Here is a 54702-nt window from a genome sequence, read left to right as displayed (position 1 = left end):
CTCGGGCATCCGCGCCGAGAAACTCACCGACCTCATCTACAACCCCGGTCACGCCGACGAAGACGCCGAGTACGACGGCGAACGGCAGGCCAGCGTCGAAGTGATTCTGGCAAACGACGACCGAACACTGTCACGGTCACAGGTCGTCAACGCCGCTGGTACGGAGGACGTGGGTGACGTGGACGAGATCGCAATCAAACGCCGGGTCAAGGAGACCGAGGATAACTACTACTCCTACTACTACATCAACGGCCGCTCGGTCAACCTCTCGGACATTCAGGATCTGCTCGCGCAGGCGGGCGTGACGCCGGAGGGGTACAACGTCGTCATGCAGGGCGACGTGACCGAGATCATCAACATGACCGCCGGCTCCCGCCGAGAGATTATCGACGAGATCGCTGGCGTCGCCCAGTTCGACGCGAAGAAGGCCGACGCCTTCGACGAGCTAGAAGTCGTCCAAGAGCGCATCGACGAGGCCGAGCTCCGTATCGAGGAGAAACAGGACCGACTCGACCAGCTCGAAGACGAGCGCGAGACGGCACTCAAGTACCAGGACCTCCGCGACGAGAAAGAGGAGTACGAGGGGTACCGCAAGGCCGCCGAACTCGAAGACAAGCGCGAGGAACTGGCGGCCGTCGAGGAAACTATCGCCGAGCTGGAGGCGGAACTCCAAGAACTGCAGACGGAACTCGACGAGCGTCAGGGCGCGGTCATCCGGCTGGAAGACGAACTCCACGAGCTCAACGGGGAAATCGAGCGCAAGGGCGAAGACGAACAGCTCGCCATCAAACGCGAAATCGAGGAGATCAAAGGCGACATCTCCCGGCTGGAGGATAAAATCGAGTCCGCCGAGGAGACGGTCGAAGCCGCCGAGAACGAGCGCCGGCAGGCGTTCGTCCAGATCGACCGCAAGCAGGAGACCATCGACGACCTAGAGAGCGATATCCGCGAGACGAAGGTCGCTAAATCAAACATCAAGGCCGACATCGCCGAGAAGGAATCTGAGCTCGCCGAGGTGCAGCAACGCATCGACGAGGTCGGCGAGGAGTTTCAGGAGGTCAAGGACGAACTGGAGGAGAAACGCTCGCGCCTGGAGACGCTCAAAAGCGAGAAAAACGACCTCCAGCGCGAGCAGGACCGCCTGCTCGACGAGGCCCGACGGCGCTCGAACGCCGAAGACGAGAAGCGTGACGCCATCGAAGACGCCGAGGCCGAGATTCCGGACCTCGAAGCCGACATTGAGGACTTACAGACGGAACTTGAGAAGGCCGAGAAGAACAAGGCGACTATCGGCGAGGTCGTCGACGACTTACGCGCCGAGAAGCGAGAACTCCAGTCTGATTTGGACGAGCTGGAAGACGAAATCAGCGCGAAACAGCAGGAATACGCCCAGCTCGAAGCGAAGGCCGGCGAGGACGGCGACTCCTCGTACGGCCGCGCGGTGACGGCAATTCTCAACGCCGGCCAGGACGGCGTCCACGGCACCGTCGGCCAACTTGGCGGCGTCGACCCCGAGTACGCTACGGCCTGTGAGACGGCCGCCGGCGGGCGACTCGCCCACGTCGTCGTCGACGACGACAGCGTCGGCCAGCGCTGCATCGAATACCTCAAATCACGTAGCGCCGGTCGGGCGACGTTCCTGCCGATCACACAGATGCAGAACCGCTCGCTGGGCTCGCTGCCCAGCGCCGACGGCGTCATCGACTTCGCGTACAACCTCGTAGATTTCGACCGTGAGTACGCGGGCATCTTCTCGTACGTCCTCGGTGACACCGTCGTCGTCGACAGCATGGACACCGCTCGCGAACTAATGGGCAACTACCGGATGGTCACACTCGACGGCGACCTCGTCGAGAAGTCCGGCGCGATGACCGGGGGTTCCTCCTCGGGCACGCGCTTCTCGTTCTCCGGCGGCGCAGGCAAGCTCGAACGGGTCGCCACGCGCATCAACGAACTCGAAGACGAGCGGGCGGACGTGCGGGAGGACCTGCGGGACGTAGAGGAGCGCCTCGACGACGCCCGCGACCGCGAGTCTGACGCGACAGAGCAGGTCCGGGACATCGAGACGAGCATCGAACGCAAGCAGAGCGCCCTCGAAGAGACCCGCGACCGAATCGAGCAGCTGGAAACCGACCTCGAAGAGATCGCCGCGGAGCGTGAGGACGTGGCCGACCAGATGGACGAGCTGGAGGCCGACATCGAATCGAAGACCGAGGAAATCGACGCGCTCCAGTCCGACATCGACGAGCTCGAAGCCGAGGTCGAAGACTCCGAACTGCCGGACCTGACCGACCAGCGCGAATCCATCACGGACGACATCGACGCGCTGGAGGACCGGCAGGGCGAACTCGACGCGGAACTCAACGAGTACGAACTCGAAAAGCAGTACGCCGAGGACGCTATCGAAGACCTCCACGACGACATCGAGGCGGCACAGAACCGCAAGGCCGAACACGAGGAGCGCATCGACGACCTCGAAACAAAGGTCGCCGAGAAGCAGGAACTGAAAGCCGAGAAGGAGCAGGCCGTCGCCGACCTCGAAGAGGAGCTGGCCGAACTCAAGTCCGAACGTGAGGACCTGAAAGCCGACCTGCAGGAGGCAAAGGAGGCTCGGGACGAGCAACAGGCCGCCGTCTCCGATATCGAGCGGGACCTCGAATCCGAACAGGAGACGCAGGAGCGTCTGGAGTGGGAAATCGACGAACTCGAAGCGCAGGTCGGCGACTACGACCCGGAAGACGTGCCCGACCACGACACGGTCGAGCGGGAGATTGACCGGCTCGAAACGGAGATGGAGACGTTAGAGCCGGTCAACATGCGCGCCATCGAGGAGTACGACCGCGTCAACGACGACCTGCAGGAACTCGAAGACAAGAAGGCGACGCTCGTCGAGGAGGCCGACGGCATCCGCGAGCGCATCGACACCTACGAGGCCCGCAAGAAGGAGACGTTCATGGAGTCGTTCACGGAGATCAACGACCAGTTCCAGAACATCTTCGAGCGGCTCTCGAACGGCACTGGCCACCTTCACCTCGAAAACGAGGACGACCCCTTCGAGGGCGGGCTGACGATGAAGGCCCAGCCGGGCGACAAGCCGATTCAGCGCCTGAACGCGATGTCCGGCGGCGAGAAGTCGCTGACTGCGCTGGCGTTCATCTTCGCCATCCAGCGGCACAACCCTGCGCCGTTCTACGCGCTCGATGAGGTGGATGCCTTCCTCGACGCGGCCAACGCCGATCTCGTCGGCGAACTGGTGGACGAACTCGCCGGCGACGCCCAGTTCGTCGTCGTCTCGCACCGCTCGGCCATGCTGGAGCGGTCCGAGCGGGCCATCGGTGTGATGATGCAGGGCGACAACGTGAGCGCCGTGACCGGCATCGACCTCTCGGGCGAGGGCGACGGTGACGAGGAGGTACCAGCTGATGACTAGCGAGGAGAGCGAGCCGCCCCGCGGCTCGAAATCGCGAACGGGGAGCGACGCGACCCGTGAGCCAGAAGATGATGATGACATTCCGCTCGACATCACCGGCCACGAGGACCGCGAGCCGCCCGGTGAGTCGGGTGACGCCGCGGCACTACTGGGTGAGTCCGCCGATGCAGATGACGATACGGCGCGGGACAGTTCCGAGCACGACTCTGCCGACAGCAGTGAGGACGAGGATGTCGAACCGGTCGAGGTACTGGTCCAACTGGCGGACGACGGCGAAATCGACCCCTGGGACATCGACGTGGTGCGGGTCACCGACAAGTTCCTCCAGCGCATCGACGACGCGGACCTGCGCACGTCGGGGCGGGCGCTGTTCTACGCGAGCGTCCTCATCCGGATGAAAAGCGACGCGATGCTCGGGGAGGGCGAGGACGAGGAGGAACCGGCCGAGCCATGGGAGCAGGCGATGCACGAAGACGCGCCCATCGAGGAGCCGGACCCCTTCGCCGCGCTGGAGTCGGAGATGGACCGGCGGCTCGAACGCCGCCGTGCCCGCGGAATGCCACAGACGCTAGACGAACTTGTCCGGGACCTCCGGGACGCCGAGCGCGACTCGTGGTGGAAAGAGTCCCGGGAGTACGACACCAGTGACTCCCCGAGTGGTTTCGACCGCGGAACACAAGAGCTGGACTACCGCGGGGCCGACGACATGCGACTGGACGAGGAACCGTCGGCGGCCGACGTGACCGGGACGGCCCACGCAGAGAACATCGACGACATCATCGCCGACGTTCACGACGCTGTCCGCGAGCAGTACGACAAGGGCCGCGAGGAGGTGCTGTACCGCGAGGTCGACACCGCCGGCGGGACCCGCGTCGAGACGTTCCTCGGACTGCTCTTTTTAGCCCATCGCGGTCAGGTCCGACTCCAGCAGGACGACCTCTTCGGTGACCTCTGGATTCAGGACCCAAGCGCCGCGACCGGGTCGGACGAAGCCGTCGCGGACTGACTGGATCAGCCCCGACCCCGTGGGTACAGTGGGGCCAGCAAACAGGTTCAAACGGATCGAACCCTAAACAGAAGTAATGGCGACACAGTCCTCGCCGCCGGAGTTACCGGACCCGGAAACGCTCGCAGATACGTTCCACGTGTACGAGATCGACAGGACCGCCGAGGACGGCGTCCGGTACTACGGCGAGCCGATGACCGAGTCCGAGCAGGTCATCAACCGAATCGCGCCGGCGTTCCGTCAACGCGGGTACCGCGTCGCGCTCAAGCGGGAGATGGGCGAGTGGGTTCTGGTCGCACGGGAGCGCTCCCTCGGTGTTAATGGCGTTCCATGGCTGAACGTTGGGCTGGCCGTCCTGACGCTGGCGTCGACGCTGTACGCCGGGACCCGCTGGTACGGGCTGTCTGTTCTCGAAGACCCGACAGCACTGCTGCAAGCATGGCCCTTCGCCGCGGCGGCACTGGGGATCCTCGCCGTCCACGAGTTCGGCCACTACGTCATGAGCCGCTACCACGAGGTGGAGGCGAGCCTGCCGTACTTCCTGCCGTTCCCGAACGTCCTCGGGACGCTGGGTGCGGTCATCAGCATGAACGACCATATCCCCGACCGCAAGGCGCTGTTCGATATCGGCGTCGCCGGGCCGCTGGCGGGCCTCGTTGCGACGGTCATCGTGACCGCCATCGGCGTGACGCTCCCGCCGGTGGAGGTGACACGCGGTATTGTCACGAACATCGAACTCGGCTACCCGCTGTTACTGCAGGGTATCGCCGCAGCAATGGGTGAACAACTGGAGTACGCGAACCCCCAGCTCCTCCCGAACCCGGTCGTCATCGGCGGCTGGGTAGGTGCGTTCGTGACCTTCCTGAACCTTCTGCCGGTCGGCCAACTCGACGGCGCACACGTCGCCCGGTCGCTGTTCGGCGACCGCCTGTCGCTGGTCCAGCTAGCCGTCCCCGTCGCCCTGTTCGGCCTCGCGGGCTACCTCGTCGCCTTCGAAGGGGGCCGCGCGGCCGGGCTGTGGGCGTTCTGGGGAATTCTGGCGCTGGTGTTCGGGCGGCTTGGCTCCGCGACGCCGCTGGACGAGACGCCGCTGGGACCGGGTCGCTGGGCTATCGGCCTGGTGACGTTCGTTCTGGGGATGCTCTGTTTCGTCCCGGTGCCGCTCGTCATCACGATGTAGCGCTCCGCCGCCTGTTCTTGCCGCTGGTGACTCACAGCCCGTACGGGTCGTATTCGGGCCTGTTGTCCACGTCGGCAGCAAGATCATATCGCTCCCGGAACTCAGTCAGTAGGGTGTCAGCGCCAGCGGTGAACAGCACGGCGACGCCGTAGGGTCGGGAGTACGAGTCGGCATCAGGCGGGTCGGGGTCGATGAAGATAGCATTCGTCGGTGGTTCGCCGAGACCGGGAAGTTCGGTCAGCAGTGACTCCATCGGCACGAGGCCGGTGAGCACACTCGGGACGAACGTACCGCCGGGTAGCGGCGCGCGCGGCTGAACGAAGCATTCCGCGACCGGCTCGCCGTTCTCTTCGAGCACAGTGCTTGCCGGGCGTTCGAGCCCGGGCTCCCAGAGGTCAGCCGCCACTGCCGGAATTTCGGCGTCAACGGCGAAATCCATCGTAACGCGGTCACGCCGCTCGAAGGAAAGCAGCGACCAGGCCTCATCCGAATCGTCGGGGTCGCCACCCAGCGTCGCCTCGACGAGATCGCCTGTCCGGAGGTCGTCGACTGCCGGCTGTCGCTCGCCGTAGCCGGACTGGTACACGGTGTAGAGCCGCGTTGCATCGGTGTCGAACAGATTGATGTGCGGGACCGCGTCGACGACCCGGTAGACCCTGAACACGCCCGTGTGCTCATCCATATGCTCCCGACGCGCTCCATCGTCAAGACTCCGTGGACTCGACGCCGCTCAGGCAGCCGTCATGAGTTTGAGCCACTCTGTCAGGCAGTCGTCGCTACAGTGGTGGTGGCGCTGTCGGTCGCCGGTCGTGTCCAGCACACCGACGACAAGGTGCCAGTCGTCGGCGTACACGTGACCGCCACAGACCACGCAATCGCGCACTGTTTCGTCGTCTGATTGCTTCCCGACCGACACCGTCTCGACGTAGTAGGTCCCTCCGAGAGCGTAGGGCGTTGGCAACTCCATCGGCGAAGTCTGGGGACTACACACGCCTAAATGATAGGGGCAAACCGACCGGTCTGTCACAACACCGAGGTAGCTTCGGCTCTAAGTCACTGATATGAGTCAATCCACGGACCTTCCAGATCCGGACCCGGAACAGCTCCGCATGGCCATCGAACGGCTGCTTGACGAGACGGTTGACCGCAACGAGCCGCTCCACCTCTCGGCCGATGAGCTGTCTGTCTCTATTCCGATGCAGTTCGGCTCGGATTCCCCGCAGGCGACGTGGCGGTTCGACGGCGACGTGACAATCTCAGTCGATGGTGTTAGGGGGCCACTCAGAGAGTGGGTCGAACTCGTTGACAGCCGGTCTACGGACACAGAATGAGCCAGCACGACGCGAAAGGCGTCCCCCAGCAGACCGTCTGCGGTGTGGAGGTGTCGCCCGTTGGTGTGAAATAGACCACAGTTCTTACGGTCCCCTCTCATTTCGGTGTAGTCCAATCGCCGAGTGGACACGGCGGGATGCCACCAACTGTGTCTGTCAACGGAATCTCCTGGTCCTTGCCGCCGTGTCTGCCGGCATACCCCCTTTTGCTAGTCGTTGTTGACCGTCCACACCCCGTATGTCGCGAGGCACGCAACGAACGCGATCGTGCCGAGTTTCCCGCCGAACCCTGCGAGATACGGCATCGTTCCGACGTAGAGTCCGCCAGCGAGCAGCCCGGCGATGAACGTTACCCCCGCAGTCGGCAGCCGGTCGGGGCTGACCATCCCGACGAACGAGGCACAGAATGCCACAGCGGCGACCTGCCCACCTGCCGGCAGCAGCGCCGGCGCAAGCAGGCCGATGACCAACCCGACGACGGCCGACCCGATAACTGGACCGTGGTCGAGACGGACGCTTACAACGAAAGCCACGGCCGCAGCGATACCCGCCGCTACGACGAGCCCAGTTGCCGTTGCAGGCGTCGGTAGCGCCGCTGGTTCAGCCGGGCCCGTGCCTGTCATTAGTGCGACTATTCCACACCCGGCGAACGCCGTCGTGCCGAGCTTGCCGCCGAATCCGTCGAATACGTGTTTCGCCGCGACGAAGACGACGCCTGCCACGAGGCCTGCACCCGCGACTGCTTGAAGATCTGAAAAGATGCCGGGACCGACCATCCCGACGAACGAACCACAGTACACCGGAGCTCCGTATGCAGGGACGAACAGCCCGGCGAGCAGCCCGACGAGCGCTGAGGCAACCACTGGCCCCAGTCCGGCCTGTACCGCGAGCCAGCGCGTGACCGGTGCGGCAACCGCGACGGCGTGCAGATTCATGATGTCGGTCTCTGTCACGACGAATCCGCCGTCAGTTACCACACGCTGGGTCTCCCGGGTGGTGACATAGCCGACACAGATAGCCGGGAGACAAGCAAGTGTGATGATCCACGGGAGAGACTGGGTATGTACCAACCTGGCGACGCCGCTCGCAGCCGCGACCGTGACAGTCAACGCTGTCATCGCGAGGGTCACTGCACCGAGGAGATGCACCGTCCGTCGCATGCGGCGAGGTAAGTAATAGCGACGGAATCAGCCCTTCCCTACATATACGGGCCCTACACCGAGTCCGTATCCTGTGGGTGTCGATGCTTATCCGACAGCGACATCGGGGGCGTACCTGGATCCCAGCATCGGGGTCCGGACTGCTTGTCGAGACCGACGCGTACACCGATGATCCAGGACGCTTCTCATACTGTCGGCTGTACGTGACAACTACTGTCCTCTCGGGGTGGCAAATATTTACATGAAAGCACAGCCAGCAGTACCAGACCCCGAACCCGAACAAGAGGCACTTCTCAGAACAGAGTGTGGCTACTCAGCGCCACAGCGGTCACAACAGAAGGGCACTACCGCAACTAGCTACCAACGGCTGACCCAGCTCCATCGATCGCTGTTCACTAGGGCCGTTTAATCGTCGCCTCTGTGTGCGTGGCCGACGAGCAGTGACACGGCGTTACAGACGACGAGTGCGATGAACGCGGTCCGGGTCGCCCCGGAGTGCAGGCCGGTAATCAGCAGCGGGAGATAGAGAAACGGGAGCGCAATTGCTGTCCAGAACGCGATACCACGAACGGCAGCGACGAACGGCTCGTCGAACTCCGGTATAGACTCATCAAACTGGGCGAGTAATTCGTATGCAGACGAAATTGATATGTGGGGGGCTATCCACGGCTTCTACTGGAGATAGCTTATAACCTCTAGAGGTTTCCGGCCGTTTCGCTTCGTTTCACGCACAGCGACACCCCAGTGGTTCATTTTATTACCGGCTGAGCGGTGGTTAAACGTTTCATCGGCGGCGCAGACATAGTGTGATACTCTGTGCCACTTTCAATCTTGGTGACAGATAGGGTTGGCGCGTACAACTGATTACGGTCCGAGTAGTGATATGGTTACGTCGTGTTCTGTGCCCGCTAGTGTCGTGCTATCGACGACGTGGTCCGGCAGGGACGCCCGCCACTCCGCGAGCCGCTGCTCGTGGTAGGTCCGATGTCGTTCCACCGAGTACGTCTCGTCGTCCGCGTTCCGAAGCTCGTCGGCGGTGTCGTCGGGTGTCGGATACGACGGTGCGTCCGTAGCCAGTAGCGAGTCGGGCTCGATCTGAATCGGTTCGTCGTCGTCGTCGGGCTGGACGACGTGGAGACGCCCCCGCATCCGACCGCTGAATGGTGGTGTGACGCGTAACACTGTCTCTGACCCGTCGGCAGTCGCTTCAATGGCTGCGACGAGGTCAGTTGCGTTTATCGCGATTGATTTGATGTCTGTTGGGTCCGTGTCCATTGTTGAGTCTGTGGGTTCCATTGGTTCAGGCTGTTACATTCGGCTGCTGTAGTCCCATGTGTGGAGTCTGTCGGGCGTAATCGTGATCTGTATCTCGCGGCGGTCTGGTGCAAGCAGCCGTTCGGCCAGCGGCGAGTCAGTGCCGCCAAGATATCGGTGCAATAAGTCGGTGAGGACCGTTTTATCCTCGTCAGCTGTCATCGTCGCTGTCCCGTTGCCTCTGACGCCGCAGTACGGCGGCTCGTTCGTAGAGACTTCGAACGAGACATCGGCGTCGTAGTCGAGGTAGTCGACAACTGCCGCGTCCGCCCCGGTTGCACACTCGAAAACACCGTCAACGAACCGGTACCACAGCGAGAGCATCCAGGGCCTGTCTGCGGGCGTTCGGCACCCGAGACGGAGCGGCACAGTTTCCGTGTCGAGAAACTGTTCCAGCTCCGCGCGCGTCCACGGTCCGGAGACGGTCACCATACACACAGCGTACGGTCGCCGCTATGTTAACATCTCTGGCATGAGTCACTACACTGTGACAGGAGAGCTGTACGAACGTGTTAACAGAGCAACTACTATATTCTCAGAATCGATAATCTGCTGGGTAGCTTTATCTTGCTGTTCAGGAAAGTCATCGTGAGAGCAGTACGTCAGCCGACAGGAGGGATAACAAGTGCAAAAGCGAGGTGAGACGGAGGAAGCAACGGTACTCGTCGTCGACGATGAGCAAGATATTGCGGACCTGTATTCGACGTGGCTGCTGACCGCACACGACGTTCGGACCGCACACAGCGGTTCGGAAGCGCTCCAGTTAGTCGACGCGTCCGTCGATGTCGTTTTTCTGGACCGGCAGATGCCTGATATGAGCGGTGACGAAGTCCTCGATACCATCGCAGAACGGGGTATTGACCCGACGGTGGTGATGGTAACGGCTGTTGACCCGGACTTCGACATCGTCGAGATGCCCTTCGACGAGTACCTGACCAAGCCAGTTAGCCGCGCGGACCTCCTCGATACTGTCTCGGAGATGCTTGTTCGGACCACATACGACAGTCAGGTCCAGGAGTACTTCGCCGTGGCTTCGAAGAAGGCAACGCTAGAAACGCAAAAAACCAGGCCGAAACTCGAAGCGAGCGACGAGTACCAGACTGTCAACGAACAGTTCCACGAACTCCGTGAAAGAGTCGACGCCACGGCCGCAGAGATTGACGATTTTGAGTCTGTTTTTCAGCAGTTCCCCGGCAGCGGCCTCTCGTCTGGCTAATCACTGCCGATTCTCCGGTAAGACCGCAATATAACCTCCGGAACAGCCATGCCGAACATAATGGCGTTTGAGCGCCACTCGCCGCTGCAGCGACCTGCTCGCTCGGAACACCACTGCTTGAACTGATATAGCGCCGTCTGAGCGGCCCGTGACAGAGACTTCAGTGACTACTGGTCGATGATATCTGGAAAATGCCCGGGGAGGGCTCCGAACCCTCGATCTCCGCATGGCCCAGGTCTGGGGCGTGACGAGCGCCCCGGGGTCATGACGGGTGCACTGCCGCATGAGTCGAAAGACCCTATGAGTGCGGCGCTATGTCCAGCTAAGCCACCCGGGCGCGGGTGCATTCAGGCGTTGGCCGTTAGCCGTCTTGAAGGTTCTCATCTCCGCCGGGACTGTGGGGCAGTCCCACGCCGCGGGCGACTCATCGGTGCTGATACTCGACCCGCGGATTTAAGCCATCACGCAGGTATGCAGGCAGTATGGAGATACCAGACCTCGTCCAGCAGGAACTCGGGGACGAGGAGATCCGGGGCGGTGTCAACCTCGGCGACGAAGATGCGGCCTGTTTCACACCGACCCGGACGCTCGTCTACCGCGGTGAGGGCCTTCTCAGCGACGAGAAGGTCGCCAGCTATCCACACGACTTCGAACGGCTCACGGTCTCGGAAGGCCGACGCAAGACCAAGTTCTCGCTCAGCTACACCAGTGAGAAGCTTGAGCTGTCCGTTCCCGGCAACCGCGGTGACGCCGTCCTCGAACGACTCCTCGAAGGCAAGCTTGCTGTCTCGGGCGGCATCGCCCCGGACGAAAGTCTCGCCGGCGTGTTCCGGTTTAGCGAACTCACGCTGGTGGTCACCGACCGCCAGCTGCTCAAGCACATCGGCAACGTCACTTGGGACGCCGACTACGAGGCGTTCTCCTTCGACGACGTGACGGGTCTAGAGTTCGAAGAGGGCAGCGTCGCTACGGCTGTCGTACTCTCGTTTAACGAGCGGCCAGAGCGCATCAAAGCCCCGTCCGAGGAGGCACCGATGGTCCGGAAAACACTCGAAGAGGCCCTGTTCGCGTATCATGAGGTTGGTTCGCTGGCTGAGCTCAACGCCGAGGTCGGGGCAGACCCTGAGGAGAGTGCTAGTGACGCCAGCAACGGTCTCGGCCTCGAATCCGGTATCGACCCGCTTGTGAGCAACGACGAGGAAGGCAGTGATGATTCCGAGACTGAATCCGCGAACACCAGCACGCAGGCCGCGACCTCATCGACCAGTGCACAGGGGACTACCGCCGAAGCCACGACGGAAACACGATCCACTGACACAGCCGGCCTAGACACCGACTCGGTCGAGCCGGACACCGGTGCAGACCCCGATATCGCTGAACTCGAAGCACAGGTCGCCGAGCTGACCGCCGCTGTTGAAGCTCAGAACGAACAGCTCCAGAAGCAAGAGCGCACGATCAAGCAGCTCATCAAGGAACTCCGGCAAGGCCGCTGAGACTGCTGTTTCTGACGGAGTCGGAAATTTGAGACCACGGTCACGCTCCTTTGCTCGCGGGTCGTTCCTCCCCGCTCGCATAATCGAGGGCCGCTCTCTGCGGTCGCGCCCTTCGCTGCTCACGGCTCCGTTGGTCGCCGTTCGCCTAATCGAGGCCGTGGCCTCTGTCGCGGCCGCGACCTCGCTGCTCGCGGCTCACTTCGTTCACCGCTCGCATAATCGAGGGCCGCTCCCTGCGGTCGCGCCCCTCGCTACTCCCGCCCTAACACTTTCCGAATACACGTCGATCCAAACGGCCCCAGTTCGCCGCCGTCGAACTGGACGAAGTGGCCCGTACTGATGGCTGCGCCACAGCGCTGACACGAGAAGTCCCCCTCACGGACAGCGACATCGCTGTCGAAGTTCACGTACGACCCCTGTGACCGCGGGCGGACGACGCCGTTCTCGCGTTCGATGAGCCCACGCATCACTGCAGTGTCGAGTATCTCACGCTGGACCTGCGGATTGGTCGTCACCGTCTCGATACGGTCGAGCGCGTCGGCGACGGACAGCTCCCCGTGTTCCAGATGGGCGAGCAGTTCGACGCCGAGTTCGACCGGGTCACGCGTCTCGGACACAATCGGCGTTTCAACCCCGAGCAACGTAAAAGATACCACAAAGCGTTTGTCGATTGCTACCGCTCAATCGGGTAGATGGACCGCCTCGCGAAGCGACAGCTGGTCGGGACCGCCGGGTTGGTGGTAGTCGTCGCCGTTGCGACGACGCTGCTTACACCCGAGTGGGTGGTAGCCCAGACGATGCATCTTGCCGACCATCCCGTCTACCTCGCGGGCGTCATCGTCGGGCTGTATCTGGTCCGACCCTTTTTCGCGTGGCCGACGATGCCGCTGTCCGCGTTCGTCGGGTTTGTCCTCGGTGTCAAGTACGGCTTCCCGGTCGCGCTAATGGGCGCACTCGTTACCTGCCTTATCCCCTATCGGTTCGCGCTCCGGGCCGGCGAACAGGGCGGGATGTTCGGCTGGCTGGGGGATTCTGGCCGTCAGATCATCGAGGTGACCGGCGAGACACGAGGCGTCCTCGCGGCGCGGCTCTCACCGGTGCCCGCGGACCCGGTGTCCTATGGTGCCGGATTCGCTCGCGTCTCGCCACGTTCATTCGCTGTCGGGACCTTCCTCGGTGAGATTCCGTGGGTCGCCGTCGAGGTTGCCGCGGGCGCGTCGCTACGGTCGCTGACGCTCACTGGCCTCACTATCGACGCGCTCCCACACGTCCTGTTGCTTTCGGCGGCGCTGGCCGTGCTAGTGCTTGCGGGACCGGCCTATCGCCACGTCACGGCTCCGAACTCGTCGTGAACTCGAACCGCGCGCCACCGCTTTCACTTTCTGTCGCCGACACCGACCAGCCGTGAGCCTGTGCGACCTCAGCGACGATTGCCAGCCCGAACCCGGTCCCGGCGTCGCTTGTAGTGTAGCCGCGGCCGAACACGTCGTCACGTTCTTCCACTGGGATACCGACGCCGTCGTCAGCGACGTAAAAGCCGGTATCCGTTGTCCCGACAGAGACGGTGATCGGGGCCGCGCTGTCGTCGGCCTCTGGCCGACTGCCCGTGGACCCGTGTTCCACACTGTTTCGGAACAGATTCTCGAACACCGTACGGAGCCGTGCCGCATCGGCCTCGACCGTCGCCGTGCCGTGTTTTTCCAGCCTAGCCTCGTCTGTCTCGACATCTGCCCAGGCCTGCCCAGCGAGAGCGACGAGGTCGACCATCGTCGTCTCGCCGACCGTATCACCCTGTCTGGCGAGCGTCAACAGATCGTTGATGAGTTCGTCCATCCGGTCGGCCGCCGACTCCGCCGCCTCGAGGTGTGATACGTTGCCTGACGTCCGGGCGACCGATATCCGCCCTTTGACCACGTTCAGCGGGTTTCGGAGGTCGTGGCTGACGACGGATGCGAACTCCGAGAGCTGTCGTTCCCTGTCTTTTCGGTCGCTGATATCGCGGATGACGCCCGCCGTGCCGTTGAACTCCCCGTCTACGGCTGGAAGCAGCGCAATGTGGATCTCGATAGGGGTGTGGTCCCCGTTCTGGTCGACAATATCCGTTTCGAAGGTCACGTTCTGCCGGGTCGGATCGGATAGCATGGTCCGGATGAGCTCGCTGCCGCGGTTGATGTCCTCGCCGGCCATGATGGTGGAGATATGTTCGCCGATGAGCTCGCCCGGTTCGAACCCCGTCAGCCGCTCTATCGCCTCGTTCACGTAGGTGAACACCCCCTCCTCGTCGAGGGTGTACACCGGATCGCCGACGGCCTCGATGATTGTCTCGTAGCGTTCGAGTTCTCGCTCGCGTTGCTTGCGTTCTGTCGTCTCGCGCATCACGCCGACCGAGCCGTCGAAAGTCCCGTCCTCGTCGAACAGTGGTGCGATTCTGTCCTCGTTGATCCGGACTGTCCCGTCGGCGGATATTGTCCGCATCTCGTAGGCCGCCCACGTCCGCTCGTCGTCGTCAAGCAAGTCATGGATGAGTGCTGTCCCACTTTCGACATCCGACGCAGGCATGAACCGGCCCGGTTCCGAGCCGATAATCTCCGAGCGGGCGTACCCGAGATGGGCGGCCATCGCCTCGTTTACCATCTCAATTGTCCCGTCCCTATCGAGGACGTACATCGGGTCCCCGACGTTTTCAACCAGCGTCCGGTACTCTTTGAGCTCTCGCTCCCGACGCTTTCGCTCAGTGATGTCGCGGCCGATGCCGGCAATCCCGAACAGGTCACCGCGCTCGTCTTCGATGAGCGAGCCCCTGAACTCGTACTGGAGGCGCTCGCCGTCAGCTGTCTCGACACCCGCCTCGATAGTTCCGTACCCGGTCTCCAGCGTCGTCTCGAATATCCGCCATAATTTCTCGTGGTCGGAATCGACGATGAGTTCCCCGATGTCCATCGACGCTAGCTTCTCGTTGGTGTAGCCGGTCACCGACGGGACAGTATCGTTCCACCGGACCAGACTTCCATCGGTACCGACCACGTAGAACATATCGTCGACGGAGTCGATGAGCTTCTCGGTAAACGCCCGCTGATTCGCAAGCTCTCGTTCACGCTCTTCTCGGGCAGTTACGTCGGTGATGAATCCTTCGAGGACCTCGACGCCGTCGTCGTCAGTGCCGACGACACGCCCGCGCTCCCACATCCAGCGGGTCTCACCTTCGGCCGTCTCGATCCGGTAGGAGACTTCAAACGGCTCGTTGGCGGCGATACAGGTCTGGACCGTCTCCCAGAGACGCTCTGTCTCGGAATCCTTTATCAGCGTGCCCCAGGACACGTCGCCGCTCTCGAGCGCCTCCGAACTGTAGCCGACCAGCTCCGCTGCGCCGTCGCTGACGAACTCCATCGGCCAGTCAGACTCGTTCCGTGCGCGATACACCATGCCCGGGAGGTTCGAAATGAGCGTCGACAGCATCCGCTCGGACTCTTCGAGCGCTGTTTTCGCCCGGCGCTCTCCCACAGCCCGCTCGATACGGTTAGCAAGCACGGCGTACTGGTCCGTTCCGACCCCCTTCTGGAGGTATTCGGTGACGCCGGCGGAGATCGCGTCGCTCGCGATTTCCTCGTTTCCCTTGCCTGTAAAGAGAATAAACGGTAGCCCCTCGTACTCCTCGCGAACGACCTTCAGAAACTCGAGTCCGTCCATGCCCGGCATGTCGTGGTCGCTGACGACACAGTCGAACGTGTGCTCGGACAATCGCTCTAACCCATCTGTTGCGCTTCGCTCAGTACAGACAGAGATATTTTCGTGAGTTCGTTCCAGATGGACCGCAACGAGGTCGCCAAGGTCGGGGTCGTCGTCGACGTGCAGCACCGAAATCTCGTCCCCGTGACCACTCATATCACTTCTTTCGTCGTTCCAAGATATTAAACCCGCGAGCGTCTTGTCAGTAAAACGTGTCAGCGCAGTCATACACGACGCCGTGTTCCGGACAGACGTACTTGCAGTGTCGGTGGTACATTGCCCGTTCACAGAGCGGACAGGGCCGGCCGCCGGGGTGCTCATCCATGATTCCGTAGAGCAGCCCCGCTCGCTTGTGTCTTCCGGAGTTTCGGAACGGATTCTGGGCGAAATTGGAACAATCCCTTTTGGGGGGTAGGCCGTCAGTTCACCCATGACTGACGACCTTCTCGACTCGCCCGGCGGGCGGCTGCTGGTCAGCATCGCCGCAGCCGTCGCGGGCCTGGCCGGCTCATATGCGGTCACCGGCTACGCACCCACGTTCATCGCGTCGCCTATCGAACGAACGCTCGCGCGGTCGATGCCCGGAATCGTCGTTTCGACCGCTATCTCGACGCTTGGCAGTCTCGGCCAGCAGCTCAATCTCCTCCTCGCTACCGCCCTCGCGGGGCTGTTCATCGCGCTGGCGGCCAGAGCAGCCATCCTCACCGGCCAGTTGGCGAACAATCGCGCTCTTCCGGTCGTCGGAACGGCTGTCGTGACCTGGGTCGTCAGCGTCGTTCTCACCGGCGAGGTCATCCTCGCCGCCGGCCCGGCGGTTCCCGCCGCCGCTGTCGTCGGACTCGCGCAGGTGCTCGACAGATTCGGTGGGCAGGCGTCGCCTCTCTCCTCAAAACGCAGACGGGCGCTCTCGACGGTCGGCGTGGCCGTCGGCGCGGCGACAGTCGGCTACACGACTGGCAGCCAGCGGTCGATCGCTGCGACGGGTGACGATGCGCCCGCACTCACTGCGCCGGGGGCTGATCTCGACGACGTCGATGAGAAACTTGCCGCCGCGGCAGACTCCACCTTGGACCTCGGCGACATCGACCCGCTGGTCAGCGAGAACTTCTATGAAGTCGACATCAACTCCATCGACCCGGAGCTCTCGGCCGACGACTGGTCGCTGTCGATTACCGGTGCTGTCGAGGAGGAAGTCACACTCACCTACGAGGACCTGCTAGAGATGGACGCCGAGAACCGGTTCGTGACGCTGCGCTGCGTGGGCGAGAGTCTGAACGGCTACAAGATGGACACCGCGCTGTGGACTGGCGTTCCCGTCGATAGCCTCCTCGAAGAAGCCGGCGTCCAGAGCGGCTGTGAATGTGTCATGCTCCGCGCCGACGATGACTACTACGAGGAGTTTCCAATCGACGCGCTCCGGGGCGGGATGCTCGCCTACGGCATGAACGGGAAGATTCTCCCGCGCGGCCACGGCTACCCCGTCCGGGCGCTGGTCCCCGGCCACTGGGGCGAGGTCAACGTCAAGTGGCTCTCTGAGATTGAAGTGCTCGACGAGGAAGCCGACGGCTACTGGGAGAAACGCGGCTGGCAGGGGACCGGCCCCGTCAATCCGGTCGCGAAGCTCCACCACGAATCCATGCTCTCGGACGGCCGTCGGCGCATTGGCGGCCACGCCTACGCCGGCCTGCGCGGCGTCCAGCGCGTCGAGGTTTCGACTGACGACGGCGAGACGTGGACGGATGCGAACCTCTCCGAGCAACTGCCTGCGGTCAGTGGCGACGGTCCCGCCGAGGACGCGTGGCGACAGTGGGAGTACACCTACGACCCGCCCGAGGGTGGTCACACCGTCGTCGTCCGGATGGTCGACCAGCGCGGCGAGGTCCAGCCCGAGGCAGAGACTGATTCCTACCCCAGCGGTGCCTCGGGCTGGGTGTCGAAGCAGTACTCGTAGTGCAAAGCGAGCGGCACATACCGCTGTAGTCGCTACCGTGCGTATGGACGAGACGATTGCGGGCGAGGTCATCCACGTCGTGGAACCGGCCGACCACGAAGACTACGACTTCGAGCCCGAGATGGCGTCGCTCGCGGACTCACGCTATGTCATCGTCTGCCGCAAGGGCGGGAAGCCGTCGTGGCTCGAACGGATAGCGGCCTTTCTGCGCCGCCAGCCCATCGAGCCGGTGACGCTCGTCGCAGATTCGGCGGCTGAGGAAGGAACAGAAATCACCGCGGCCGTCGAGGAAACAACGATTGCCGGCGTGTACGACGTGTCTGAGTTTCGGTAGCAGGCGCTCGTCGACAGCAGACCTGAAAAAGAAACGTCGTCAATCGCGGTGAAAGCCGGCTCCGTGTGTCACGCGACTACGTCAGCACTCGGACCAGCCACAGGACTCGCAGGTCTTGCACCCCTCTGAGTAGTACAGCGACAGCGAGCCACAGTCAGGACACTCCGGGCTCTCGCCGGCGTCGATGATGTCCTGCTGGTCACCGTTCGTGTCGGCTGCGGCGGCCGCGCCGCCGTCGGTCTGGGTCTGCGTGGCGGTCTCGCCTTCAGCTTTTTCGGCGGTTTCCTCCAGCGTGGTCTGGTCGGGATAGGCCTTGTCGACGTCGCCGTCGAGGTAGCGACGCAGGGCCGTGCCGATGGCGTCCGGGATGGACTGGATCTGCTCGCCCTTGTCCCAGGCGACCTTCGGCGACCGGATGCCCTGCAGTTCGTCGGCAATCTCTTCGGGGTCGACGCCCGAGCGGAGCGCCGTCGAGATGGTCTTCGCCAGCGCCTCGGTGAAGGAGGCGGTGAAGCCACCGGAGTTGCCGATGTTGGCGAACAGCTCGAACGGCCGGTCGGCCTCGGGATCCTCGTTGATGTTGACGTAGAGCTTCCCGTAGCCGGTGTCGATGCGCTGTGTTACGCCGTGGAGCACGTCCGGTCGGGTCTGCTTCTCGGCGTACTCGGCGTCCCCGTCGGCGACGCCAAGCACCTGTTCGATGGAGTCGTCGATGGCCGCCTGAACGGCATCGTCTTCGAGGAAGCCTTCGATACCGCCGAAGACCTCCTCGATCTGGGCGACGATCTCGTCGGCGTCCATATCGGAGAACTCGGTGTTCTGGGCGCGTGTCGTCAGCACCTGCTTGCTGCGGGTGCCGTCGCGGTAGTAGGTGACGCCCTTGCCGCCGTGGTCGTAGATGTACTCGAACACTTCGGCGGCGTCGTCGACGGTCGAGTCGTTTGGCGCGTTGACCGTCTTCGAGATGGCTGAGTCGACACCTTCCTGGCAGGCCACCTGAATGCCGGCGTGCTGCTGAGCGGAAAGGTCGCCCGTCGTGACGAACAGCTCGCCGATGGCGTCGGGCACGGTCGTCAGCCCGTCTACGCCGTCGAACTCGTTGTTAGCCATCTGCTCCTGGGCCTCCTGTTTGACGGCCTCGACGTCGATGTCGTTGTCCTCCAGCGCACGGAGGAAGTAGTCGTCGAACTCCACGAGCATCTCGTCGCCCTGCACGTCGCCGGAGACGTTCTTGTAGTAGGCGACGTTGTAAATCGGCTCACACCCGCCCGTCGTGTTGCCGATCATCGAGGTCGTCCCGGTCGGGGCGATGGTCGTGGTGTTGTGGTTTCGGATGGCGTAGCCGTCCGCCCAATCGTCGGCGTCTTCGCCGGTCTGCTTCTCGAACCAGTCGGCGTACTCCGTCGGGTTCGCGTACTTGGAGTTCTCCCACTCGGAGAAGACACCACGTTCCTCGGCGAGTTCGTGACTCGCGGCCTTGGACCCGTGGTTGATGTGTCGCATCGTCTGGCGCGCGATCTCGTTGGCCTCCTCGGTCCCGTAGGCGACACCGAGCTGAATGTACAGCTGGGCCAGCCCCATGATACCGAGGCCGATCTTGCGCATCTCCCGAACCTTCTGTTCGATCTTCTCGACCGGGAAGTCGGACATCGTGACGACGTTCTCGAGGAAGCGGGTACCGAGTTCGATGCGTCGGTCGAACTCGTCCCAGTCGATGGCGTCTTCGAGGAACGCGTCGATGGCCGCTTCGGTCGAGTCGTATTCGTCAGCGTGCCGGTCCGACCAGACGCGCCAGTCCGGCGCGTCCGTGGCGGCCAGCGTCGAGAGGTTGATGTGCCCGAGGTTGCAGGCCTCGTACTCCTCGAGGGGCTGTTCGCCACACGGGTTCGTGGCGAGAATCTCGTGGTCGGGATGCTCTTCCACGTCGAAGGAGTGCTGTTTGTTCACCCGTTCGAGGTAGATAACGCCGGGCTCGCCGTTCTCGTGGGCGCCCTCGACGATGTCGTCCCAGAGCTCTTCGGCCGGGATCGAGAGTTCCTCGCCGACCTCGACGTGTTCGCCGAGGCCGAACATATCGTACAGTTCCTTTGTCTCCTCGGTGACAATATGGGCCTCGCCCGTTCGCGGGTTCGTGAACGTGAACTCCTCGCCGGCCTTCAGCGCCTCCATGAACTCGTCGGTGACGCCGACGGAAATGTTGAAGTTCGAAAGGTGGCCCTCGACGGCGTTGCGGAGGTGCTTTGGCACCTTACCGTCGTCGTCGATGAGTTCACGGGCCTCCTCCAGTGCCTCGGCGAAGGAGTTGTGCGTGAAGTCGTCCGGGTCGTTCAGGCGAAGCGTCTCGGCCAGCGAGACGTCCTTGTTCTTGGCGTGGATGAACTGGATGACGTCCGGGTGAGAGACGCGCATGACACCCATCTGGGCCCCGCGGCGGGCGCCACCCTGTGCGATGGTCTCGCACATCTGGTCGTAGGTCCGCATGAACGTGATGGGCCCGGAGGCGATGCCGCCGGTCGAGCCGACGGGGTCGCCGTACGGTCGGAGTTTCCAGAACGCATAGCCCATGCCGCCGCCGGACTGGAAGACCTGTGCGGCCTCCTTTGCGGTCTGGTGGATGTCGTCGATGTCATCGGCCGGCGAGTCGACGAAACAGGCCGAAAGCTGCTGGAGTTCGTCGCCGGCGTTCATCAGCGTCGGCGAGTTCGGCATAAAGGAGAGCTGCTCCATCTGCTCCCGGAAGGCATCGGCGGTCGATTCGACGTGCTCGCGGACGCCCTCAGGCAGTTCCGGCACAATCGTCTCGTAAGCGAACTTGTTGACGTTGTAGACAGAGAGTTCGGTCTCGACGTCGTCGTCGACCGACGTGCCCTTGCCGAACACCTCGTCGGCGAGTTCGTCGCGGCGCGGGTGGTCGGGCTTCAGCTGGTCCGGCGAGACGTGTACGTCAACCGCCTGCTTGTTGGCCTCGAACACGGCCTCGGCGAGCGCGATGTTCCTGGCGACGCGGTCGAAGAGGTCTTCGGGTTGCTCAATGAGGTCGCCGTTGGCATCCTTCCGGAGGTAGCGAGCCGGAAGAATGTTGTGGTAGGCGTTGCCTGTGAGTCGCTCTTCAATTGTGTCACCGTCGGTACGTTTGATCGGGAGCGTGATCTCGTCGGCGGAAAGGTCGCTGTTACTCATCGCCCGCTCCTCCTCCCGACAGCGGCCGTCTGTCGGTCGATACCCCTCGTCGTAGCTACCCGTGATCCTGTCATTTCTGGCGGCGAATACGTATTCATCGATAGCGTTTAATCCTTCTTGTCTGCGATTCGGCGGCGGCCGCAGCGAACTCGAAAGTCGTGGCTACGGTGCTCGACGAACTGTGCTGGTGACGCGTGAAACGATAGCCGCGTACAACGGAATAGATGCCGTCGGTTCTTCTTAATACTGTCTAGACCGAGGTGAAAGTGAAAACCCACCCCAGTGAACCACCAGACGTGAGCGAGATATCCAGTAGAAACGAGCGGGGGTTCAGGGGGAGTAATAGACGCTCACTAACAGTCCGTAGGGGAGTAGTAAGGCCGTGTCAGACGTACTGCCGTGGTGCGGTTTTGGCAGAACTTGTCTATCAGCCCGTGCGGTGTCGATTCAGTGTGTCGGTGCGCCGTTGTAACTCCGGTGTGGTCGCCCGCTATCGAACCCGGTACACGAACGAGTCGGGCGTGAGAGGCGGGACGCTTACAGGCCTGTGGACCGAAGACAGGTGCGTGCAGTACGATGGGCTCACCAAGGGAATCGCAGTGGTGTTCGGAGGCCTGACAGTCGTCCTGACAGCGGTGGGTCTTCTGATCAATCCCGCGGTGCTCTTTCTGGCGCTCATGTTCGGCGTGTCGACGTATTTCATGTACTACCATCTCAGCGGGAAAATGGCCGCAAACCTCTACGAGCGTGTGGAGCGACAGGCGGCACAGAACACGGGGACCGGCCGCCGCGGTGGGTTCGGGGCCGGCCCACGCGAGGAGTGGGAACCGCCACGGGACGGCCGCCGAGCGCGTCGCTCGCGAGCGACTCAGGGCGGGCAACGCCGCCGCCGACAGCGCAGCCAGACAGCAGGCGGCCGGCAGCGCCGACAGCGTGTCCAGTCATCGGGACCGAGTCCAGCAGAGGCCTACAGGCAGTTAGGCCTTGATCCGGATGCGGACCAGAGTACGATCAAGCGCGCCTACCGGGAGAAAGTCAAAGAGGTCCATCCCGACACCGACAGCGGGAGCGAGGCGGAGTTCAAGCAGGTGCAAGCGGCCTACGAGACGCTGACCGACGATTGACCGCAATTTCCATATGCGGTGCTCCGAACCCAGACGTATGGACAACGACGCGCCGCCGCTTATTGTCGACATCGACGGGACGTTGACCGACGAGAACCGCGCAATCGACCCTCATATCATGCCAGTCCTCCACGAGTGGCCTGCACGTGTTGTCATCGCCACCGGCAAGGCAATGCCGTTCCCGATTGCCCTCTGTGAGTTCCTCGGTATCGAACGGACGGTCGTCGCCGAGAACGGCGGCGTCGTGTTCGTCGAAGCGACCGACGAACTCAGGCTGGAAGGCGACCACGAGGCGGCACTAGCGGTCGGCGAAGCCTACCGCGACCTGGGTCACGACCTCGGCTTCGGGCAGATCGACCTGGGGAACCGGTGGCGCGAGACGGAACTTGTCGTGTCGCTCGATCAGCCGCTCGAACCGCTGGAGGAGCTGGCCGCAGCGCGCGGGCTCGTCGTCCTCGACACCGGCTTCGCTTACCATGTGACGGACCCGGTCGTCGACAAGGGGACGGGTCTCGAAGCGGTGTGTGCGGAACTGAATCTGGAGCCGGAGGCGTTTCTGGCGGTCGGCGACTCGGTGAACGACGCCCAGATGTTCGACCTGGCCGGCGAGGCCGTAGCCGTTGCTAATGCCGACGAGACGGCGCTCGAACGGGCCGACCGGGTGACCGATGCGAGCTACGGTGACGGCTTTCTCGAAGCGGTTGCGCCCTACCGGAACTGACGGTCCTGTGACCGACGTTTAGACCAGCCGCTGAACGGAGTGGCAAACAGGTGACGCCATGGCCGGAGCAGACACGCGGAGCGGCACCACACAATCGCGAACTCCGCGTGGCAGTTCAGTCCACGAGCCGTGCTGGCCACGTCATCGGGTATAAATATCCGTCCGAGTACTACTGTGAGAGACACACTCAGCCACCGGATTCAGGAGGGCTCTGGAGGCGTAAATCCGGGGAAGGCTTATATCTGCCCCACAGTAACCAAGGGGTATGAGCCCCGACCGGGCTGTCCTCCGGCGTGCGATTGACCGCGGCGAGCGGGAGGGCGGCAGCGTCGAGTTCAAAGAACGGCTCACCGAAAACCTCCACCTGTCCGAGGGGCGACTTGAATCCCTCACGGCCCAGCTCCGCCACCGCGTTCTCTCTGGGGACGGGGAGGCGACGTACGTCGTCGGCGTCACCGACGACGGCGGTCTCGCCGGCATCTCGCCGGCGGAGTTCTCCGAATCGATGGACGTACTCAGCCTGCTAGCAGAGGAGGCGGGCGCACACATCGAGGATGTCAAAACATGGGGTGTCGACGGTGTCTCGGACAGCGGGGCGACCGACACAGACGGTATCGTGGGTGTCGCGACGGTCTCTGAGGGGTCGGTCCTCGCGGACGACGACCACATTGTCGTCGGAACCGCCGGACACGTCGACCATGGGAAATCCACCCTCGTGGGGTCGCTGGTCACCGGCGACGCCGACGACGGCGAAGGCGGGACACGCGGCTTTCTGGATGTCCAGCCGCACGAAGTCGAGCGTGGACTGTCGGCAGACCTCTCATACGGCGTCTACGGCTTCGACGACGACGGGGAGCCGATTCGCATGGACAACCCACATCGGAAGGACGACCGCGCTCGCGTCGTCGAGGAGTCCGACCGGCTGGTCTCTTTCGTCGACACTGTGGGTCACGAGCCGTGGCTTCGGACGACGATTCGCGGTCTCGTCGGCCAGAAACTCGACTACGGACTGCTGACGGTCGCAGCTGACGACGGCGTGACAGAGACGACGCGGGAACACCTCGGTATCCTGCTGGCGACGGACCTGCCGACGATTGTCGCTATCACCAAAACCGACCTCGTCGACGAAGAACGGGTCGCCGAGGTCGAGCGCTCCGTCGAGCAGGCACTGCGAGAGGTCGACAAGACGCCGCTCCGGGTGGAGCGCCACGGCGTGGACACGGCTATCGACGAGATCTCTGAGACTGTCGTCCCCGTCGTCACCACCAGCGCCGTCACGAAGGAGGGGCTGGACGACCTCGACGAGATGTTCGAGGCGCTGCCGAAGACCGCCGGCGAGGTCGGCGACTTCCGGATGTATGTCGACCGGACGTACAACGTTCAGGGGGTCGGCGCGGTCGCATCGGGCACCATCAAATCAGGCGAGGTCGAAGCCGGCGACGAACTGCTCCTCGGACCGATGCAGGACGGGAGCTTCCGCGAGGTCGAGGTCCGGTCAATCGAGATGCACTACCACCGGGTCGACGAGGCCAAGGCCGGGCGCATCGTCGGTATCGCGCTGAAAGGCGTCCGCGAGCAGGACATCGAGCGCGGGATGGTCCTGCTCCCGAACGACGCGGACCCGTCGCCGGTCCGTGAGTTCGAGGCCGAGGTGATGGTGTTGAACCACCCCACTCGCATCGGCGACGGTTATGAACCCGTGGTCCACCTCGAAACGGTCAGCGAAGCCGCGGCATTCTACCCGGACGGCGGGCAGTTGCTCCCGGGCGACGCCGGCACGGCCCGGGTCCGATTCAAATTCCGCTCCTATCTCGTCGAGGAGGGCCAGAAGTTCGTCTTCCGCGAGGGGAGTTCCAAGGGCGTAGGCACCGTCACAGATATCGACCCGGCGGAGTAGCGGCCCGCCGTTTTATCGAGCCGTCCCGTTTTCCGAGGGTTGTCGGTAGCCATCAGCTGTTTTCTCTACGAGCCCGAACGTCGTGGCCCACTCCAGCAGATTCGTGACGCGCTCCAGCCAGATGGCCTCCCAGTCGGCGTGCCGCTCGCGCTCCCAGCGAGGAACCTCGCTTCGGAGCGCGTCGAACGCGGCGTCTGCGGCTACCGGCTGCGGACCGAGCGCGCCGAGGAGTACGTCGACGCCGAAGACAGAATCCTCGAACGCTCTCGCGAGGGCCGCCCGGTCGAGGTCGGTCCTCGTTCGGTAGTAGCCCCGCTCGCTCTCGGCGACCAGCCCCAGCGCCTGCAGGAACACCAGGTACTCCCGGGCCGTTTCGCGGTCTGACACGTCAGTCGCCGTCTGTATCGCTCGACAACAGTCGGCCTCGCTGTCGGGGACAAGCGGAACTGCGTCTCTTGCCGTCTCCAGAAACGAGCGCGAGCGAGCTGGTGGTGCGACCTTGTAGCGCATACCAGACTACGATTACAGGCCGAAACTCTCGGTTAACACGCCCTCGCTCGTCTCACCGACCACGTGCGTGTCGCCGCCGACGACATCGATGGTGACCGCGGCCGGGCCGAACAGTTCGACGGGGAGCTCCGAGAAGTCCCAGTCCGCGTCCTCGAAGACGCCTTCGAGCGGCCTGCCGTACTCTCGGGCGGCGACGGACGGCACCTCGTCGAAGCGGTCGAAAGACTCGTCGACGGTGAGGTGGACCTCGCTGCCGTAGGCCAGCGCGTCTGTGGTCCGGGCCATCGCCGTGGCCTCGTCCCCGGCGACCGGCGCGACCGGTGCGCGGCCAGTGGCCGACAGCACCGACACCGGGTCGAAGCCGAGTTCGGCCAGCCGGAAGACAGCCAGTTCGGCGGCCCGTGCCGCGGCGACGACGCTCCCGGTGACACTCGCTGTCGCAAAGGACGGCAGGAACACGCCCGTCTCGGGGACGCCGGTGCGCTCTGCCACCTGACTGGCGACGGCTTCGTCCGGCAGCTCGTCGGTTTCAAGCGCCAGCACAGCGAAGTCGGCGTCCTCGCGATAGCCGATGCGCTGGAAGGCCTCCTCCTCGGCGACCAGCGCGCGTGCAGGACCGCTGCCCAGCGCTTCGAAGTCGTCGACGGCCAGCTCCCAGCCGCCCTTCTGGGAGCACAACAGGGCCAGCGCCGGGTGGTCCGTCGACAGTTCGACGTGGTTCAGCGGCGCGCCACCGACGGTGTTCATCGTGGACTGGACCGTTGCCAGTCCGGCCGTCTGGATTTCCGCAAGTAGCATGCCGGCCTCGACAGCGCCGGGGACCTCGACGCCGAAATCGAGGACTGCGGCGTCCCCCTCCAGCGCGTGTACGTCTATCGTGAGTTCGTCAGCGAAGTCGATGGCCTCGTCAACGAGCTCCGTGGCCATCCGATTGAGACTGTCCATACGCCGTCTTTGGCACCCTTCCCTTTAATCTCCGCCTTCGGCCGCGTCGCTTCTGGCCGCCCGACCGAGATGCTCTTCGACGGCGTCGACCTTGTCCTGTGCCTGCTGGTCGACGGTCCGTTTGTCGTCGATTTTCAGGAATGTGCTCACACGGTCGGTCTGCTCGCCGACGGCCTCGTGGGCGGCATGAGTGGCCGCGAACAGTTCCTCGCTGTCTTCTGCTTCGATTATCGTCCCCATCGGCGTCGTCTCGTACTCGACGTCGAACGCCTCAAGCGCCGCGACGGCGTCAGCGACGTGCGACGACATACTGTCTTCGATGACCGGTGCGACCGAGAGAAACCCTATGCAGGTCATACTGATGCCCACGCGCGCCCGAGACCTAACCGCTGTGGTGCTCGCCTGTGGACTGCCGAAAAAGTCGCTGTTCGAAGCGCTTACTCGCTGTCCTCAACCGGTGCCCCGCGAGCGTTCGTCTTCACGCTCTGGAGTCCTTGCTTCGCTTTCTGCTTAGAGGCGTACCCCTGCCCGCAGTCGGCGATTATCTCCCCGTTATCGTGGCGGAGCCGCCAGCGGGCCTTGTCCTCACTGTCTTTGAACAGTTCGAACGTGGCCTTGCTGCCGCCGTCGTCGGGCGCGTCTTCGTCTTTGGACTCGTCGACGACGTACGCGCCGGGCGCGTTGTTCTTGACACTTTCTAGCCCTTGGTTTGCCTTCTGCTTGGAGGCGTAGCCCTCGCCGCTGTCGGCGATGATGTTCCCGTTGTCGTGAACGAGTCGCCAGCGGTACTGCTCGGCGCTGTCCTCGTACACCTCAAAGGTCGCCTTGCTCGCGACGACCTCGGTCTCAACCTCACCCTCCGTTTCGTCCCACTCCATGTCGATCTCGAGGCTGACAGTACCGTCCTCGCGTTCGACTTCGACCTCGAAATCGGCCTCGGCCGGCGGGTCGACCGTCACAGTCTGTTCCTCGTCGGCCGGGGCCGGCTCGCCGCGGCTGAGTCTATTCGCCAATCGTCGGAAGTACGACGCGATTCCTCTGCGACTTCGCTTCTCCTGTGACTCGTGGACCGTCTCGTCTGTCATGTGATATCACTGTCGACGGGATAACAAATAATGATGTCTCCACCCGTTGGCGAGACAACATTTTCTCGGACGTTCACGACAGCGCAGAGATAGTCTCCGGCGACGCGACTCGCTACGCTCGTCGGTTTGCGTCGACAGAAATGCGCTGGCTGGGATTTGAACCCAGGTTGTGACCATGGCAAGGTCACGTGATACCAACTACACTACCAGCGCTCACTTCGGCTGCACTGCCCTTCGCGACCGTGGGTCGCTCAGCACCAGTGCGCAACGCCTCGTTGCAATCAAATCTGGCGGGGGTGAGAGTAAAAAGCCTTCCGTTTTCCGGGGAAAAATCATGGGATGTGAGGGCAATCGCCGTCCTCGCTGACGGCCCGAGCATGTGATGCTGTCACGGGACACGCTCTTTCGGAAGCGGCAAACCGGCCACCGTGCGTATCGCTCCCGAACCGGCATGACGGACCATGTGAACGCGACGCATCGCGAGCACGAAACGGGGTCTTTTTAAGCCCGGGAAGGGGAGATATCGGCACAGTCTAGTGGCGCGACGTGGAAGCGTCACGGCATGACGACCAGCGTACTCGTGCCGTCTTCCCTCACACGGGAAGCCGAAGACAGACGCGAGGCAACTCGCAAGCTCGGTTACGTGGCCCGCGCGGCCGCGGTCTACCGGGTTGATCGGCTGATAGTGTACCCCGACCCAGATGGGGCGGGCAAGTGGGAAGACGGGTTCGTCGAAACCGTGCTGCGGTACGCCGCGACGCCCCCGCACCTCCGAAAGGAGATGTGGGGTAAGCGGGACGAACTGGAGTACGTCGGCGTCCTGCCGCCGCTCCGCGTGCGTTCACAGACCGGCTCCGGATCTGAGGGTTCGGGGTCGTTAAGACAGGGAATCGTGACCGAGGTCGGAGCTGATGGGCGCGTCCGGGTCAATTGCGGCATGCAACACCCGATCTCCCTTCCCGTCCCAGCGGATATGGACGTGGAACAGGGGGAGCGCGTGACCGTCAGGGTCTCTTCGCGACGGCCGGTCCGGGCGAAACTCGTCGACGCCCCCACAACGGGATTCGACGTTGTCGCCGCGGACCTCGATGCGGCACTCTCGCGCGACGATGCCGGGCTCACTATCGCGTCCTCGCGATACGGCGAGCCGGTAACGTCGACCCGTCTCGGCCAGCTGGCCGAGCGGCGCGACGCCGAGGGCGGCATGACCGTCGCCTTCGGGGCACCCGAGCGCGGGTTACCGTCGATACTCGACGTTGCCCCGGACGCCGTCGGGGGAGACCAGACGAGCGACGAACCAGAAGGGTTCGACCTCTGGCTGAATACGGTTCCGAACCAGGGCAGTGAGGTCGTGCGAACGGAAGAAGCTCTGTTCGCCTCCCTCACCTGTCTAACCCTCACGGAGTAAACGAATGCCACAACCAAGCAGACCACGCAAAGGCTCAATGGGCTTTGGCCCGCGCAAGCGCTCGACGAGCGAGACCCCTCGCTTCAACAGCTGGCCGTCTGACGACGGGCAGCCGGGCGTCCAAGGGTTCGCCGGCTACAAGGCAGGCATGACACACGTCGTGCTCGTCAACGACGAACCCAACTCCCCCCGCGAGGGGATGGAGGAGACTGTCCCCGTGACAGTCATCGAGACGCCGCCGATGCGCGCCGTCGCCCTGCGAGCGTACGAAGACACGCCGTACGGTCAGCGTCCGCTGACGGAAGTCTGGACCGACGAGTTCCACTCGGAACTCGACCGGACCCTGGACGTTCCGGAGGACCACGACCCGGACGCTGCTGAGGAACAGATACGCGACGCTCACGAGGCCGGTGACCTCGGGGACCTGCGAGTTATTACGCACACCGTCCCCGACGCCGTCCCGAGCGTCCCGAAGAAAAAGCCCGACGTGATGGAGACTCGCGTCGGCGGTGGGTCCGTTTCGGACCGCCTCGACCACGCCCTCGACCTCGTCGAGGACGGTGGCGAACACGCCATGAACGACATCTTCCGCGCCGGCGAGTACGCTGACGTGGCCGGTGTCACGAAGGGCAAAGGGACGCAGGGTCCCGTCAAGCGGTGGGGCGTCCAGAAGCGGAAAGGCAAGCACGCCCGTCAGGGATGGCGCCGACGGATCGGCAACCTCGGTCCGTGGAACCCGTCCCGTGTGCGCTCGACGGTCCCCCAGCAGGGGCAGACCGGCTACCACCAGCGCACCGAGCTCAACAAGCGCCTCATCGACATCGGCGAGGGCGACGAGCCCACCGTCGACGGCGGTTTCGTCAACTACGGCGAGGTCGATGGGTCGTACACGCTCGTGAAGGGCTCCGTGCCCGGTCCGGACAAGCGCCTGGTGCGCTTCCGACCCGCGGTGCGTCCGAACGACCAGCCGCGCCTCGACCCCGAGGTGCGCTACGTCTCCAACGAATCGAATCAGGGATAACCTATGCAGGCAACAATCTACGACCTGGACGGCAACACAGACGGCGAGGTCGACCTGCCGGACGTCTTCGAGACGCCGGTTCGGTCCGACCTCATCGGCAAAGCTGTACGTGCCGCACAGGCCAACCGGAAGCAGGACTACGGGTCCGACGAGTACGCCGGCCTCCGAACGCCGGCCGAGTCCTTCGGTAGCGGCCGCGGGCAGGCACACGTCCCGAAGCAGGACGGCCGTGCCCGCCGCGTCCCGCAGGCGGTCAAGGGGCGAAGCGCCCACCCGCCGAAAGCCGAGAAGGACCGCTCGCTCGACCTCAACGACAAGGAACGGCAGCTGGCCGTTCGCTCGGCGCTGGCCGCGACGGCCGACGCCGACCTCGTCGCCGACCGTGGCCACGAGTTCGACCGTGACGAAGTGCCCGTCGTCGTCTCCGACGACTTCGAGGACCTCGTCAAGACGCAGGAAGTCGTCTCGCTGCTGGAGGCGCTCGATGTCGACGCCGACATCGAACGCGCCGACGAGACGAAGATCAAGGCTGGACAGGGCTCGGCCCGTGGACGGAAGTACCGTCGTCCCGCCTCGATTCTCTTCGTGACCAGTGACGAGCCGTCGACGGCCGCCCGCAACCTCGCGGGGGCCGACGTGGCAACCGCCAGCGAGGTCAACTCGGAGGACCTCGCGCCCGGCGGCGTGCCCGGTCGACTCACAGTATTCACGGAATCCGCACTCGCGGAGGTGGCCGAGCGATGAGCTGGGATGTCATCAAGCACCCACACGTCACGGAGAAGGCCATGAACGACATGGACTTCCAGAACAAGCTCCAGTTCGCCGTCGACGACCGCGCCTCCAAGGGCGAGGTCATCGACGCCGTCGAGGAGCAGTACGACGTGACAGTCGTCAAGGTCAACACGCAGAACACGATGGACGGCGAGAAGAAGGCCGTCGTTCGTCTCTCCGAAGACGACGACGCTCAGGAAGTCGCCTCCAGAATTGGGGTGTTCTAACGATGGGACGACGAATCCAAGGACAACGGCGCGGCCGCGGGACCTCCACATTCCGCGCTCCGTCGCACCGTTACAAGGCTGATCTGGAGCACCGCAAGGTCGAGGACGGCGACGTTGTCGCCGGCACGGTCGTCGACATCGAGCACGACCCTGCCCGCTCGGCTCCGGTCGCTGCCGTCGAGTTCGAAGACGGCGACCGACGACTCATCCTCGCGCCGGAAGGCGTCGGGGTGGGTGACGAGCTACAGGTCGGCGTCAGCGCCGAGATCGCACCCGGGAACACGCTCCCGCTGGCGGAGATCCCAGAGGGGGTTCCGGTGTGTAACGTCGAATCCAGCCCCGGTGACGGTGGGAAGTTCGCCCGCGCGTCGGGTGTCAACGCCCAGCTGCTCACCCACGACCGCAACGTCGCGGTCGTCAAGCTCCCATCCGGGGAGATGAAGCGGCTTGACCCGCAGTGTCGCGCCACCATCGGCGTCGTCGCCGGTGGCGGCCGAACTGACAAGCCGTTCGTGAAGGCTGGCAACAAGCATCACAAGATGAAAGCGCGAGGGACCAAGTGGCCCAACGTCCGCGGTGTGGCGATGAACGCCGTCGACCACCCCTTCGGTGGCGGTGGCCGCCAGCACCCCGGCAAGCCCAAGTCCATCTCGCGGAACGCCCCGCCTGGCCGTAAGGTCGGGGACATCGCCTCGAAGCGAACAGGTCGAGGTGGCAACGAATGAGCTCAGAATATCAAATCGGCCACGAAGGAGAGTTCTCCTTCCGCGGCCACACGCTCGACGAGCTGCAGGAGATGGAGCTCGAGGAAGTCGCGGAACTGCTCCCCGCTCGACAGCGGCGAAGTATCGTACGCGGCCTGACCGAGGAGAAACACAAGCTCCTCGAAAAGGCCCGCGAGGCCGGCGAAGAGGAGACAGCCAACGACCCGATCCGGACGCACCTGCGCGACATGCCGGTGGTCCCGGAGATGGTCGGGCTGACCTTCGCCGTCCACGACGGCCAGAACTTCGAGCGCGTCAAAGTCGAGCCCGAGATGCTCGGCCACTACCTCGGTGAGTTCCAGCTCACACGGAGTAGCGTCGAACACGGTCAGGCCGGTATCGGAGCGACACGCTCCTCGAAGTTCGTACCGCTCAAATAATCATGGGAATCAGTTACTCAGTCGAAGCCGACCCGGACACGACGGCCAAAGCGATGCTCCGGGAGCGGCAGATGAGCTTCAAGCACAGCAAGGCCATCGCCCGCGAGGTCAAGGGCAAAACGGCCGGCGAGGCTGTCGACTACCTCGAGGCGGTTATCGAGGGCGACCAGCCCGTTCCGTTCAAACAGCACAACTCGGGCGTCGGCCACAAAAGCAAGGTCGACGGCTGGGACGCCGGGCGCTACCCGGAGAAGGCCAGCAAGGCCTTCCTCGACCTGCTGGAAAACGCAGTCGGCAACGCCGACCATCAGGGCTTCGACGGTGAAGCCATGACGATCAAGCACGTCGCCGCCCACAAGGTCGGCGAGCAGCAGGGTCGCAAGCCCCGCGCGATGGGGCGTGCCTCGGCGTGGAACAGCCCACAGGTCGACGTCGAACTCATCCTCGAAGAACCGGAGGCCGACGAATAATGGCCGACGAACAACAGTTCATCGAGGACGGACTTCAGCGGACCCAGATCGACGAGTTCTTCGCAGAGGAACTCGGTCGCGCCGGCTACGGCGGCATGGACGTCGCCAAGACGCCGATGGGGACCCAGATCGTGCTCAAAGCCGAGAAGCCAGGGATGGTCATCGGCAAGGGCGGGAAGAACATCCGGAAGATCACGACGGAACTCGAGGACCGCTTCAACCTCGACGACCCACAGGTCGACGTGCAGGAAGTCGACGAGCCGGACCTCAACGCCCGCATCGTCGCGGACCGACTGGCCAACGCCTTAGAGCGTGGCTGGTACTTCCGCAAAGCGGGCCACACCACCATCGACCGTATCATGGAGTCGGGCGCACTCGGCGCAGAGATCGTCCTCTCCGGAAAGGTCACTGGTGCACGCTCACGCGTGGAGAAGTTCAACCGCGGCTACGTCAAGCACAACGGCGAACCCGCAGAGGAGATCGTCGACAGCGGTGTCGGCGTCGCCGTGATGAAGCTCGGCACCATCGGGGTCCGAGTCAAGATCATCCCGCCGGACGCGGAGCTCCCCGACGACTTCGAGATCTACGAGGATGTCGATGTCGAGGACTACGTGGCCGACACCGACGGCGAGTCCGTCGAGGAACTCCTCGAAGGCGAGCCTGAAGACAGCGAGACGGCCGAGGAACTCGACGAAGACGTGGCCACCGGGGCCGACGACGAGTCCGAGGCTGACGAGGAGTTCGTCGACGAGGAAATCGTCGAGGAAGACGTCGAAGTCCCGACTGACGACGATGTCGAGGACGTCGATGTCGACGAACTCGAAGACGCTGTCGACGAGGAACTCGACGAGGACGTCGAAGCGGAAGCCGAAGAGCTGATGGACGAAATGGACGAGGAGGGTGACGACGAATGACCGTTCTCCACGTCCAAGAGATTCGGGACATGACGCCCGCCGAGCGCGAGGCGGAACTCGACGACCTGAAGACCGAACTGCTGAACGCCCGGGCCGTGCAGGCCGCGGGTGGTGCGCCGGAGAACCCCGGCCGCATCAAGGAGCTGCGGAAGGCCATCGCCCGCATCAAGACGATTCAGGGCGAAGAAGGCGACCTGCAGGAGAACGAATAATGCCACTGACACCCGAGACGCTCCCACGACACGAACTCGTCGGCCTCGACTGCGAGGTCGTCGCGGCGTCCAACCCGGACGCCGTCGGTATCAGCGGAACTGTCGTCATGGAGACGACACAGATGCTGACAATCGAGGGGGCCGACCGGGTGTGGCACGTGCCGAAGGACAGCGCGACATTCGCGTTTGACCTGTCGACCGAGACGGTTCTCGTCGATGGCGACCGACTCGTCGCGCGTCCCGCTCGTCGCACAGAGAACACAGGAGATTCACTATGGCGCTAGGACTGAACGTACAGGAACCGGAGGACACCTGTGCCGATCAGAACTGCCCGTTCCACGGAGAGCTCTCCGTGCGCGGACAGACACTGAACGGCGAGGTAGCCTCCACTGACATGGAGAAGACCGTTGTCGTCGAGCGCGAGTACGACGTGAAGGTGCCGAAATACGACCGCTTCATGAAGCGGCGGAGCCGCGTTCCGGCTCACGCACCCGATTGTCTCGACCTCGCGGTTGGTGACACGGTCACGATAGCAGAGTGTCGACCGCTCTCGAAAACGAAAAGCCACGTCGTCGTTAGCGCGGGCTCGGATGAGGCCGCGAACGACGAACAGGACGGTGATGCCTGATGGAAGCACTCGGTGCTGACGTCACGCAAGGCCTGGAGAAGGGCTCGCTCATCACGTGTGCGGACAACACGGGAGCGCGCGAACTCAAGGTCATTTCCGTCCACGGCTACTCGGGAACGAAGAACCGCCACCCCAAGGCTGGGCTGGGCGACAAGATCACGGTCTCGGTCACCAAGGGGACGCCCGAAATGCGTCGCCAGGTGCTCGAAGCCGTCGTCGTCCGCCAGCGAAAGCCGATCCGTCGACCCGACGGCACCCGCGTCAAGTTCGAAGACAACGCGGCCGTCATCGTCGACGAGAACGAGGACCCGCGCGGGACCGAGCTGAAAGGTCCCATCGCACGGGAAGTCGCACAGCGATTCGGCAGTGTGGCATCAGCAGCGACGATGATCGTATAGAACCATGAGCAAGCAACCAGACAAACAACGCAAGAGTCAACGACGTGCCCCGCTTCACGAGCGGCACAAGCAGGTCCGGGCGACGCTTACGGCCGACCTCCGCGAGGAGTACGGCCAGCGCAACGTCCGCGTCAACGCTGGTGACACCGTCGAGGTGCTCCGTGGCGACTACGCCGGCGAAGAAGGCGAAGTCCTCGAAGTCAATCTCGACAAGGCTGTCATCCACGTCGAAGACGTCACGCTCGAAAAGACGGACGGTGAGGAAGTCCCGCGGCCGCTTGACACCTCAAACGTCCGCGTGACGGACCTAGACCTCGAAGACGAGAAGCGCGAGGCGCGTCTCGAATCGGAGGATGATTCCGCATGAGTAACCACCAGAAGCGACTCTCGGTGCCGGACAGCTGGCCCGTAGAGCGCAAGACAGCGACGTTTACGGTGAAAGCCGGTGCCGGCCCGCACGGTGAGGACGGGGTTCCCCTTCTCATCGTCCTTCGGGACGTGCTCGGCTACGCCGACAACCGCAAGGAAGCCCGCTATGCCCTCAACGAGGACAACGTCCTCATCAACGGGAAGGCCATCTCCGACGAGGAACGCCCCGTCGGGATGTTCGACATTCTGGCCTTCACCGAGCGCGAGGAGTACTACCGCGTGTTCCCCGGCGAGGGCGGTCGGCTGGCGCTGACCGCAATCGACCCGGACGCGGCCCAATCGAAGCTCGGCAAGATCGTCACCAAGACCCACGTCTCCGGTGGCGACGTCCAGCTTGGTCTCCACGACGGTGAGACGCTCATCGTCGAGGACGGCCAGACCTACGACGGTGGCGACTCCATCGTCGTCGGTAACGAGGACGGCGAGATCGTGGCCCACTTCGAGTACGAAGAGGGCGCGCTCGTCACCGCCGTCGACGGCGCCCACGCGGGCGAAGTCGGCGAAATCGAAGAGATTCAGGTGACGCCGGGTTCAGCCCAGAACAACGTGATCGTCTCGCAAGACGATGGTGAAGGCTTCGAAACGGTCGAAGAGTACGTCGTCGTCATTGACGAGAACTTCACGAGCGACTCGGACGACGAGTCGGAGACCGTGAGCGGCGAAGCCGCGAGCGAGGGTGATGACGAATGAGCTCCGAGAGTGAGTCCGGCGGCGACTTCCACGAGATGCGCGAGCCGCGCATCGAGAAGGTCGTCGTTCACATGGGTATCGGCCACGGTGGCCGCGACCTCGCCAACGCGGAGGACATCCTCGGGGAGATCACCGGGCAGGCGCCGGTGCGAACGAAGGCCAAGCGGACCGTCGGCGAGTTCGACATCCGCGAGGGCGACCCCATCGGTGCGAAGGTCACCCTTCGCGACGAGATAGCCGAGGAGTTCCTCGACACCGCACTGCCGCTCGCCGAACTGGCGACGAGCCAGTTCGATGACACCGGCAACTTCAGCTTCGGCATCGAGGAACACACCGAGTTCCCGAGCCAGGAGTACGACCCGAGCATCGGAATCTACGGGCTGGACGTGACGGTCAACCTCGTCCGCCCCGGCTACCGCGTCGCAAAGCGCGACAAGGCGTCGCGCTCGATTCCGACGAAGCATCGACTCAACCCGGCGGACGCGGTCGCCTTCATCGAGTCGACCTACGACGTGGAGGTGAGCGAATGAGCGAAAGTGAAACCACAGACGAGCCCGATTCCGAGACGGCAACCAGTGAGCGAACTGGCCAGCTCGAGTCCTGTCAGCGCTGCGGGCGCGAACAGGGACTCGTCGGCAAGTACAACATCTGGCTGTGCCGCCAGTGCTTCCGCGAGATCTCGCGGGGCATGGGCTTCAAGAAGTACAGCTAACAATGACAGGGAACGACCCATTTGCCAACGCACTGTCGGCGCTTAACAACGCCGAAAGCGTCGGGCATCTAGAGCAGACAGTATCGCCCGCTTCGAACGAGATCGGCAGCGTCCTCGAGGTCTTCTATGACCGCGGGTACATCGACGGGTTCAGCTTCGTCGACGACGGCAAAGCCGGCGAGTTCGAAGTCGAACTGAAAGGAGCCATCAACGAGTGTGGCCCGGTCAAGCCCCGCTACTCTGCGGGCGCAGACGAGTTCGAAAAGTGGGAGAAGCGGTTCCTCCCCGCCCGTGACTACGGGACCCTCGTCGTTACGACCAGCCACGGCATCATGAGCCACTACGAGGCTCGTGAGCAGGGCGTCGGTGGCCAAGTCATCGCGTACGTATACTAACAATGCCACGAGTAGAACTGGAGATTCCGGAGGACGTGGACGCCGAGCAGGACCATCTCGACATCACTGTCGAGGGGGACAACGGCAGCGTCACACGTCGGCTCTGGTACCCTGACATCGACGTGTCCGTCGACGGCGACACGGTCGCCATCGAGTCCGACGAGGACAACGCCAAGACGATGTCGACGATCGGTACCTTCCAGAGCCACATCGAGAACATGTTCCACGGCGTGACCGAGGGCTGGGAGTACGGTATGGAGGTATTCTACTCCCACTTCCCGATGCAGGTCGACGTCGAGGGTGACGAAGTCGTCATCGAGAACTTCCTGGGCGAGAAGGCCCCCCGCCGCACGACGATCCACGGCGACACGGACGTCGAAATCGACGGCGAGGAGCTGACCATCAGCGGTCCCGACATCGAAGCCGTCGGCCAGACCGCCGCAGACATCGAGCAGCTTACGCGCATCAACGACAAGGACGTGCGCGTGTTCCAGGATGGGGTGTACATCACCCGCAAACCGAACCGAGGTGACGTCTGATGGCGGACAATGAAGAAGACGTCGAAGCAGAGGAAGAGTACACCGAACTGACCGACATCAGCGGCGTCGGCCCGTCCAAGGCGGAGTCACTCCGCGAGGCCGGCTTCGAGTCGGTCGAAGACGTTCGCGGTGCCGACCAGTCCGCGCTCGCCGATGTCAGCGGTATCGGGAACGCGCTGGCGGCCCGAATCAAGGCCGACGTCGGCGGACTCGAAGTCGAGTCCGAGACCGAAGCTGAAGTCGAAGAGGAAGGTGGCGAGGAAGCGCCCGACGAGGACGTGGAGACGGAACTCCAGGCCCGCGGGCTCGCCGACAAGACACCGGACCTCTCCGACGAGGACGCGCGGCTGCTGACCCAGCGACACCGGGTCGGCAAGCCGCAGTTCAACCGTCAGGACCACCACAAGAAAAAGCGCGTCTCGACCTCGTGGCGCAAGCCCCGCGGCCAGCTCTCGAAGCAGCGCCGCGGCATCAAGGGCAAGGGCGACACGGTCGAGGCAGGCTTCCGCTCGCCGACCGCGGTTCGCGGCAAGCACCCGTCCGGCTTCGAGGAAGTCCGCGTGCACAACGTGGACGACCTCGAAGGCGTCGACGGCGACACCGAGGCCGTCCGAATCGCCTCGAAGGTCGGCGCTCGCAAGCGCGAGCGAATCGAAGAGGAAGCCGAGGACGCGGGTATCCGCGTGCTCAACCCCACCTACGTTGAAGTCGAGGTGAGTGAGTGATGACTGATCTCTCCGCACAGAAGCGACTCGCGGCAGACGTCCTCGACGTCGGGAAGAACCGCGTCTGGTTCAACCCCGAGCGACAGGGCGACATCGCCGACGCGATTACCCGCGAGGACGTTCGCGAACTGGTCGATGAGGGCGCCATTCAGGCGAAAGACAAGAAAGGCAACTCCCGTGGACGCGCCCGGGAGCGCCAGAAGAAGCGTGCGTACGGCCACCAGAAGGGAGCCGGCTCCCGGAAGGGCAAGGCAGGCGCACGGCAGAACTCCAAGGAGGACTGGGAGTCACGCATCCGCGCACAGCGGACGAAGCTGCGCGAACTGCGTGACGAGGGAACGCTTTCGAGTTCGCAGTACCGCGACCTGTACGACAAGGCCGGCGGTGGCGAGTTCGACAGCGTTGCCGATCTCGAACGTTACATCGACGCAAACCACGGTGACGCATAATGGCGACAGGACCACGATATAAAGTACCGATGCGGCGACGCCGCGAGGCCAGAACCGATTACCATCAGCGGTTGCGCCTGTTGAAATCCGGCAAGCCACGTCTCGTTGCTCGAAAGAGCAATAAACACGTCAGGGCGCAGCTGGTGACGCTTGGCCCCAACGGCGACGACACCCTCGCGTCCGCTCACTCGAGCGACCTCGCCGAGTACGGCTGGGAGGCTCCGACGGGCAACATGCCCTCGGCGTACCTCACCGGTCTGCTCGCCGGGCTTCGCGCGCAGGAAGCGGGCATCGAGGAAGCAGTGCTTGACATCGGACTCAACAGCCCGACCCCCGGAAGCAAAGTATTCGCAATACAGGAAGGCGCAATCGACGCCGGCCTGGACATTCCGCACAACGACGACGTACTCGCCGACTGGCAGCGCACGCGCGGTGCCCACATCGCCGAGTACGACGAGCAGCTTGAGGAGCCGCTGTACAGCGGCGACTTCGACGCTGCAGACCTCCCGGAGCACTTCGACGAGCTCCGCGAGACCCTACTGGACGGTGACATCGAACTATGAGTGCTAACAACGGATGGGAGCCACGGACACGCCTCGGCAAGCAGGTTGTCGAGGGCGAAATCGACTCCATGCAGGAGGCGCTGAACTCCGGGCTCCCGCTGAAAGAATCGGAAGTCGTCGACCAGCTCGTTCCCGATCTGGAAGACGAAGTGCTGGACATCAACATGGTCCAGCGGATGACAGACTCCGGCCGCCGCGTGAAGTTCCGCTGCGTGGTCGCCGTTGGCAACCGCAACGGCCTCATCGGCTACGCCGAAGGGCGTGACGATCAGGTCGGCGGTGCCATTCAGAAGGCCATCGACATCGCGAAGCTGAACATCATCGATGTCTCCCGTGGCTGCGGGTCCTGGGAGTGTGGCTGTGGCCGTCCGCACACGGTCGCGCTACGCACCGAGGGCAAGGCCGGGAGCGTCGAGGTCGAGCTCCAGCCGGCCCCGCGCGGGCTGGGCCTGGCGGGCGGGGAGACCGTCCGCAAGGTGCTCGAACTCGCCGGTATCGAGGACATCTGGACACGCAGTAGCGGGAACACGCGCACCACGGTCAACTTCGCGAAGGCGACGTTCAACGCCCTGCAGAACACGGCCGAGGCGCGCGTCCCCGAACGAACCTTCGAGAAGCGAGAGGTGATCGAGTGATGCACGCGCTCGTCCAGCTCCGTGGCGAAGTCAACATGCACAGCGACATCCAGGACACCCTGGAGATGCTCAACATCCACCACGTGAACCACTGCACGCTCGTCCCCGAGACGGACGCCTACCGCGGCATGGTGACGAAGGTCAACGACTTCGTCGCCTTCGGTGAGCCAAGCCAGGAGACGCTAGAGACGATTCTGGCTACGCGCGCCGAGCCGCTCGAGGGCGACGCCGACGTGGACGACGAGTGGGTCGCCGAGAACACGGACTACGACGACATTTCCGGACTCGCCTTTGCGCTCCTCTCTGAGGAAACGACGCTGCGCGAGCAGGGACTGTCCCCGACACTCCGTCTGCACCCGCCACGCGGCGGCCACGACGGTGTCAAACACCCCGTCAAGGAGGGCGGGCAGCTCGGGAAACACGACACCGAGGGAATCGACGACCTCCTGGAGGCGATGCGATAATGACGAGTAAAAAGAAACGACAGCGCGGCTCGCGAACGCACGGCGGCGGCTCGCACAAAAACCGACGTGGTGCCGGCCACCGCGGTGGTCGCGGTGCCGCAGGCCGTGACAAACACGAGTTCCACAACCACGAACCGCTCGGCAAGAGCGGCTTCAAGCGCCCGCAGAAGGTGCAGGAAGAGGCCGCGACTATCGACGTTCGCGAGATCGACGAGGATGTCACGCTGCTTGCCGCCGAGGACGTCGCCGAAGTCGAAGACGGCGGCTTCCGTGTCGATGTCCGTGATGTGGTCGACGACGCCGACGACGCCGATTACGTGAAGGTACTCGGTGCCGGCCAGGTCCGCCACGAACTCACGCTCATCGCCGACGACTTCTCCGAGGGCGCTCGCGAGAAGGTCGAAGCTGCAGGCGGGAGCGTCGAACTGACCGACCTCGGCGAGCAGCGCCAGGCCGAGGCCGAAGAAACCGACGACGCGGACGCGGACGAGGAATAACGAACGATGAGCTGGAAGGACACCGCCGAACCACTGCTTGTCCGGATGCCCGCAGTCCAGCGGCCGGACGGACACGTTCCGTTCAAGCGCAAGCTCACCTGGACAGGGGGCGTACTCCTGCTGTATTTCTTCCTGACGAACGTGAAGCTGTTCGGGCTGGACATCGACGCCAGCCAACAGGTGTTCGGACGCTTCTCCTCGATTCTGGCCTCCGGCCAGGGGAGCATCATGCAGCTGGGTATCGGTCCGATCGTCACAGCGTCCATCGTGTTACAGCTCCTCGGTGGGGCGGACCTGCTCGGGCTGAACACCCAGGACGACCCGCGCGACCAGATCCTCTATCAGGGGCTCCAGAAGCTGCTGGTGCTCGTGATGATCTGTCTCACCGGGCTCCCGATGGTGTTTGCCGGCGGCTTCCTCCCGGCTGACACGGCGGTCGCGAACTCACTGGGTATCGGCACGGCCGGTGTCCAGTGGCTCATCTTCGGCCAGATGTTCGTCGGCGGTGTCCTCATCCTGTTCATGGACGAGGTCATCTCCAAATGGGGCGTCGGCTCCGGTATCGGCCTGTTCATTGTCGCCGGCGTGAGCCAACGACTTGTCGGTGGCATCCTGACGGCCCCGTTCCTCGGGAACAGCGAAGGGATCATCTACACCTGGTACCTGTTCATCACCGGCCAGCGCGGTACCGGACCAGTGCTGGCTGCTGATGGCCTCCAGACCGTGCTGCTCCAGGGTGAACTGCTGGGGCTGTTCACGACGGTCCTCATCTTCGCAGTGGTCGTCTACGCCGAATCGGTCCGTGTCGAGATCCCGCTGTCGAACGCCCGCGTGAAAGGAGCCCGTGGCCGGTTCCCGGTCAAGCTCATCTACGCGAGCGTCCTGCCAATGATCCTCGTCCGGGCGCTGCAGGCGAACATCCAGTTCCTGGGCCGGATCCTGAACGCCCAGCTAGGCTCGATGCCGGCGTTCCTCGGCACGTACGCTAACGGCCAGCCAACCGGCGGTCTGTTCTACTTCCTTGCCCCCGTTCAGAGCCGTGGTGACTGGATGTGGTGGCTCGAAGGAACGGCCCAACCGGTCTGGCAGATCCTGACGCGGGTCGGTATCGACCTGTTCGTCATGCTGGTCGGCGGCGCCATCTTCGCCGTCTTCTGGGTCGAGACCACCGACATGGGCCCGGAAGCGACTGCCAAACAGATCCACAACTCCGGGATGCAAATTCCCGGCTTCCGTCAGAACGTCGGCGTCATCGAGAAAGTCCTCGAGCGGTACATCCCGCAGGTGACTGTCATCGGTGGTGCTCTAGTGGGGCTGCTTGCAGTGATGGCCAACATGCTGGGCACCATTGGCGGTGTCTCCGGTACCGGGCTGCTGCTGACGGTCTCCATCACGTACAAGCTGTACGAGGAGATCGCCGAAGAGCAACTCATGGAGATGCATCCGATGATGCGCCAGATGTTTGGCTAAGTTGTAGAACGATTATAGAACGGGGGGCAGCTCGGAGACAGTCTTTCCGGGCCGTTCTTTTCTCTTTGTCACAGACGCGGATCGATTCCGAGCAACAATTATTATTCACCCAGCCACTGCTATCCCGAAAATACGAGCGCGCTGAGTGACTCTTCGGAAGAGCTGGAGGTGATGAAACTATCTAAAATCATCAACTAAAGGAGGTTCTTTTATCGAGTGGCGCGAATACAGTAGACCTTTTACTGTAGCACGGTTCGGAGCCGATAATGCGAATACTCGTCACTGGAGGCGCTGGATTCATCGGCGGCCATCTTGCAGAGCGATTCGTCACCGACGGCCATGACGTCGTCGTGCTGGACAATTTCGACCCCTTCTACGATACACGAATCAAGAACCACACCGTCGAAGTCTGCCGCGAACGCGCTGACGAGGGCGACGGCACCTATCGACTCGTCGAAGGCGACGTTCGGGATGCCGACCTCGTTACTGAACTGGTCGAAGAAGCCGATTACGTCTACCACCAGGCCGCGCAGGCGGGCGTGCGCCCGAGCGTTCAGAATCCCCGCAAGTACGACGACGTCAACGTCGATGGCACGCTGAACGTCCTCGACGCAGCTCGTGGCACCGGTATCGAACGCGTTGTGCTCGCCTCGTCGTCGTCGGTGTACGGCAAGCCCGAGTACCTCCCCTACGACGAGTCACATCCGACCACACCCGTAAGTCCCTACGGTGCGTCGAAGTTGGCGGCCGAACGATACGCCTGCGCCTACAGCGAGGTCTACGACTTGCCAGCGGTCGCGTTACGCTACTTCACGGTGTACGGGCCGCGGATGCGGCCGAATATGGCCATCTCGAATTTCGTCTCGCGGTGTCTGAACGGTGAGCCGCCGGTAGTGTACGGCGACGGCACGCAGACGCGGGACTTCACGTTCATCGAAGACATAGTCGAAGCGAACGTCACGCTGCTATCTGAGGACGCTGCCGACGGCGAGGCACTCAACATTGGGAGCACCGATAACATCGAGATTCTGACCTTGGCCGAGGAGATCCGGGATCAACTAGCGCCGGACCTGGAAATTGAGTTCGCCGAACGCCACGACGCTGACGCCGAACACACCCACGCAGACAGCTCGAAGGCTTCGGAGTTGCTCGGCTACGAACCGAGTCGGACGATCCGGGAGGGTGTCGCAGAATTCGTCGAGTGGTACCGTGCGAATCGGGAGTGGTACGAGCCGCTGGTTCTGGAGAGCTGATAATGCGGATACTGCGTGTCGCGCAGAAACTCTATCCCGAGGTACCCGGCGGTGGGACCTATCACGTCCATGCGATGAGCCGAGATCAGGCGGCGATGGGCCACGACGTGACGGTGGCGACGATTCGTCGGGACCCAAGTGCGCCAGCTGTCGAAGAGCGAGATGGATATACGGTTAGGCGGTTCGACTCGATTGCCTCACCCCTTGGAAACGAGATTAGTCCCGGGTTGGCTGGATATCTCCGTCGGAGTTCGGAGTTCGACGTCGTGCACGCCCATTCACACCTGTACTTCTCGACGAATCTGGCGGCGCTTGGCCGGTGGGTTGGCGAGACGCCACTTGCGATCACAAATCACGGCCTGTACTCACAGACGGCGCCCGAGTGGGTGTTCGATCTGTATCTCCGGACGCTTGGCCGGTGGACGTTCAATAAGGCCGATGTGGTGTTCTGTTATACTGATGAGGATCGCGAGCGCGTGCGAGAGTTCGGTGTGAAGACGCCCATTGAGGTCGTCCACAATGGGATCGACACGAGCCGATTCCACCCAGAGGGGCCGAGAAGTGACCGCATCGACTACGACGGGCCGGTCGTGCTCTTCGTTGGTCGGTTAGTCGACGGGAAACGGCCGGAAAACGCAGTCGAAGCTGTCTCGCCACTCGCCGAACAGCGTAACGCCAAACTGTACGTGGCCGGAGAGGGGCCACTTCAGTCGGCAATCGCGGCCGAGCATGTCGAATTTCTTGGCCAGATACCCTATGAGGAGATGCCCGCGGTGTATCGAGCAGCGGACGTGCTCGTGTTGCCGAGTCGGTCTGAGGGATTGCCGCGGACAGTGCTTGAAGCGATGGCTTCAGGTATCGGAGTCGTGGTGAGCGATCTGGAACAGGTCGCGCCCGTCGTTGGTGACGGCGGTGTGACCGTTCCCGTCGGGGACATCGCGGGGTTCGCCGAGGGGTTAGAGACGGTGCTCGACGGTGAGATTGCCGATCCGAGGTCGCGAATCGAGGGACAGTTCGACTGGGCGGAGACCGTCGAGCGGGCGACGGCGGTGCTTGAAGAGTTGTAGATGAACGAGATCGAGTAAAGTCATGGAATTTACAGACAGTCTCAGAAGGCTTGCCCGGGAGGAACGAAGGCTCTGAACGGTGCTAATCTGACTGCCGTCAGTCCTGCAGGTAGCCGAGGTCCTCCAGGCGATCCTTCGCGTCCGCGGACATCGTCGTCGCTCCAGTTGGGTCGGCCTGCTCGAAGGAGTCAAGCCACTCGTCTAATGTTGTATCGAGATCAGCGACGACGTCCTCGTGTGTGTCGGATAGGTCATTCGTCTCTCCGGGGTCAACCTGGACGTCGTAGAGTTCCGTCGTGCCGTCCGAACCGCGGATGTACTTGTAGCGGTCCGTGCGGATGGCTCTGAGTGATCGATCGTATGTGTGGACGTGTTCAGGGAGGTCGCCGACGCGTTTTTCGAGGGCGTCCATCGACGGCTGTGGGGCTATGTATTCGGCGATAGCGTACTCGCGTGTTTCGTCAGCGTCGGGGTGGAACGAGATTCCTTGGAACTGATCTCGGGCAGCCGGCGCGTCAATGTCGAGCACGTCAAGAATCGTCGGTGGGAGGTCGACGAGCTGGACCAGGTCGTCGATCTCGCCCTCCTCGAAGGGGCCGCCGTGGACGAACAGCGGGACGTGAAGGAGGGTGTCGTAGAGAGCGTACTGGTGGTCCATCAGACCGTGGTCGCCGATGTTCTCCCCGTGGTCACTCGTGACGATGAACAGGGTGTCTTCCCACTCGTCTTCGGCTTTGAGGAGGTCGACGACTTCCTCGATTTTCTCTTCGAGGTAAGCAATCTCCGCGCGGTAGAGCGCACGGAGAATCTCGAAGTCCTCGTCGGTCAATTCGACGGTGTCGGCGGTGTATCCCCAGGCGTCCTGAGAGACTTCCATCGCTTCCTCGTAGGTGACGCCTGCAGGCAGATGTTCAACGGCGTGAGCTTTCGGGGGACGGTACTCTAGATGGGGCTCGAGATAGTTGACAAACAGAAAGAATGGGCGTGAATCGTCTCTATCACCAAGCCAGGCTTCGATCCACGCGTTCGTCCGGGCAGCCCCATCGTCGTCCGTCTTTCTGAAGAATTGCCCATAGACCGCATTTGCGATGTTCGTGAGTGGGTCCCCATCGAACAGCGCTTTTCCTGCCCTTCGTATCTTGTCGAATCCCTCCTCTTGGCGGGCGATGCGTCCGAGGTCGGTGTCGGACTGGACGTACTGCCACGTCTTGTAAAACGTCTCGAATCCCCGTCCGAACCCGAACTCCTCGCTTATCCAGGTGTTATTCGAGATGGCAACTGTCTCGTAGCCTTGATTCTGGAGGAGTTCAGGAACAGTGAGGAGAGTCTCGTTGAGGTGCTTGTGTCCCGCGTGTGCGCCATGTTTCGATGGCGAAGTCCCTGTGAACAGGGACGCGTGTGACGGGAGCGTCCACGGAGCCGAGGTGAAGGTGCTGGTAAAAGACTCAGTAGACAAGAGGCTATTTTCCTCATCAGTGACGGCTGGCTCGTCCTCAACCAGTCCATAACACTCCCTGGCTCGTGCCGTATCCATTACTATCAAAACGACGTTTTGATCAGTCATCGGTCACCAGCAGTGGATATACCACGTATATGTGAATCTGTATGAAGCTGACTATATATCTCTCGGTATCTCGATGCTATCCGCTCAACACTGTACTTCGAGGCCTGCGTTTGGGCCGCATCGATTTTCTGCGCTAGTAAAGCCGGCGACTCCGATAGCCTCTGGATTTCGTCCGATAGCGCCCCAGCGTCCCGTGGTTGGAAATAGCTAATGACATCTTCATTTCCGATCTCTCGATACGCGGGGATACTCGATGCGATAATCGGTTTGCCGAGTGCCATCGCTTCGACCAATGCAATTCCGAACCCCTCTCTAATAGAGGTGCTGACGAAAAGGTCCGCACCGTTGATGATGGCGAGACTTTCGGTACGGTCTACCTGTCCAAGGAGTGTGACCTGATCTGAGACGCCGTACTTTTCGATGGTCTTCGTCAGTTCGGCCTTGAGGTCTCCGCCACCGACGATCACAAAGTGATATTGCGCATCCATATTGGCGGCAGCACGAATCAGTGTTTGATGGTTCTTCGATTCCGTAAGGCGGCCAACACTCACGATGAGGTCGTCGTACCTGACAAGATTATACCGTTGTAGAACCTCTGGTGTGTGCTGTTTGGAGTCTCTGACGAGGTCAAAATCGATTGGATTGTGTACAACTTCGATATTGTTACCTGCTACTCGACGAGGGATCGAGCTGCTGGGCCCGTAAATCACCTCGGCCACTGTCTCCGAGACGCAGATAGTACAACCAGACAGTCTGTTAGTAAGGACGTTCGCGACCCGTGGAATGGACCACTGGTCGGCAACGCCGTGATGGTGACCGACGCTTTTCGTCCCCGAAACGACTGTCGACGCCATCCGCGAAATAACGTTGCAATACAGGGAGTAGCCGTGGAGAATATCAATATCACTCTTTAGTAGTAGCCTGACAACGGCCGGGAGCGGTTTCAGCTGGTACTTTTCTGTCGAACTGTACGGTGCGTCGCGAACCCGACATATCTCGATATCGTGTTTCTCGAAGTCCGGACGCACACTATCGTCGATATGTCCCAGACACCAAATCTTAAATGCTACCTCGTCTCCGATGGCGGCGATGATATCCGTGAGAAGAGACTCGCCACCCCCCCGAACGATTTTGTCAGCAAGTACAGCAACCGTCGGTTTCATAGGCTCTCGTAGAACTCCACGGTCTCTTGGGCGATTTCCTGCCAGCCCTCCGCCTGTGCCCGCTCTCGATTCTGTGCTCCCATCTCTTGCATCTCTGCGTGGTGCGTCATGGAATAGTTTAGCGCACCAGTCAACTCAGAACGGTCGTCCGGCGGCACGAGCAACCCATTCGTCCCGTGCTCAAACGTTTCTGCGAACCCTTCAACCTCGGTAGCGATGACCGGGAGACCGAACGCGAAGCCGATATGCACGACACCGCTCTCCGAGATCGTGTCATATGGGGTGACGAGCGTGTTAGCTGATTTGAAATACACTGGAACTTCGTCGTTCTCCACGAACCCAATATGTGTCTCGACGTGGTCCGTGATTCCATACTCCTCGGCTGTCTCTATATATCTGGCAGTGAGGTCGTCGTCGATGGACTTCCCGGCAATCAACAGGGTCGCATTAGCTAACTGTGAGTCGTCCAGATGTGCGAACGCATTCAGAAGCAGGTCAAGCCGTTTGTCACGACGCAGATAGCCAAAAAAGAGAAACACGTAGTCGTCTTCGTTGAGTCCAAGTTCTCGCCTAGCTGTTGACTGTGTCAGTTCAGGCCGATAGTCCGTGTAGAAGTCGTAGCTCCCGTGGTCGATGACCGCCTGTGGCGTCGTAACTCCGGCGGCTTCCATCCGCTCTTTATCCTGTTCCGTGTGCCAGATGACGCCGTCACAACGATTGTAAATCTGTACCTGAAACCGTTCGTACAGCGGTCGCCCGAAGTGGGATTTCGAACTGTGTGGAGTGAGAACCAGTTCGAAGTCAAATACTAATTTACAGAGCAGCAGCGTACAGAGCAGGCCCAGATTCGTGCTTTGTGAGTGGATGATGTCTGGTTTGAATTGGCGCAGTTGGGCAACTGTCAGCCAGACATCGGTGATTGCATTCTTGCCATAAATCGGGGTAGCTTGTGGGTTCTTGTCTATATAGGTGTAATCTTGATTGCATAGCATTCGGAATGCGACGACCCGTTGGGAGAGTTCTGCATAGAGATTCTGAGAGTAGTCTTGCAGCCCCTGGCTAGTCGAGGGACATATAGCAATGACCCGGTCAACCATCTGTTCTGTGATTTATCCGACGGGCATTTAAACCTTATTTGTGCTCATCCTCTTTTAGAACTCGGCTAATCAGTTCAAAAGAGACTTAGCCCGGTGTTCTAAGTACCACACGTATGGCCCACTCAAGAGTAAAGGATATCTTGAGAAGCGGTGGGATAAATTTTGTCGGAATGGCAGTTCGATTGACCCTATCCTTTCTAGTTTCGGTGCTTGCGGCCCGATATCTTGGACAAATAGGCTACGGAACGCTGTCCATCGGAACGACTATTCTAGCTGCTGTGTCAACATTAACCATGGTTGGTCTCGGTCAGGGTGTAAGCGGCTATCTACCGCGATACGATTCTCCAGAAACAAAACGGGACATACTCGTCTCCGCCAGTCTCATCATCCTTCCCGTTTCCGTCGGTATTGCTACAGCACTGATAGTTGCTGCTCCTTTTCTTTCCTCAAATATCTTCGACGATCCCTCATTAGTACCTGTAATTCGTGTTTGTGCTCTTGGTATTCCAGTTGCAAATATCGGTCAATTGGCGGTCAGCGCCATTCGAGGCAACAAACAGACCCTCCCGAAAGTTCTCATTGATGATATTTGCTTACAAGGTTCCCGTGTGATCCTTGTCGCTCTTTTTGGTTTAATTGGACTAGGAACAGTCGCGATTGCCAGTGCATACACGGCCTCACTCGTACTCTCCGCTACGTTTGGACTGTACTATCTAATCCGCCAGACTCCACTGATTTCGGCCTCTGGTACAATCAAAGTACGAAGAGATCTTCTCAGTTACAGCTTTCCTCTATGGATTTCAGCAGGCATGAGTGTTATATATTCGGGGACAGACACATTCATTATCGCTTACTTTTCTGAAACCGCTTCAGTGGGAATTTATAACGTCGTATATCCACTTGCACATCACCTGTCAATTATAATGATTAGTGTCGGATACATAGCGTTGCCCACGTTCTCTGAGATGCATGCCAATAATGAATATGGAAAAATAAAATCAAATTATCAATCAGTCACAGAGTGGGTTCTTGCCGGAACGCTAGTACCGTTTCTCATGATTTTGTTCTTCCCTAATGAGATTATCACATTATTCTTTGGTTCGGAGTTCACCGTTGGAAGCCTCGCGCTCTCAATTCTCGCATTCGGGTTCTTTTTCCATTCCATTACTGGCCCAACATCTGATATAGTCAAAGCAATTGATGCCTCTCGTTTAGTAATGGTAGATGGTGCTGTGGCAGCCCTTGTAAATTTCATTCTAAACATCATTTTAGTACCGCAGTTTGACTATATTGGTGCTGCCATTGCGACGACATCTTCATACGCACTTCTGAACGGTCTCTATTCCTACCAAGTGTATACACGGACAGGTGCACATCCTTTCTCGAAGAAATACCTACTTCTCATCACTCTTACTGCTATCCCTGTTTCGGGGTGGTTCCTCTTGATCCTCTGAGTAAGCAGATTAATGACTCCTGCTGTCCGAGTCGGTAAACACTGATGACACTAAGTGACCCTCTGCGGAACAATGCTGTTGTTGACAACATCAATAACGTCGTTATCTTCATTTCTGATTCTGTTCGGTATGACTCAGTACCCAGCACAGTCAAGAGTAAGGGGGTTACCGCAAAGGCGGTTGCCCCTAGTACGTTTACCGCATCAAGCGTTCCGTCGATCCTGACTGGGCAGTACCCCTCACACCATCATATCTGGTCGTTCGAAGACGAGCTCGGACATCTCCCCACACTGTTTACCGGCCCGGAAGATGCTGTGTTTGATTATGACGAGGAATTCCACCTCCAGCCTAGAATAATCAACTCTCCACCACGAAAATCCCTGAATGACCTTGCCTCTCCATTTATTTACGTGTATCATGACCGAGGGGGGCATTTCCCGTATGGCCGTTCATTTGAATCGTATCCTGATATGCATTCCTTTTTTGATGAATATACAGATACCGAAACTCTTCGGGAGCTATATCACGAGAGTGTTAATGAGTCGGCAGACCGATTTATTGAATTGATAGACACGTTAGAAGACGCCAGTATATTAGAAAACACGCTATTAGTATTCATTAGTGACCACGGGGAAGTATTAGGTGAACATGGAGGACTTTTCACCCATGCCATTCCGATGGTTCCAGAGCTAACAGAAATTCCGATCGTATTCGTTGGTGCGGGCCTTCCGAAGGACCAGGAGATGGATGCGCTTCTATCCGGGACGGATATCGTTCCCACTGTCCTCAATGCACTCGGCCGGGAGCCGCCAAAACAAGTAGATGGTTCGGACATCTGGCGTCAACCCCCTGACTCTAGCCAGTTACTCCGTTCCGAAGTTTGGAAACAAACGAAATACGAGCGGTTAAAATCGTACGTCGCTGGGGGCGTATGGGACAAAAACGGCGGCTACGTTTCCCACCGCGGCTCCTGGGTTGATCGGTTTGTTTATGCTTCTGGGGTCCATCTAATAAAGGGGCCACACGCCTCAGTAGCACGGACTCTTTCAGTGAGCAATTACTGGGAGATGTTCAAAGCTCATCTCCCATCAAAGATCAGATATGGGGATCCAGATTTCGAATTCAGTGACGCAATGGAAGCAATACCAGAATTTGAACGTGAGGAAAGTGTAACTGAACCTGATGTCGACCGGGAACGGTTAAAACAGCTCGGCTATCTGGAGTGAGCTAAGTGTTGATGAGTGCGTGAACGCTATTTACTTTCGACAGATCGGTATCAAAGAAAGCCTCGTTGTCTTGGATTTTCTCTTCTGACCAGTCCCACCACTTAATTTCGAGAAGTTCTTCCCTAATTTCCTCTCGGAACCGCCATTTTTTATGAGCTGCAGGAACTCCAGCCACTACTGAGTACGGATCCACATCATCCGTGACGATGGCTCCGGCGCCGACGATAGCTCCATTACCTATTGTGACGCCCGACAGCACTGTCGCCCGTGCGCCAATCCAGACATCGTTACCAACCGTGATAGGTCCTTTCGAAACACGTTCCAGCCGAGTGTCGAACATATCACGATAAAATCGATCCTGTAACGATGGCTTTTTACTCATGTGATCATGTTGTCTTAACATCACTTGTGGGGCGATAGCACAGTAATCTCCTATTGTGATCTCTCCATGAAGATCACTGCTGCCGTTAAGAGTTGTACGTTTCCCAATTTCGATGTCTCCGTTCAAAACTGAGTGTTCCCCAACTTTTACCGCGTCATGTAGTCGTATGTCCCCGCTAAGCTCGCAACGGCGTGCAATCTGAACGTCTGTACCTGTATGAACCGAGGTGGATACTGGCGCCTTATTTATAATATTTACAACCGACTTGGGATACCCAGTGAGCGAGACTAACCACGAGAGCGTCGTTTTAATCTTGTTGTTCATAGCGATATATCGATATGAATTCTTCCATTAGGTGAATAAACCTGCTGGAAGTGCCGCTATGAGTTCTTTGATGATGGTGGTTTTGGTTCACTCACTTTTCTCGGAATAGAAACCTAAATCGGATCCCAGTGGCCGTCTACTCTCGTGAACTGTAATGTTATGTCTTCTGCTTGGACCGCGTAGAACCAGATCCGCCTGACACATAATATAAACAACAAAATAACGGGACAAGCAACATTCCCGTCCCTGGAAGCGAATTAGAGAAGTTCCCCATTAGCAGGAAATCGTTCGTGAGCGCTGCGAAGATGATGATTGACGCGTAGCTCTGTTTCTGGACGATCAGCCACTCGTAACTCCCTCTAATAATGACGCCCACCAGCAACAGCCCGATAACGACCCCTGGTAGCCAGAAATTGAGATAGAGCTCTCCCAACATGGTTATGGGTACGCCGTAATCACCCGCGATGCTCGGATAGAACGCTGCGTTGTACACTGCGTTCGTCTCCCGGAACGGCTGTAGCGGGATCACTTCGAAAAAAGCGCTGAGGAACGTCTCGCCATACACGAAATCCTGTGTCTCCGGGACACCTGATATGAGTACGACAACGTTGTTGAACGGACGTGTCGGTGACTCCCTGAAAAGGAGGGGGTTCTGGAGGTGGTACGCGAGGTCTGCAACGTCTAGTGTCACGGCAGCAGACATAATGTCGGCGGCCCAGGCCGGGATAATTTTCACACCGAAGAAGATGATTATCCCCTGAAACAATGAAAACTGATAGACCAGATAATGAATCAGGAATGCACAGACGACAAATATACTGAACGCACGCCCCCGCCCGCCGAGCAGCCAGAGCAGACGTACGTTAAACAATATGAAAGGGACTGTAACGATGAGTTTCCATGGCTGGCGGATCTCGACTGTCAGGTCGTTAAACGAAATTGCCGAAATCATCGCATCTGCGAGAAGTAGGATTGAAGCGACATTGAGTAGATTCACCAGTACGAACGCGAGACGAGAATTCCCTTTTGCCAGATGGCTCCTGGGTCCAGCCCCTAATGTCGGTAAGAGTAGCCAGAAGCCATAGAGTCCGAGTGCTGTGGTTACGATAATTGCCAGCCAAGCTCGGCGCGACGACCACCCCCTGCCAAATTGTGGGACCCGTGTTGCGAGTATTCGTCCCCACGGGCGGTAATAGCCAAGCAACAGCATAGAAATTCCGACTGTCGCCAGTATCAATACTTTCAGAATCGCCGTTTCCGGATTAGTAACGATGTAATCCGCCTGAAACACGAAATCTCTATTCAGAAGTCGGCGAGCTGCGCCGATGCCGTAGACAATTGCGAACACCGGAGCAAACCACATAACCGGTGAAAATGGATCGATTCGCCCGACAGCACCCTCGTAAGCGTATGGAAACACACCCAGTGTCAACAGTAAGAATATGAATGGCCAGTGAAGAGGGTACGACGATGAGAGAACAAGAAAACCAACCACAGCAACGAACAATTCCACAAAAATCATCGTTACCTGGGCGGGCTTCACTGAGATAATCTCAGACATAATTCAGTACGGGCTTAAATGGGACTTCCGATAATAAGCGTGTTCAAAGGCACGGCTAAAATTGTCTTCGTCGCCGTATTTAATCATGGGTTCGTCTATCCCACCGAGTTGCTGACGGCAAATAACCTTCGCTGACGGGGGTCTTTGATGAATGCTTCGTTGTGAGCCGAGAAATCAATAATATCCACTACTAATAATAAAATGAAGTAGTGGTAACGGAATTTATATATTCTAACAACTATGGTCTAGGTATTCGGTGTCTTTGGAGCCATCTGCTTTTTTGAAAAGCCTCTGCGAGAGTCTGAATCGGTGGTTTAGAGAAGATGAAGTCGAGGAGGAAATCCTGGCATGGAGATCTCGCTCCTCAACTTCGTTCAGGAGTGTAAGCAGTTAGCCAAACAAGCGTTGGGGACGCGAGCGGGCGAGCCCGCCAGCGGCGGGTTCGCCGCTGGAAGCACATCGTTCTCAACGGCTGTGTTGAATCGCCATACAGCAGTGGAATTCACTGTTTCACGGCTCGCTTGATGTTATAGACGACACACATCAGCGCGATTTCACGGAACTCACGGAACCAAGTACGCGCTCGCACGGCGAAGCCGAGCGAGCGCTTCACAGCCGAGTTCACGGTCTCTGTCATCGAGCGCTGATTGTAGCGCTGTTCGTCGATTCTGGCGTTGTGCGCGTGGTCGTAGGGTGCGAAGATACGATGTTTGATGAGCGGGCGAATCCCGAGGTTACGAAGGGATTCGCGGAGCGATTGCTTGTCGTATCCCTTGTCTGCGGCGAGAGACCGCAGATCGCCCGCGTTCCGGCGGGCGATCTGCTCGGCGAGGTCTGCGTCGCTTCCTTCTCGGTTCGTTGAACAATGAACGTCAAGGATGGCTTGAGAGTCTGTATCTACGAGCTTCGTGACTTTGAGCTTCTGCACGCGGTAGCTAATTCGCTGGCAGTAGTGGCGGCTTGCCGCTGAGCGTTCGTAGAATGTAGCGTCGATAGCACCGTGTTTCGAGGGGTCGTGCAGCTGCGCCGATTGGCGCAGCAGCACTCGGCAGACGCTCATACTGATCCGGTCGAACGCCTTACACAACGTGGATGAGGAGGGGAGATCGGCCGCGTTGAGGCCGATCTCCCCGGTTATTTGTGGCATCTCCTTCAGGAGGTCGATCGTCATCCGGTAGGACGTGTCGAGGTAAATCCGGAGACAATGGAGGGAAACGAGCGCGTAGTCGGCGAATCCGCCGCCGCCT

General features: G+C 61.2%; 61 protein-coding genes, 2 tRNA genes and 1 pseudogene (1 of these 64 only partly in view). 42 read left to right on the top strand and 22 right to left on the bottom strand.

The window, feature by feature from the left end:
* From smc to C437_RS10835, 3 genes are all read left to right on the top strand, one after another.
* A protein-coding gene (gene smc / locus C437_RS10845) for a chromosome segregation protein SMC (RefSeq protein WP_004516997.1) crosses the window boundary here: on the top strand, positions 1–3430 show its 3' portion. Its footprint begins 158 nt before the window's first position; the window shows 3430 of its 3588 coding nt (coding positions 159–3588); its start codon lies beyond the left edge, outside the window; the stop codon is at positions 3428–3430.
* Positions 3423–4436 (top strand): segregation/condensation protein A, encoded by a 1014-nt coding sequence (locus tag C437_RS10840; RefSeq protein ID WP_004516996.1) that lies wholly within the window; start codon positions 3423–3425, stop codon positions 4434–4436. The genes smc and C437_RS10840 overlap by 8 nt, the downstream gene beginning before the upstream one ends.
* A 76-nt stretch (positions 4437–4512) precedes the next feature.
* On the top strand, positions 4513–5616 hold the full coding sequence (locus C437_RS10835) for a site-2 protease family protein (protein WP_004516995.1): 1104 nt from the start codon (positions 4513–4515) through the stop codon (positions 5614–5616).
* A 31-nt stretch (positions 5617–5647) separates the two neighbouring features.
* Here the strand turns inward: C437_RS10835 and C437_RS10830 are convergent, their stop codons facing one another.
* The gene (locus C437_RS10830) at positions 5648–6298 is read right to left on the bottom strand and encodes a hypothetical protein (protein WP_004516994.1); all 651 of its coding nucleotides are present in this window, start codon (positions 6296–6298) and stop codon (positions 5648–5650) included.
* A 48-nt stretch (positions 6299–6346) separates the two neighbouring features.
* Positions 6347–6583 carry a DUF7576 family protein gene (locus C437_RS10825; protein ID WP_004516993.1) on the bottom strand — a complete coding sequence of 79 codons (237 nt, stop codon included), beginning with the start codon at positions 6581–6583 and terminating at the stop codon, positions 6347–6349.
* A 94-nt stretch (positions 6584–6677) separates the two neighbouring features.
* Here C437_RS10825 and C437_RS10820 point away from each other — a divergent pair, with 94 nt between their 5' ends.
* A complete protein-coding gene (locus C437_RS10820) occupies positions 6678–6947 on the top strand; it encodes a hypothetical protein (RefSeq protein WP_004516992.1) in 270 nt (89 codons plus the stop codon).
* Positions 6948–7156: 209 nt separating this feature from the next.
* Here the strand turns inward: C437_RS10820 and C437_RS10815 are convergent, their stop codons facing one another.
* The 4 genes from C437_RS10815 to C437_RS10805 all read right to left on the bottom strand — a co-directional run bounded on the left by C437_RS10815 (position 7157) and on the right by C437_RS10805 (position 9853).
* Positions 7157–8107 (bottom strand): hypothetical protein, encoded by a 951-nt coding sequence (locus C437_RS10815; protein ID WP_004516991.1) that lies wholly within the window; start codon positions 8105–8107, stop codon positions 7157–7159.
* 405 nt (positions 8108–8512) lie between these two features.
* The gene (locus C437_RS21230; RefSeq protein WP_074654895.1) at positions 8513–8758 is read right to left on the bottom strand and encodes a hypothetical protein; all 246 of its coding nucleotides are present in this window, start codon (positions 8756–8758) and stop codon (positions 8513–8515) included.
* Between the two features lie 213 nt (positions 8759–8971).
* On the bottom strand, positions 8972–9382 hold the full coding sequence (locus tag C437_RS10810) for a hypothetical protein (protein ID WP_004516990.1): 411 nt from the start codon (positions 9380–9382) through the stop codon (positions 8972–8974).
* A 33-nt stretch (positions 9383–9415) separates the two neighbouring features.
* Positions 9416–9853: a pyridoxamine 5'-phosphate oxidase family protein gene (locus C437_RS10805; RefSeq protein WP_004516989.1), complete on the bottom strand. Its 438-nt coding sequence runs from the start codon at positions 9851–9853 to the stop codon at positions 9416–9418.
* A gap of 193 nt (positions 9854–10046) precedes the next feature.
* Between C437_RS10805 and C437_RS10800 the strand changes: the two genes are divergently transcribed.
* Positions 10047–10637, top strand: a complete 591-nt coding sequence (locus C437_RS10800) for a HalX domain-containing protein (protein ID WP_004516988.1) — start codon at positions 10047–10049, stop codon at positions 10635–10637.
* Positions 10638–10829: 192 nt separating this feature from the next.
* Here the strand turns inward: C437_RS10800 and C437_RS10795 are convergent.
* Positions 10830–10974, bottom strand: a tRNA-Met gene (locus C437_RS10795).
* 145 nt (positions 10975–11119) lie between these two features.
* On the opposite strand from C437_RS10795, the gene C437_RS10790 reads away from it, so the two are divergent.
* Positions 11120–12130 (top strand): DUF7115 domain-containing protein, encoded by a 1011-nt coding sequence (locus tag C437_RS10790; RefSeq protein WP_004516987.1) that lies wholly within the window; start codon positions 11120–11122, stop codon positions 12128–12130.
* 251 nt (positions 12131–12381) lie between these two features.
* Here the strand turns inward: C437_RS10790 and C437_RS10785 are convergent, their stop codons facing one another.
* Positions 12382–12771, bottom strand: a complete 390-nt coding sequence (locus tag C437_RS10785; protein WP_004516986.1) for a DUF5830 family protein — start codon at positions 12769–12771, stop codon at positions 12382–12384.
* Positions 12772–12822: 51 nt separating this feature from the next.
* Here C437_RS10785 and C437_RS10780 point away from each other — a divergent pair, with 51 nt between their 5' ends.
* Positions 12823–13482, top strand: coding sequence for a TVP38/TMEM64 family protein (locus C437_RS10780; protein WP_004516985.1), 660 nt, complete (start codon positions 12823–12825; stop codon positions 13480–13482).
* Here the strand turns inward: C437_RS10780 and C437_RS10775 are convergent.
* Both C437_RS10775 and C437_RS21100 read right to left on the bottom strand, forming a co-directional pair.
* Positions 13460–16012: a PAS domain S-box protein gene (locus C437_RS10775; RefSeq protein WP_004516984.1), complete on the bottom strand. Its 2553-nt coding sequence runs from the start codon at positions 16010–16012 to the stop codon at positions 13460–13462. The genes C437_RS10780 and C437_RS10775 overlap by 23 nt on opposite strands.
* A gap of 46 nt (positions 16013–16058) precedes the next feature.
* Positions 16059–16181 (bottom strand): HVO_2523 family zinc finger protein, encoded by a 123-nt coding sequence (locus C437_RS21100; RefSeq protein ID WP_004516983.1) that lies wholly within the window; start codon positions 16179–16181, stop codon positions 16059–16061.
* A 105-nt stretch (positions 16182–16286) separates the two neighbouring features.
* Between C437_RS21100 and C437_RS10770 the strand changes: the two genes are divergently transcribed.
* Entirely contained in the window at positions 16287–17807 is a 1521-nt protein-coding gene (locus C437_RS10770; protein ID WP_004516982.1) for a sulfite oxidase, read from the top strand.
* A 43-nt stretch (positions 17808–17850) separates the two neighbouring features.
* The gene (locus C437_RS10765) at positions 17851–18141 is read left to right on the top strand and encodes a DUF7526 family protein (RefSeq protein WP_004516981.1); all 291 of its coding nucleotides are present in this window, start codon (positions 17851–17853) and stop codon (positions 18139–18141) included.
* An 81-nt stretch (positions 18142–18222) separates the two neighbouring features.
* On the opposite strand, the gene C437_RS10760 is transcribed toward C437_RS10765, so the two are convergent.
* Positions 18223–21321 (bottom strand): adenosylcobalamin-dependent ribonucleoside-diphosphate reductase, encoded by a 3099-nt coding sequence (locus C437_RS10760; protein WP_004516980.1) that lies wholly within the window; start codon positions 21319–21321, stop codon positions 18223–18225.
* Between the two features lie 566 nt (positions 21322–21887).
* Between C437_RS10760 and C437_RS10755 the strand changes: the two genes are divergently transcribed.
* The 3 genes from C437_RS10755 (at position 21888) to C437_RS10745 (ending at position 25063) form a co-directional block, all read left to right on the top strand.
* On the top strand, positions 21888–22445 hold the full coding sequence (locus C437_RS10755) for a J domain-containing protein (protein ID WP_004516979.1): 558 nt from the start codon (positions 21888–21890) through the stop codon (positions 22443–22445).
* Between the two features lie 37 nt (positions 22446–22482).
* Positions 22483–23166, top strand: coding sequence for a phosphoglycolate phosphatase (locus C437_RS10750; RefSeq protein ID WP_004516978.1), 684 nt, complete (start codon positions 22483–22485; stop codon positions 23164–23166).
* A gap of 265 nt (positions 23167–23431) precedes the next feature.
* Positions 23432–25063 carry a GTPBP1 family GTP-binding protein gene (locus C437_RS10745; RefSeq protein ID WP_004516977.1) on the top strand — a complete coding sequence of 544 codons (1632 nt, stop codon included), beginning with the start codon at positions 23432–23434 and terminating at the stop codon, positions 25061–25063.
* Between the two features lie 12 nt (positions 25064–25075).
* On the opposite strand, the gene C437_RS10740 is transcribed toward C437_RS10745, so the two are convergent.
* The 5 genes from C437_RS10740 to C437_RS10720 form a co-directional block, all read right to left on the bottom strand.
* Positions 25076–25573 carry a hypothetical protein gene (locus C437_RS10740; RefSeq protein ID WP_004516976.1) on the bottom strand — a complete coding sequence of 166 codons (498 nt, stop codon included), beginning with the start codon at positions 25571–25573 and terminating at the stop codon, positions 25076–25078.
* A 12-nt stretch (positions 25574–25585) separates the two neighbouring features.
* The gene (gene mch, locus C437_RS10735) at positions 25586–26518 is read right to left on the bottom strand and encodes a methenyltetrahydromethanopterin cyclohydrolase (protein WP_004516975.1); all 933 of its coding nucleotides are present in this window, start codon (positions 26516–26518) and stop codon (positions 25586–25588) included.
* Between the two features lie 24 nt (positions 26519–26542).
* On the bottom strand, positions 26543–26875 hold the full coding sequence (locus C437_RS10730; RefSeq protein WP_049919737.1) for an MTH1187 family thiamine-binding protein: 333 nt from the start codon (positions 26873–26875) through the stop codon (positions 26543–26545).
* A gap of 80 nt (positions 26876–26955) precedes the next feature.
* Positions 26956–27603, bottom strand: a complete 648-nt coding sequence (locus C437_RS10725) for an HVO_2922 family protein (protein ID WP_004516973.1) — start codon at positions 27601–27603, stop codon at positions 26956–26958.
* Positions 27604–27744: 141 nt separating this feature from the next.
* Positions 27745–27816 (bottom strand) — tRNA-Gly (locus C437_RS10720).
* A gap of 349 nt (positions 27817–28165) precedes the next feature.
* On the opposite strand from C437_RS10720, the gene C437_RS10715 reads away from it, so the two are divergent.
* The 27 genes from C437_RS10715 to C437_RS10585 all read left to right on the top strand — a co-directional run bounded on the left by C437_RS10715 (position 28166) and on the right by C437_RS10585 (position 44684).
* Positions 28166–29011 carry a putative RNA uridine N3 methyltransferase gene (locus tag C437_RS10715; protein ID WP_004516972.1) on the top strand — a complete coding sequence of 282 codons (846 nt, stop codon included), beginning with the start codon at positions 28166–28168 and terminating at the stop codon, positions 29009–29011.
* A gap of 4 nt (positions 29012–29015) precedes the next feature.
* Positions 29016–30032, top strand: a complete 1017-nt coding sequence (gene rpl3p, locus C437_RS10710; RefSeq protein WP_004516971.1) for a 50S ribosomal protein L3 — start codon at positions 29016–29018, stop codon at positions 30030–30032.
* A gap of 3 nt (positions 30033–30035) precedes the next feature.
* The gene (gene rpl4p, locus C437_RS10705) at positions 30036–30776 is read left to right on the top strand and encodes a 50S ribosomal protein L4 (RefSeq protein WP_004516970.1); all 741 of its coding nucleotides are present in this window, start codon (positions 30036–30038) and stop codon (positions 30774–30776) included.
* A complete protein-coding gene (locus C437_RS10700) occupies positions 30773–31030 on the top strand; it encodes a 50S ribosomal protein L23 (protein WP_004516969.1) in 258 nt (85 codons plus the stop codon). The genes rpl4p and C437_RS10700 overlap by 4 nt, the downstream gene beginning before the upstream one ends.
* Before the next feature lie 2 nt (positions 31031–31032).
* A complete protein-coding gene (locus tag C437_RS10695; RefSeq protein ID WP_004516968.1) occupies positions 31033–31755 on the top strand; it encodes a 50S ribosomal protein L2 in 723 nt (240 codons plus the stop codon).
* Positions 31752–32174: a 30S ribosomal protein S19 gene (locus C437_RS10690; RefSeq protein ID WP_004516967.1), complete on the top strand. Its 423-nt coding sequence runs from the start codon at positions 31752–31754 to the stop codon at positions 32172–32174. Before C437_RS10695 ends, C437_RS10690 begins: the two co-directional genes overlap by 4 nt.
* A gap of 2 nt (positions 32175–32176) precedes the next feature.
* Positions 32177–32644 (top strand): 50S ribosomal protein L22, encoded by a 468-nt coding sequence (locus C437_RS10685; RefSeq protein WP_004516966.1) that lies wholly within the window; start codon positions 32177–32179, stop codon positions 32642–32644.
* Positions 32644–33558 carry a 30S ribosomal protein S3 gene (locus C437_RS10680; RefSeq protein WP_004516965.1) on the top strand — a complete coding sequence of 305 codons (915 nt, stop codon included), beginning with the start codon at positions 32644–32646 and terminating at the stop codon, positions 33556–33558. Before C437_RS10685 ends, C437_RS10680 begins: the two co-directional genes overlap by 1 nt.
* Positions 33555–33770 carry a 50S ribosomal protein L29 gene (gene rpmC / locus C437_RS10675; RefSeq protein ID WP_004516964.1) on the top strand — a complete coding sequence of 72 codons (216 nt, stop codon included), beginning with the start codon at positions 33555–33557 and terminating at the stop codon, positions 33768–33770. Before C437_RS10680 ends, rpmC begins: the two co-directional genes overlap by 4 nt.
* Positions 33770–34054: a ribonuclease P protein component 1 gene (locus tag C437_RS10670; RefSeq protein WP_004516963.1), complete on the top strand. Its 285-nt coding sequence runs from the start codon at positions 33770–33772 to the stop codon at positions 34052–34054. The genes rpmC and C437_RS10670 overlap by 1 nt, the downstream gene beginning before the upstream one ends.
* A complete protein-coding gene (locus C437_RS10665; RefSeq protein WP_004516962.1) occupies positions 34045–34398 on the top strand; it encodes a 30S ribosomal protein S17 in 354 nt (117 codons plus the stop codon). Before C437_RS10670 ends, C437_RS10665 begins: the two co-directional genes overlap by 10 nt.
* Positions 34398–34796, top strand: coding sequence for a 50S ribosomal protein L14 (locus C437_RS10660; protein ID WP_004516961.1), 399 nt, complete (start codon positions 34398–34400; stop codon positions 34794–34796). The genes C437_RS10665 and C437_RS10660 overlap by 1 nt, the downstream gene beginning before the upstream one ends.
* Positions 34797–34800: 4 nt before the next feature.
* Positions 34801–35163 carry a 50S ribosomal protein L24 gene (rplX, locus tag C437_RS10655; RefSeq protein ID WP_004516960.1) on the top strand — a complete coding sequence of 121 codons (363 nt, stop codon included), beginning with the start codon at positions 34801–34803 and terminating at the stop codon, positions 35161–35163.
* Positions 35160–35915, top strand: a complete 756-nt coding sequence (locus C437_RS10650; RefSeq protein ID WP_004516959.1) for a 30S ribosomal protein S4e — start codon at positions 35160–35162, stop codon at positions 35913–35915. Before rplX ends, C437_RS10650 begins: the two co-directional genes overlap by 4 nt.
* Complete coding sequence (locus C437_RS10645) at positions 35912–36445, top strand: 50S ribosomal protein L5 (RefSeq protein WP_004516958.1); 534 nt, start codon at positions 35912–35914, stop codon at positions 36443–36445. The genes C437_RS10650 and C437_RS10645 overlap by 4 nt, the downstream gene beginning before the upstream one ends.
* The gene (locus tag C437_RS10640) at positions 36442–36627 is read left to right on the top strand and encodes a 30S ribosomal protein S14 (RefSeq protein WP_004516957.1); all 186 of its coding nucleotides are present in this window, start codon (positions 36442–36444) and stop codon (positions 36625–36627) included. Before C437_RS10645 ends, C437_RS10640 begins: the two co-directional genes overlap by 4 nt.
* A 2-nt stretch (positions 36628–36629) precedes the next feature.
* A complete protein-coding gene (locus C437_RS10635; protein ID WP_004516956.1) occupies positions 36630–37022 on the top strand; it encodes a 30S ribosomal protein S8 in 393 nt (130 codons plus the stop codon).
* A gap of 2 nt (positions 37023–37024) precedes the next feature.
* The gene (locus tag C437_RS10630) at positions 37025–37561 is read left to right on the top strand and encodes a 50S ribosomal protein L6 (protein ID WP_004516955.1); all 537 of its coding nucleotides are present in this window, start codon (positions 37025–37027) and stop codon (positions 37559–37561) included.
* The gene (locus C437_RS10625) at positions 37561–38286 is read left to right on the top strand and encodes a 50S ribosomal protein L32e (RefSeq protein WP_004516954.1); all 726 of its coding nucleotides are present in this window, start codon (positions 37561–37563) and stop codon (positions 38284–38286) included. The genes C437_RS10630 and C437_RS10625 overlap by 1 nt, the downstream gene beginning before the upstream one ends.
* Positions 38286–38735 carry a 50S ribosomal protein L19e gene (locus tag C437_RS10620; RefSeq protein WP_004516953.1) on the top strand — a complete coding sequence of 150 codons (450 nt, stop codon included), beginning with the start codon at positions 38286–38288 and terminating at the stop codon, positions 38733–38735. Before C437_RS10625 ends, C437_RS10620 begins: the two co-directional genes overlap by 1 nt.
* Positions 38735–39298 carry a 50S ribosomal protein L18 gene (locus tag C437_RS10615; RefSeq protein ID WP_023843357.1) on the top strand — a complete coding sequence of 188 codons (564 nt, stop codon included), beginning with the start codon at positions 38735–38737 and terminating at the stop codon, positions 39296–39298. The genes C437_RS10620 and C437_RS10615 overlap by 1 nt, the downstream gene beginning before the upstream one ends.
* Positions 39295–39933, top strand: coding sequence for a 30S ribosomal protein S5 (locus C437_RS10610; protein WP_004516951.1), 639 nt, complete (start codon positions 39295–39297; stop codon positions 39931–39933). The genes C437_RS10615 and C437_RS10610 overlap by 4 nt, the downstream gene beginning before the upstream one ends.
* A complete protein-coding gene (gene rpmD / locus C437_RS10605; protein WP_004516950.1) occupies positions 39933–40397 on the top strand; it encodes a 50S ribosomal protein L30 in 465 nt (154 codons plus the stop codon). The genes C437_RS10610 and rpmD overlap by 1 nt, the downstream gene beginning before the upstream one ends.
* Positions 40397–40894, top strand: coding sequence for an uL15m family ribosomal protein (locus C437_RS10600; RefSeq protein ID WP_004516949.1), 498 nt, complete (start codon positions 40397–40399; stop codon positions 40892–40894). The genes rpmD and C437_RS10600 overlap by 1 nt, the downstream gene beginning before the upstream one ends.
* A 6-nt stretch (positions 40895–40900) precedes the next feature.
* A complete protein-coding gene (secY, locus tag C437_RS10595) occupies positions 40901–42364 on the top strand; it encodes a preprotein translocase subunit SecY (RefSeq protein ID WP_004516948.1) in 1464 nt (487 codons plus the stop codon).
* Positions 42365–42630: 266 nt separating this feature from the next.
* Entirely contained in the window at positions 42631–43617 is a 987-nt protein-coding gene (locus C437_RS10590) for an SDR family oxidoreductase (protein WP_004516947.1), read from the top strand.
* A 2-nt stretch (positions 43618–43619) separates the two neighbouring features.
* Positions 43620–44684: a glycosyltransferase family 4 protein gene (locus tag C437_RS10585; RefSeq protein ID WP_004516946.1), complete on the top strand. Its 1065-nt coding sequence runs from the start codon at positions 43620–43622 to the stop codon at positions 44682–44684.
* A gap of 97 nt (positions 44685–44781) precedes the next feature.
* On the opposite strand, the gene C437_RS10580 is transcribed toward C437_RS10585, so the two are convergent.
* Genes C437_RS10580 through C437_RS10570 form a run of 3 tightly spaced genes read right to left on the bottom strand, consistent with a single transcriptional unit; the run spans position 44782 to position 48508 of the window.
* Positions 44782–46248, bottom strand: a complete 1467-nt coding sequence (locus C437_RS10580; RefSeq protein WP_049919736.1) for a sulfatase — start codon at positions 46246–46248, stop codon at positions 44782–44784.
* On the bottom strand, positions 46245–47411 hold the full coding sequence (locus tag C437_RS10575) for a glycosyltransferase (RefSeq protein ID WP_004516944.1): 1167 nt from the start codon (positions 47409–47411) through the stop codon (positions 46245–46247). Before C437_RS10575 ends, C437_RS10580 begins: the two co-directional genes overlap by 4 nt.
* Positions 47408–48508 carry a glycosyltransferase family 4 protein gene (locus tag C437_RS10570; RefSeq protein ID WP_004516943.1) on the bottom strand — a complete coding sequence of 367 codons (1101 nt, stop codon included), beginning with the start codon at positions 48506–48508 and terminating at the stop codon, positions 47408–47410. Before C437_RS10570 ends, C437_RS10575 begins: the two co-directional genes overlap by 4 nt.
* Before the next feature lie 113 nt (positions 48509–48621).
* Here C437_RS10570 and C437_RS19880 point away from each other — a divergent pair, with 113 nt between their 5' ends.
* Positions 48622–49962, top strand: coding sequence for a flippase (locus C437_RS19880; protein ID WP_079992061.1), 1341 nt, complete (start codon positions 48622–48624; stop codon positions 49960–49962).
* Positions 49963–50006: 44 nt separating this feature from the next.
* Entirely contained in the window at positions 50007–51188 is a 1182-nt protein-coding gene (locus tag C437_RS19875; RefSeq protein WP_074654890.1) for a sulfatase-like hydrolase/transferase, read from the top strand.
* A gap of 1 nt (position 51189) precedes the next feature.
* Here C437_RS19875 and C437_RS10550 read toward each other — a convergent pair whose 3' ends face one another.
* Both C437_RS10550 and C437_RS10545 read right to left on the bottom strand, forming a co-directional pair.
* Positions 51190–51894 (bottom strand): CatB-related O-acetyltransferase, encoded by a 705-nt coding sequence (locus tag C437_RS10550; protein WP_049919734.1) that lies wholly within the window; start codon positions 51892–51894, stop codon positions 51190–51192.
* Positions 51895–52051: 157 nt separating this feature from the next.
* Positions 52052–53455, bottom strand: a complete 1404-nt coding sequence (locus tag C437_RS10545; protein ID WP_004516938.1) for an O-antigen polymerase — start codon at positions 53453–53455, stop codon at positions 52052–52054.
* A 348-nt stretch (positions 53456–53803) separates the two neighbouring features.
* On the opposite strand from C437_RS10545, the pseudogene C437_RS20170 reads away from it, so the two are divergent.
* A pseudogene (locus C437_RS20170) lies at positions 53804–53925 on the top strand (IS5/IS1182 family transposase); the annotation flags it as partial.
* A gap of 32 nt (positions 53926–53957) precedes the next feature.
* Here C437_RS20170 and C437_RS10540 read toward each other — a convergent pair.
* Positions 53958–54702: IS5 family transposase (locus C437_RS10540; protein ID WP_004516937.1), on the bottom strand; the 745-nt coding region annotated here is incomplete at its 5' end.

Source organism: Haloarcula vallismortis ATCC 29715, assembly GCF_000337775.1.
Classification (GTDB): Archaea; Halobacteriota; Halobacteria; order Halobacteriales; family Haloarculaceae; genus Haloarcula; species Haloarcula vallismortis.
Note: the sequence above shows the minus strand (reverse complement) of the source record. Positions and strands in the feature narration are given on the sequence as shown.

Excerpts from the sequence above, each read along its gene's own strand:
- C437_RS10820 (WP_004516992.1), top strand. The coding sequence starts at position 6,678 with ATGAGTCAATCCACGGACCTTCCAGATCCGGACCCGGAACAGCTCCGC.
- C437_RS10765 (WP_004516981.1), top strand. The coding sequence starts at position 17,851 with ATGGACGAGACGATTGCGGGCGAGGTCATCCACGTCGTGGAACCGGCC.
- C437_RS10760 (WP_004516980.1), bottom strand. The coding sequence starts at position 21,321 with ATGAGTAACAGCGACCTTTCCGCCGACGAGATCACGCTCCCGATCAAA.
- C437_RS10665 (WP_004516962.1), top strand. The coding sequence starts at position 34,045 with ATGGCGCTAGGACTGAACGTACAGGAACCGGAGGACACCTGTGCCGAT.
- C437_RS10685 (WP_004516966.1), top strand. The coding sequence starts at position 32,177 with ATGGGAATCAGTTACTCAGTCGAAGCCGACCCGGACACGACGGCCAAA.
- C437_RS10780 (WP_004516985.1), top strand. The coding sequence starts at position 12,823 with ATGGACCGCCTCGCGAAGCGACAGCTGGTCGGGACCGCCGGGTTGGTG.
- C437_RS10695 (WP_004516968.1), top strand. The coding sequence starts at position 31,033 with ATGGGACGACGAATCCAAGGACAACGGCGCGGCCGCGGGACCTCCACA.
- C437_RS10805 (WP_004516989.1), bottom strand. The coding sequence starts at position 9,853 with ATGGTGACCGTCTCCGGACCGTGGACGCGCGCGGAGCTGGAACAGTTT.
- C437_RS10725 (WP_004516973.1), bottom strand. The coding sequence starts at position 27,603 with ATGACAGACGAGACGGTCCACGAGTCACAGGAGAAGCGAAGTCGCAGA.
- C437_RS10610 (WP_004516951.1), top strand. The coding sequence starts at position 39,295 with ATGAGTGCTAACAACGGATGGGAGCCACGGACACGCCTCGGCAAGCAG.
- C437_RS10590 (WP_004516947.1), top strand. The coding sequence starts at position 42,631 with ATGCGAATACTCGTCACTGGAGGCGCTGGATTCATCGGCGGCCATCTT.
- C437_RS10770 (WP_004516982.1), top strand. The coding sequence starts at position 16,287 with ATGACTGACGACCTTCTCGACTCGCCCGGCGGGCGGCTGCTGGTCAGC.
- C437_RS10660 (WP_004516961.1), top strand. The coding sequence starts at position 34,398 with ATGGAAGCACTCGGTGCTGACGTCACGCAAGGCCTGGAGAAGGGCTCG.
- rpl4p (WP_004516970.1), top strand. The coding sequence starts at position 30,036 with ATGCAGGCAACAATCTACGACCTGGACGGCAACACAGACGGCGAGGTC.
- C437_RS10545 (WP_004516938.1), bottom strand. The coding sequence starts at position 53,455 with ATGTCTGAGATTATCTCAGTGAAGCCCGCCCAGGTAACGATGATTTTT.
- rpmC (WP_004516964.1), top strand. The coding sequence starts at position 33,555 with ATGACCGTTCTCCACGTCCAAGAGATTCGGGACATGACGCCCGCCGAG.
- C437_RS10730 (WP_049919737.1), bottom strand. The coding sequence starts at position 26,875 with ATGACCTGCATAGGGTTTCTCTCGGTCGCACCGGTCATCGAAGACAGT.
- C437_RS19875 (WP_074654890.1), top strand. The coding sequence starts at position 50,007 with ATGACACTAAGTGACCCTCTGCGGAACAATGCTGTTGTTGACAACATC.
- rpl3p (WP_004516971.1), top strand. The coding sequence starts at position 29,016 with ATGCCACAACCAAGCAGACCACGCAAAGGCTCAATGGGCTTTGGCCCG.
- rpmD (WP_004516950.1), top strand. The coding sequence starts at position 39,933 with ATGCACGCGCTCGTCCAGCTCCGTGGCGAAGTCAACATGCACAGCGAC.
- mch (WP_004516975.1), bottom strand. The coding sequence starts at position 26,518 with ATGGACAGTCTCAATCGGATGGCCACGGAGCTCGTTGACGAGGCCATC.
- C437_RS10630 (WP_004516955.1), top strand. The coding sequence starts at position 37,025 with ATGCCACGAGTAGAACTGGAGATTCCGGAGGACGTGGACGCCGAGCAG.
- C437_RS10835 (WP_004516995.1), top strand. The coding sequence starts at position 4,513 with ATGGCGACACAGTCCTCGCCGCCGGAGTTACCGGACCCGGAAACGCTC.
- C437_RS10645 (WP_004516958.1), top strand. The coding sequence starts at position 35,912 with ATGAGCTCCGAGAGTGAGTCCGGCGGCGACTTCCACGAGATGCGCGAG.
- C437_RS10810 (WP_004516990.1), bottom strand. The coding sequence starts at position 9,382 with ATGGACACGGACCCAACAGACATCAAATCAATCGCGATAAACGCAACT.
- C437_RS10550 (WP_049919734.1), bottom strand. The coding sequence starts at position 51,894 with ATGAACAACAAGATTAAAACGACGCTCTCGTGGTTAGTCTCGCTCACT.
- C437_RS19880 (WP_079992061.1), top strand. The coding sequence starts at position 48,622 with ATGGCCCACTCAAGAGTAAAGGATATCTTGAGAAGCGGTGGGATAAAT.
- C437_RS21100 (WP_004516983.1), bottom strand. The coding sequence starts at position 16,181 with ATGGATGAGCACCCCGGCGGCCGGCCCTGTCCGCTCTGTGAACGGGCA.
- C437_RS10825 (WP_004516993.1), bottom strand. The coding sequence starts at position 6,583 with ATGGAGTTGCCAACGCCCTACGCTCTCGGAGGGACCTACTACGTCGAG.
- C437_RS10690 (WP_004516967.1), top strand. The coding sequence starts at position 31,752 with ATGAGCTCAGAATATCAAATCGGCCACGAAGGAGAGTTCTCCTTCCGC.
- C437_RS10620 (WP_004516953.1), top strand. The coding sequence starts at position 38,286 with ATGACTGATCTCTCCGCACAGAAGCGACTCGCGGCAGACGTCCTCGAC.
- C437_RS10750 (WP_004516978.1), top strand. The coding sequence starts at position 22,483 with ATGGACAACGACGCGCCGCCGCTTATTGTCGACATCGACGGGACGTTG.
- C437_RS10635 (WP_004516956.1), top strand. The coding sequence starts at position 36,630 with ATGACAGGGAACGACCCATTTGCCAACGCACTGTCGGCGCTTAACAAC.
- C437_RS10625 (WP_004516954.1), top strand. The coding sequence starts at position 37,561 with ATGGCGGACAATGAAGAAGACGTCGAAGCAGAGGAAGAGTACACCGAA.
- C437_RS10640 (WP_004516957.1), top strand. The coding sequence starts at position 36,442 with ATGAGCGAAAGTGAAACCACAGACGAGCCCGATTCCGAGACGGCAACC.
- C437_RS10790 (WP_004516987.1), top strand. The coding sequence starts at position 11,120 with ATGGAGATACCAGACCTCGTCCAGCAGGAACTCGGGGACGAGGAGATC.
- C437_RS10670 (WP_004516963.1), top strand. The coding sequence starts at position 33,770 with ATGCCACTGACACCCGAGACGCTCCCACGACACGAACTCGTCGGCCTC.
- C437_RS10745 (WP_004516977.1), top strand. The coding sequence starts at position 23,432 with ATGAGCCCCGACCGGGCTGTCCTCCGGCGTGCGATTGACCGCGGCGAG.
- C437_RS10715 (WP_004516972.1), top strand. The coding sequence starts at position 28,166 with ATGACGACCAGCGTACTCGTGCCGTCTTCCCTCACACGGGAAGCCGAA.
- rplX (WP_004516960.1), top strand. The coding sequence starts at position 34,801 with ATGAGCAAGCAACCAGACAAACAACGCAAGAGTCAACGACGTGCCCCG.
- C437_RS10575 (WP_004516944.1), bottom strand. The coding sequence starts at position 47,411 with ATGAAACCGACGGTTGCTGTACTTGCTGACAAAATCGTTCGGGGGGGT.
- C437_RS10840 (WP_004516996.1), top strand. The coding sequence starts at position 3,423 with ATGACTAGCGAGGAGAGCGAGCCGCCCCGCGGCTCGAAATCGCGAACG.
- C437_RS10580 (WP_049919736.1), bottom strand. The coding sequence starts at position 46,248 with ATGACTGATCAAAACGTCGTTTTGATAGTAATGGATACGGCACGAGCC.
- C437_RS10650 (WP_004516959.1), top strand. The coding sequence starts at position 35,160 with ATGAGTAACCACCAGAAGCGACTCTCGGTGCCGGACAGCTGGCCCGTA.
- C437_RS10740 (WP_004516976.1), bottom strand. The coding sequence starts at position 25,573 with ATGCGCTACAAGGTCGCACCACCAGCTCGCTCGCGCTCGTTTCTGGAG.
- C437_RS10570 (WP_004516943.1), bottom strand. The coding sequence starts at position 48,508 with ATGGTTGACCGGGTCATTGCTATATGTCCCTCGACTAGCCAGGGGCTG.
- C437_RS10600 (WP_004516949.1), top strand. The coding sequence starts at position 40,397 with ATGACGAGTAAAAAGAAACGACAGCGCGGCTCGCGAACGCACGGCGGC.
- C437_RS10830 (WP_004516994.1), bottom strand. The coding sequence starts at position 6,298 with ATGGATGAGCACACGGGCGTGTTCAGGGTCTACCGGGTCGTCGACGCG.
- C437_RS10680 (WP_004516965.1), top strand. The coding sequence starts at position 32,644 with ATGGCCGACGAACAACAGTTCATCGAGGACGGACTTCAGCGGACCCAG.
- C437_RS10815 (WP_004516991.1), bottom strand. The coding sequence starts at position 8,107 with ATGCGACGGACGGTGCATCTCCTCGGTGCAGTGACCCTCGCGATGACA.
- C437_RS10585 (WP_004516946.1), top strand. The coding sequence starts at position 43,620 with ATGCGGATACTGCGTGTCGCGCAGAAACTCTATCCCGAGGTACCCGGC.
- secY (WP_004516948.1), top strand. The coding sequence starts at position 40,901 with ATGAGCTGGAAGGACACCGCCGAACCACTGCTTGTCCGGATGCCCGCA.
- C437_RS10615 (WP_023843357.1), top strand. The coding sequence starts at position 38,735 with ATGGCGACAGGACCACGATATAAAGTACCGATGCGGCGACGCCGCGAG.
- C437_RS10775 (WP_004516984.1), bottom strand. The coding sequence starts at position 16,012 with ATGAGTGGTCACGGGGACGAGATTTCGGTGCTGCACGTCGACGACGAC.
- C437_RS10700 (WP_004516969.1), top strand. The coding sequence starts at position 30,773 with ATGAGCTGGGATGTCATCAAGCACCCACACGTCACGGAGAAGGCCATG.